At 37.1% G+C, this 57,671-nt stretch carries 42 protein-coding genes (2 of these 42 running past the window's edge); 24 read left to right on the plus strand and 18 right to left on the minus strand.

The genetic code is table 11. The features are described 5' to 3' along the window. The 7 genes from bglX to mnmE all read right to left on the minus strand — a co-directional run. A protein-coding gene (gene bglX, locus ACU8DI_RS07590) for a beta-glucosidase BglX (RefSeq protein ID WP_447112457.1) crosses the window boundary here: on the minus strand, positions 1-643 show its start. The gene continues 1,577 nt to the left of window position 1, outside the view; 643 of the gene's 2,220 nt are visible here — the first part of the coding sequence; the start codon lies at positions 641-643; the stop codon falls past the left edge of the window. A 109-nt stretch (positions 644-752) separates the two neighbouring features. Further along, the gene (locus tag ACU8DI_RS07595; RefSeq protein WP_447112166.1) at positions 753-2,408 is read right to left on the minus strand and encodes a glycoside hydrolase family 16 protein; all 1,656 of its coding nucleotides are present in this window, start codon (positions 2,406-2,408) and stop codon (positions 753-755) included. Positions 2,409-2,422: 14 nt separating this feature from the next. Beyond that, positions 2,423-4,996: a hypothetical protein gene (locus ACU8DI_RS07600; protein ID WP_447112167.1), complete on the minus strand. Its 2,574-nt coding sequence runs from the start codon at positions 4,994-4,996 to the stop codon at positions 2,423-2,425. 19 nt (positions 4,997-5,015) lie between these two features. Continuing rightward, positions 5,016-6,476, minus strand: coding sequence for a RagB/SusD family nutrient uptake outer membrane protein (locus ACU8DI_RS07605; protein WP_447112168.1), 1,461 nt, complete (start codon positions 6,474-6,476; stop codon positions 5,016-5,018). Positions 6,477-6,488: 12 nt separating this feature from the next. After that, complete coding sequence (locus tag ACU8DI_RS07610; protein ID WP_447112169.1) at positions 6,489-9,530, minus strand: SusC/RagA family TonB-linked outer membrane protein; 3,042 nt, start codon at positions 9,528-9,530, stop codon at positions 6,489-6,491. 235 nt (positions 9,531-9,765) lie between these two features. Further along, positions 9,766-12,597 carry a triple tyrosine motif-containing protein gene (locus ACU8DI_RS07615; protein WP_447112170.1) on the minus strand — a complete coding sequence of 944 codons (2,832 nt, stop codon included), beginning with the start codon at positions 12,595-12,597 and terminating at the stop codon, positions 9,766-9,768. A gap of 187 nt (positions 12,598-12,784) precedes the next feature. Further along, positions 12,785-14,176, minus strand: coding sequence for a tRNA uridine-5-carboxymethylaminomethyl(34) synthesis GTPase MnmE (mnmE, locus tag ACU8DI_RS07620; protein ID WP_447112171.1), 1,392 nt, complete (start codon positions 14,174-14,176; stop codon positions 12,785-12,787). 191 nt (positions 14,177-14,367) lie between these two features. Between mnmE and ACU8DI_RS07625 the strand changes: the two genes are divergently transcribed. Further along, the gene (locus tag ACU8DI_RS07625) at positions 14,368-15,513 is read left to right on the plus strand and encodes a redoxin domain-containing protein (protein WP_447112172.1); all 1,146 of its coding nucleotides are present in this window, start codon (positions 14,368-14,370) and stop codon (positions 15,511-15,513) included. A 59-nt stretch (positions 15,514-15,572) separates the two neighbouring features. On the opposite strand, the gene ACU8DI_RS07630 is transcribed toward ACU8DI_RS07625, so the two are convergent. Further along, complete coding sequence (locus tag ACU8DI_RS07630) at positions 15,573-16,223, minus strand: rhomboid family intramembrane serine protease (protein WP_447112173.1); 651 nt, start codon at positions 16,221-16,223, stop codon at positions 15,573-15,575. Between the two features lie 46 nt (positions 16,224-16,269). On the opposite strand from ACU8DI_RS07630, the gene ACU8DI_RS07635 reads away from it, so the two are divergent. Further along, positions 16,270-17,160: a lysophospholipid acyltransferase family protein gene (locus ACU8DI_RS07635; protein WP_447112174.1), complete on the plus strand. Its 891-nt coding sequence runs from the start codon at positions 16,270-16,272 to the stop codon at positions 17,158-17,160. A 2-nt stretch (positions 17,161-17,162) separates the two neighbouring features. Here the strand turns inward: ACU8DI_RS07635 and ACU8DI_RS07640 are convergent, their stop codons facing one another. From ACU8DI_RS07640 to ACU8DI_RS07650, 3 genes are read right to left on the minus strand one after another with little or no spacing between them, the layout of a single operon-like run. Then, on the minus strand, positions 17,163-18,674 hold the full coding sequence (locus tag ACU8DI_RS07640) for an aminotransferase class V-fold PLP-dependent enzyme (RefSeq protein ID WP_447112175.1): 1,512 nt from the start codon (positions 18,672-18,674) through the stop codon (positions 17,163-17,165). A gap of 22 nt (positions 18,675-18,696) precedes the next feature. Next, entirely contained in the window at positions 18,697-20,085 is a 1,389-nt protein-coding gene (gene glmM / locus ACU8DI_RS07645; RefSeq protein ID WP_447112176.1) for a phosphoglucosamine mutase, read from the minus strand. After that, positions 20,082-21,152 carry an acyltransferase family protein gene (locus ACU8DI_RS07650; protein WP_447112177.1) on the minus strand — a complete coding sequence of 357 codons (1,071 nt, stop codon included), beginning with the start codon at positions 21,150-21,152 and terminating at the stop codon, positions 20,082-20,084. Before ACU8DI_RS07650 ends, glmM begins: the two co-directional genes overlap by 4 nt. Before the next feature lie 40 nt (positions 21,153-21,192). Between ACU8DI_RS07650 and ACU8DI_RS07655 the strand changes: the two genes are divergently transcribed. From ACU8DI_RS07655 to ACU8DI_RS07680, 6 genes are all read left to right on the plus strand, one after another. Continuing rightward, entirely contained in the window at positions 21,193-21,801 is a 609-nt protein-coding gene (locus tag ACU8DI_RS07655) for an acyl carrier protein phosphodiesterase (RefSeq protein ID WP_447112178.1), read from the plus strand. After that, positions 21,791-23,506 (plus strand): gamma-glutamyltransferase, encoded by a 1,716-nt coding sequence (gene ggt, locus ACU8DI_RS07660; protein ID WP_447112179.1) that lies wholly within the window; start codon positions 21,791-21,793, stop codon positions 23,504-23,506. Before ACU8DI_RS07655 ends, ggt begins: the two co-directional genes overlap by 11 nt. Positions 23,507-23,595: 89 nt before the next feature. Beyond that, positions 23,596-26,883, plus strand: a complete 3,288-nt coding sequence (locus tag ACU8DI_RS07665) for a S41 family peptidase (protein ID WP_447112180.1) — start codon at positions 23,596-23,598, stop codon at positions 26,881-26,883. 1 nt (position 26,884) lies between these two features. Beyond that, entirely contained in the window at positions 26,885-27,796 is a 912-nt protein-coding gene (locus tag ACU8DI_RS07670; protein WP_447112181.1) for an ATP-grasp domain-containing protein, read from the plus strand. Between the two features lie 18 nt (positions 27,797-27,814). Beyond that, entirely contained in the window at positions 27,815-28,543 is a 729-nt protein-coding gene (locus tag ACU8DI_RS07675; protein WP_447112182.1) for a hypothetical protein, read from the plus strand. A 123-nt stretch (positions 28,544-28,666) separates the two neighbouring features. Then, positions 28,667-32,377, plus strand: a complete 3,711-nt coding sequence (locus ACU8DI_RS07680) for a fibronectin type III domain-containing protein (protein ID WP_447112183.1) — start codon at positions 28,667-28,669, stop codon at positions 32,375-32,377. An 85-nt stretch (positions 32,378-32,462) separates the two neighbouring features. Here ACU8DI_RS07680 and ACU8DI_RS07685 read toward each other — a convergent pair whose 3' ends face one another. Together ACU8DI_RS07685 and ACU8DI_RS07690 are read right to left on the minus strand one after the other, a co-directional pair. After that, the gene (locus ACU8DI_RS07685; RefSeq protein ID WP_447112184.1) at positions 32,463-32,990 is read right to left on the minus strand and encodes a hypothetical protein; all 528 of its coding nucleotides are present in this window, start codon (positions 32,988-32,990) and stop codon (positions 32,463-32,465) included. A gap of 153 nt (positions 32,991-33,143) precedes the next feature. Further along, the gene (locus tag ACU8DI_RS07690) at positions 33,144-34,613 is read right to left on the minus strand and encodes a peroxidase family protein (protein ID WP_447112185.1); all 1,470 of its coding nucleotides are present in this window, start codon (positions 34,611-34,613) and stop codon (positions 33,144-33,146) included. Positions 34,614-34,861: 248 nt separating this feature from the next. Between ACU8DI_RS07690 and uvrA the strand changes: the two genes are divergently transcribed. The 9 genes from uvrA to ACU8DI_RS07735 all read left to right on the plus strand — a co-directional run bounded on the left by uvrA (position 34,862) and on the right by ACU8DI_RS07735 (position 47,956). Continuing rightward, entirely contained in the window at positions 34,862-37,693 is a 2,832-nt protein-coding gene (gene uvrA, locus ACU8DI_RS07695) for an excinuclease ABC subunit UvrA (RefSeq protein ID WP_447112186.1), read from the plus strand. Positions 37,694-37,816: 123 nt separating this feature from the next. Next, on the plus strand, positions 37,817-37,984 hold the full coding sequence (locus tag ACU8DI_RS07700; RefSeq protein WP_447112187.1) for a lmo0937 family membrane protein: 168 nt from the start codon (positions 37,817-37,819) through the stop codon (positions 37,982-37,984). 147 nt (positions 37,985-38,131) lie between these two features. Further along, complete coding sequence (locus ACU8DI_RS07705; RefSeq protein ID WP_447112188.1) at positions 38,132-38,821, plus strand: LOG family protein; 690 nt, start codon at positions 38,132-38,134, stop codon at positions 38,819-38,821. 28 nt (positions 38,822-38,849) lie between these two features. Beyond that, positions 38,850-40,124 carry a hypothetical protein gene (locus tag ACU8DI_RS07710; RefSeq protein WP_447112189.1) on the plus strand — a complete coding sequence of 425 codons (1,275 nt, stop codon included), beginning with the start codon at positions 38,850-38,852 and terminating at the stop codon, positions 40,122-40,124. Next, positions 40,121-42,961, plus strand: a complete 2,841-nt coding sequence (locus tag ACU8DI_RS07715; RefSeq protein WP_447112190.1) for a metalloprotease — start codon at positions 40,121-40,123, stop codon at positions 42,959-42,961. Before ACU8DI_RS07710 ends, ACU8DI_RS07715 begins: the two co-directional genes overlap by 4 nt. Positions 42,962-43,112: 151 nt before the next feature. After that, entirely contained in the window at positions 43,113-45,524 is a 2,412-nt protein-coding gene (locus ACU8DI_RS07720) for an alpha-ketoacid dehydrogenase subunit alpha/beta (RefSeq protein WP_447112191.1), read from the plus strand. A 169-nt stretch (positions 45,525-45,693) separates the two neighbouring features. Then, entirely contained in the window at positions 45,694-47,298 is a 1,605-nt protein-coding gene (locus ACU8DI_RS07725; protein ID WP_447112192.1) for a class I SAM-dependent methyltransferase, read from the plus strand. A 14-nt stretch (positions 47,299-47,312) separates the two neighbouring features. Further along, positions 47,313-47,693 carry a DoxX family protein gene (locus tag ACU8DI_RS07730; RefSeq protein WP_447112193.1) on the plus strand — a complete coding sequence of 127 codons (381 nt, stop codon included), beginning with the start codon at positions 47,313-47,315 and terminating at the stop codon, positions 47,691-47,693. Beyond that, a complete protein-coding gene (locus ACU8DI_RS07735; protein WP_447112194.1) occupies positions 47,693-47,956 on the plus strand; it encodes a DUF202 domain-containing protein in 264 nt (87 codons plus the stop codon). Before ACU8DI_RS07730 ends, ACU8DI_RS07735 begins: the two co-directional genes overlap by 1 nt. Before the next feature lie 51 nt (positions 47,957-48,007). On the opposite strand, the gene ACU8DI_RS07740 is transcribed toward ACU8DI_RS07735, so the two are convergent. Further along, positions 48,008-48,835 carry an alpha/beta fold hydrolase gene (locus ACU8DI_RS07740; RefSeq protein WP_447112195.1) on the minus strand — a complete coding sequence of 276 codons (828 nt, stop codon included), beginning with the start codon at positions 48,833-48,835 and terminating at the stop codon, positions 48,008-48,010. A gap of 108 nt (positions 48,836-48,943) precedes the next feature. Here ACU8DI_RS07740 and ACU8DI_RS07745 point away from each other — a divergent pair, with 108 nt between their 5' ends. Next, a complete protein-coding gene (locus ACU8DI_RS07745; RefSeq protein WP_447112196.1) occupies positions 48,944-49,429 on the plus strand; it encodes a hypothetical protein in 486 nt (161 codons plus the stop codon). An 87-nt stretch (positions 49,430-49,516) separates the two neighbouring features. Here the strand turns inward: ACU8DI_RS07745 and ACU8DI_RS07750 are convergent, their stop codons facing one another. Together ACU8DI_RS07750 and holA are read right to left on the minus strand one after the other, a co-directional pair. After that, entirely contained in the window at positions 49,517-50,077 is a 561-nt protein-coding gene (locus ACU8DI_RS07750; RefSeq protein WP_447112197.1) for a type 1 glutamine amidotransferase domain-containing protein, read from the minus strand. A 126-nt stretch (positions 50,078-50,203) separates the two neighbouring features. Further along, a complete protein-coding gene (holA, locus tag ACU8DI_RS07755) occupies positions 50,204-51,211 on the minus strand; it encodes a DNA polymerase III subunit delta (RefSeq protein ID WP_447112198.1) in 1,008 nt (335 codons plus the stop codon). 103 nt (positions 51,212-51,314) lie between these two features. Here holA and ACU8DI_RS07760 point away from each other — a divergent pair, with 103 nt between their 5' ends. The 3 genes from ACU8DI_RS07760 to ACU8DI_RS07770 all read left to right on the plus strand — a co-directional run bounded on the left by ACU8DI_RS07760 (position 51,315) and on the right by ACU8DI_RS07770 (position 53,693). Further along, positions 51,315-51,758 (plus strand): type I restriction enzyme HsdR N-terminal domain-containing protein, encoded by a 444-nt coding sequence (locus ACU8DI_RS07760; protein WP_447112199.1) that lies wholly within the window; start codon positions 51,315-51,317, stop codon positions 51,756-51,758. Further along, on the plus strand, positions 51,755-52,741 hold the full coding sequence (locus ACU8DI_RS07765) for a glycosyltransferase family 2 protein (protein ID WP_447112200.1): 987 nt from the start codon (positions 51,755-51,757) through the stop codon (positions 52,739-52,741). The genes ACU8DI_RS07760 and ACU8DI_RS07765 overlap by 4 nt, the downstream gene beginning before the upstream one ends. A gap of 94 nt (positions 52,742-52,835) precedes the next feature. Continuing rightward, positions 52,836-53,693, plus strand: coding sequence for an OmpA/MotB family protein (locus ACU8DI_RS07770; protein WP_447112201.1), 858 nt, complete (start codon positions 52,836-52,838; stop codon positions 53,691-53,693). A gap of 59 nt (positions 53,694-53,752) precedes the next feature. Here the strand turns inward: ACU8DI_RS07770 and ACU8DI_RS07775 are convergent, their stop codons facing one another. Then, positions 53,753-54,373 (minus strand): L-threonylcarbamoyladenylate synthase, encoded by a 621-nt coding sequence (locus ACU8DI_RS07775; protein WP_447112202.1) that lies wholly within the window; start codon positions 54,371-54,373, stop codon positions 53,753-53,755. Between the two features lie 47 nt (positions 54,374-54,420). Between ACU8DI_RS07775 and ACU8DI_RS07780 the strand changes: the two genes are divergently transcribed. The 3 genes from ACU8DI_RS07780 to ACU8DI_RS07790 are packed head-to-tail and all read left to right on the plus strand — an operon-like array spanning position 54,421 to position 57,257. Further along, positions 54,421-55,287: an alpha/beta hydrolase fold domain-containing protein gene (locus ACU8DI_RS07780; RefSeq protein WP_447112203.1), complete on the plus strand. Its 867-nt coding sequence runs from the start codon at positions 54,421-54,423 to the stop codon at positions 55,285-55,287. A gap of 42 nt (positions 55,288-55,329) precedes the next feature. After that, on the plus strand, positions 55,330-56,289 hold the full coding sequence (locus ACU8DI_RS07785; protein ID WP_447112204.1) for a hypothetical protein: 960 nt from the start codon (positions 55,330-55,332) through the stop codon (positions 56,287-56,289). 8 nt (positions 56,290-56,297) lie between these two features. Beyond that, on the plus strand, positions 56,298-57,257 hold the full coding sequence (locus ACU8DI_RS07790) for a hypothetical protein (RefSeq protein WP_447112205.1): 960 nt from the start codon (positions 56,298-56,300) through the stop codon (positions 57,255-57,257). On the opposite strand, the gene ACU8DI_RS07795 is transcribed toward ACU8DI_RS07790, so the two are convergent. Continuing rightward, on the minus strand, positions 57,258-57,671 hold the end of the coding sequence (locus ACU8DI_RS07795; RefSeq protein WP_447112206.1) for an ATP-dependent helicase. Its footprint extends 1,902 nt past the window's final position; only the last 414 of its 2,316 coding nucleotides appear in the window; the start codon falls outside the window, past its right edge — the gene reads right to left on this strand; it ends in the stop codon at positions 57,258-57,260.

The following is a 57,671-nucleotide window of genomic DNA, read 5'->3' on the forward strand; positions in this document are numbered from 1 at the left end:
CATCTACTGTATTATAATCCCTTCCTGATTCGGCAAAACCATAACCTGCAAAATGTTTGGCACAGGCTGCAATGGTATTATGTGCTGCTAAATCGGTACCCTGAAAACCTTCTACACGGGCTTTAGCAATCTTACATCCCAAATAGGTGTCTTCACCTGCACCTTCCATTACGCGTCCCCATCTGGCATCTCTAGAAACATCGACCATTGGCGCAAACGTCCAATTGATACCAGCAGCGGCAGCTTCTTCAGCAGCAATTTCTGCTGAAAGTTTAATAGCGTCCAAATCCCAACTAGCAGATTCTGCGAGAGGAATTGGACTTATGGTTTTATAGCCATGAATCACGTCAAAACCAATTATTAGGGGAATGCCTAGTCTTGTTTCTTCGACCGCTATTTTTTGCACAGCTCTGACATTCTCTACACCTCGCACATTGAGCATCGAACCAACATACCCTTTTTTTAGGTGTTCATACTTTTTAGCAGCAGCACCTTCTTCAGGTTCGGGTCCAGTTAAATCCCAAAACCCGTTGTATTGATTCATCTGACCAATTTTTTCTTCTAAAGTCATTTTAGAAAGTAGTTCTGAGACCTTACTCTCGATATTCTCAATGTTAGAATGGATCTCAGAATCACTATTCATGGCCAAATCATTCGATGTGCTTTTGTTGCAAGCCAATAACGTGATTGACATTAGTGCTACAAAACCACAAATCTTAAAATATGAATGTTTGTTGAATCTCATTTGATATTTATTGATAAACTCTTACATAATCAATTTCCATAGTGTCTTCGGTAAACCCTGGATCAATGGTTCCTCCCAACGTTCCTCCCATGGCAATATTCAAGATCATAAAGAAATCACTTTCAAAAGGCAAATCTGGTGAATTCACAATCGTATGGAAAACATTGTCATCAACTAAAAATGTGATAGCATCTGGTGTCCATTCTACTGTGTAATTATGAAATTCTGTAGTTGAAGTTGTCAAAACTGTACTAGAAGAATCTCCGGCACCAGGAGATACCGCTGGATGATGAACTGTAGCAAGAACTGTGTTTTTATCTTGTCCCGTTTGTTCCATAATATCTATTTCACCACAAGCAGGCCAAGTATTGGTTTGATAATCTGCTCCAAGCATCCAAATGGCTGGCCATGTACCTGTAGAAGATGGAAGTTTCGCTCTAACTTCCACTCTTCCATAGGTAAACTCAAATAAATCTTCACTTTTTAATCTAGCCGACGTATATCCACTACCATTAGCTTTAGCCGTAATTTTAAGCATTCCGTCTTCCACTATCACATTTTCAGCATCATTTGTATAGGTTTGCACCTCTTGGTTACCCCAACCACCAGCACCTAAATCATAGGTCCAGTTCGCTGCATCGGGAGCTCCATTGGTATCAAACTCATCTGCCCATACAAGATTGTTGTAAATGCTATTAAATTCTTCGGAAGGTAAGGTTGTGGTAAATCTATGGTACCAGTATAAAACTGGGTTTAAAGCATCTAGTGTACGCACATAAAGTGTACTATTAGTGACCTCGATAATATCATATGAAGAAGATCCAACATAGTAACCCATAAACTTTCCGTCAGAAAAATTCATCGTAGTACCTCTTGCGTTAAAATCTGGATCTGGAACTGTTGACCAATCAAAAGATGATGGTGCCAAGGACACAATACTAGTTCCTGAAGTATCAAAATCAAAACAAGCATCTTCACCAGCATTTTCTCCGATCACTCCTTGATGTGCTGCATTAAAAAATGTTTGTCCGTTGTTATTCAACTCAAACGTCAATTGCTCATTAGCATCCAAGCTAAAAGTCAATTCATCATTACACAAACAATCTGAAATAGGAATCCCACATTTTTCAAAGGGTTGTGCTGCATAGAATGACGGAAACCAAAAGGCATCCGCAGCAATCTCAGGAGTACCACCAACGCCTAAATGTCCTGGAGTTGAAGCATCCAAATACCACGTTTTAGAAGATCCTACACCACCACTCAATAATTCTTTAGCTTCGAGATCATCAAACGAACTAAAGACTTCCACTTCAATAGTTCCTGTAGTAGAAGTTCCTCCAGAACCGACGGCGCTTACCACTACTGTATAGGTATTCACACCCACAAGACTATATCTGTGCGTATTCATTCCTGAAGGAACAACACCTTGAAGTCCATCTCCAAACTGAAAATTATAACTTAAAGCATTGTCTGCCGTAGCCGTTAATTTCACTAATCCGCTTCCGTCCCCAAAAGGATTATCCGCATCTACACCTAAGACTTCTGCTGTAATCTGCAAATTGGAAGGTGCCACAATATCTCCGATACTTGCATCATCATCTTGACAATTGGAAACCAAAGTCATTGTAAGAATGAGGCAAGCTATTTTTATTAAATTTTTCATATGATTTTTTTTCTCTATTGTTTAACCAATTTATATTGCCAGAATACACCAGCTCCAGATTCGATATAAACATCCATGGAGTTAGGTCCTGTAAGTGTCACATTATAAGTAATGGAGGTTGGTACCGCTACATTAGGTAACTCCCCTTGATTGTTAGCTTTTGGTAAACCTATATAAGCACCTGTACCATTGACTGTCACTGTTCCTGCAACATCATCATAGGCATAGGTATAGGAACCTGTACCATCATAAGGAGCAACAGGTGTACCACAGGCATCACCTCCTCCTTGCCATCCTTCAATCCAAGTTTCTGCTCCAAGATTAACTGTAAAAGTCCCATCAGATCCAAAGACATATGTATCATCAAAATAACAAGCTCTATCTACCACACAAGCAGCATCACAAGCGTACCAACTTGTATCTCCTAGTGCTGGACCAACTCCTAGTGAGCCAGCTTCAGAAGACATCACCCATGTTCCTTCTAACGGACTAGAGTCTACAGCATCTCTAACTAATTTATATTGCCAGAATACACCTGCTCCAGATTCGATATAAACATCCATGGAGTTAGGTCCTGTAAGTGTCACATTATAAGTAATGGAGGTTGGTACCGCTACATTCGGTAATTCCCCTTGATTGTTAGCCTTTGGCAAACCAATATAAGCACCTGTACCATTGACTGTCACTGTTCCTGCAACATCATCATAGGCATAGGTATAGGAACCTGTACCATCATAAGGAGCAACAGGTGTACCACAGGCATCACCTCCTCCTTGCCATCCTTCAATCCAAGTTTCTGCTCCAAGATTAACTGTAAAAGTCCCATCAGATCCAAAGACATATGTATCATCAAAATAACAAGCTCTATCTACCACACAAGCAGCATCACAAGCGTACCAACTTGTATCTCCTAGTGCTGGACCAACTCCTAGTGAGCCAGCTTCAGAAGACATCACCCATGTTCCTTCTAACGGACTAGAGTCTACAGCATCTCTAACTAATTTATATTGCCAGAATACACCTGCTCCAGATTCGATATAAACATCCATGGAGTTAGGTCCTGTAAGTGTCACATTATAAGTAATGGAGGTTGGTACCGCTACATTCGGTAATTCCCCTTGATTGTTAGCCTTTGGCAAACCAATATAAGCACCTGTACCATTGACTGTCACTGTTCCTGCAACATCATCATAGGCATAGGTATAGGAACCTGTACCATCATAAGGAGCAACAGGTGTACCACAGGCATCACCTCCTCCTTGCCATCCTTCAATCCAAGTTTCAGCTCCAAGATTAACTGTAAAAGAGCCATCAGATCCAAAGACATACGTATCGTCAAAATAACAAGCTCTATCTACGACACATGCAGCGTCACAGGCATACCAGCTTGTATCTCCTAGTGCTGGACCAACTCCTAAAGATCCTGCTTCTTCAGCCATTCTCCAAGTTCCTTCTAATCCCTCAGGAACATTACTAGGCGCTTTATAGAAATAGACATTATCAATAAAGAAATCAAAGGTTCCTACAGGTATTCCTGAGAAAATTAATTGCTGAATCGAATTAATAGACGTCATACCAGCATCTGTAAAATCGCTCATAGGAATATCGATAGACACCCATTCGTTCTGAGGAAGCCCTTCGAATACAATTTCAGCTTCCGTTGCTGTACCTCCTAAGTCTACTAGTTTAATTCTAAACGTCGTCGCATTAACACTCCAAAAATCTAGGTGAAATGCATCCATCTGACTTGCATCCACTGCGTCGTCACCATAAAATTCAACACCAACGAAATCGGCATCTGCATAAAATTTGGTATCATTCCCTTCAATTTGAAGATCTGTAAGTACACTAGTACTCCAATCTGATCTCCAAGAACTCACATTAACATCTAATGCATAAGCATTACTAAACATCGAGATCACGTCAGAATCAGCTCTGTTAGGAGGCGTTGGCGCCGCTGCTAAAGGTTGTAATATTTCTGTTACCAAAAACTCTTCGGTGTATGTTGCTGTCTCAACAGCTGCACTAAAAGCGGTCACGGTTATAGTATACGTCCCAGCCGTTTCATAGGTATACGAAACTGGCTCATCTATATTAGCCATAATCGGTGTTGATCCTGCTTCACCAAAATCAACCTCATAGGACAGCGCAAAATCTGCTGAAGCCATAACATTCACTTGTCTGGAAACAGCTGTATCATTTTCAATGCTTACCATTAAATTTTGAGGTGCCTGGAAAGACACAACGATTGGTTGAACCACAGTGGTTGATAATCCATTTAAACCGTTAGCGGTAATCGTTGCTTCGTAGGTACCTTCTTCGTAGGTATGACTGACACTATTACCAGGTTGAATACCTTCGGAAGCATCTGAGCCATCACCAAACGATACATTAAAACTAGTGACACCTTCCCCTAATGGTGTGATGGTCACTAAACCTGTGTTGTCTTGAGTTACAACTACATTAGCTGAAACATTCGTAGGAGCGGCAATGCCATTAACATAATCTGTGTTGTCGTCATCTTCAGCACAGGTATAAGCTACCAATGCAAGGAGACAAATTCCAAAAACATACTTAATAATTTTCATATTCATCAATTTTTATTTTTTAATATCCAGGGTTTTGTTGCCAATTGCCATTTGAGAATTGGATTTCTTCAAAAGGCACAGGAAACAATTCATTTTTGTTTGAGGTGAAACCATCAATTTGATTACCTCTACCGGTTCTAACCAAATCAAAGAAGTGATGTCCTTCCCCTACCAATTCTACACGTCGCTCTTGATAGATAGCATCTGTCAAAGCATTTCCTGAAGATGTTACATCTGGTAAGGTTGCTCTTGTTCTTACTCTATTTAAATACAATCTTGCTTTGTCATCATCAATACCACCACGATTGAAAGCTTCAGCTGCCATTAATAAAACATCGGCAAAGCGAATAGCTCGATAGTTATTAGGGTTTGTTAAGTTCAAATCACCTGCAGCTTCTGAACTACGTAATCTAGGTAAGTACTTTCTATTGAAATATCCTGTATGCTCATAACCAGTACCGTATGTTGCACCCGTTGCAGCTGCCCATGCTTCAATGTCCAAAATGGCAACATCTTGTCTCACATCGTTAGCTTCGAAGGCCTCGTAAGTTTCTTGTGTTGGGACATTAAAACTAAATCCTGAGGTAAATGTAGGGCCAGAGTAATTTCTAATACCGCTGAATCCCACAGCCACATTTCCTTCGCTACATTGCAAACATCCAAAACCAGCACCTTCCACATCCGTATATTGAACTTCAAAAACGGACTCAATATTATTTTCGCCTTGATCTTCAAAGATGGTATCATAATTTTGAACCAGATCGTATGGACCATTCATTATTAGGTTTTCCAATACAATGGCTGCATCAGAAAATTTATCTTGATAAAGGTAGGCTTTACCTAAAAGCGCTTCAGCAGACCCTTTAGTAGCTCTACCCGTTTGAGGAGCTGTATAATCTAGTGTATTCGCTGCGAATATCAAATCAGCTTCTATCAAAGCATACACGTCTTCAACAGGACTTCTTGGTATTGTCGTTTCATCACCTAATGAAAACCTTGTTTCCTTTAATGGTACTGGACCAAACCATTTTACTAATTCGAAGTAATAATAAGCTCTTAAAAAACGTGCTTCGGCAATAATAATTTCTTTACCTTCAAAATCCGTTTTATCTTGAAACTCCAAAATATAATTCGCTCTATTAACACCAGCAAACATCCAATTCCAGATATCCTTAAGGTTACTGTTCACAGGTGTATGAATCATATCATCAATTTGTTGCCAACCAATCACATCGGTAGCACTTTCACCACCACACAATGTGTTATTAGATGCAATTTCTCCTACAATGGCATTGGCATACGTAGCTTGTAACAAATCGTAAGCACCAATCAAGGCATTGTAATAATCGTCTTCAGAATTGAAGTAATTTTCAGAATCTATCGAATACGGAATAGGTCGGTCTATAAAATCGTCTGTACAACCAGACAAACCGAAAACTACCGTAAAAACCGTTACTATTTTTATAAAATTATTTTTCATCTTCATCATTGATTAAAAGTTAAGATTTACGCCTACTAAATAGGTTCTTGGCACTGGATAGAAACCGAAATCAATTCCTCCACCAATTGGAGCACCACTTGAAGCTCCTGGATCGTATCCTCTATATTTTGTAAATGTGTATAAGTTGTTGACACCTGCATAAATTCGCACTTTTGAAAGTTCAAATTTTTCAGTGAGCGTTAAAGGCAATGTATAGCCTAATTGTACATTTTGAATTCTGACATAAGAAGCATCTTCCACAAAATAATCAGAAAACACATTATTTGTTGTGGCTGCTGTTGTGACTCTTGGAACTGTATTACTAGTACCCTCTCCTGTCCAGCGTCCTAAGACATAGTTCAATCTGTTCACATCTGTAAGTGTTCGCTCATAATTTCTGACCATATCATTTCCTAGAGATGCAAATGTGTAGGCAACAAAATCAAACCCTTTGTATTTAAAATTTAAATTAAGTCCCATCGTCACATCTGGAATTGGATCACCAATATTCGTACGGTCATTAGCATCAATATTCCCGTCACCGTTAACATCCACAAATCGAATGTCTCCTGGTGCAGCAGATGCCCCTAAATCATTTTGCGCTGGATGTGCATCCACTTCTGCTTGATTTTGAAATATCCCATCTGTTTGTAATCCATAAAAATAACCGATTGGCTGACCTACTTCCATACGAGATGGTGCTAGCTGACCGACACCAAAACTTCCACCTTCAAGAAAGCCTGTACTGTTATTCACTTCTAGAACTTCATTTTTCAATGTTGTCAAATTGTAATTAATACCAAAGCTAAAGTCGTCTGACAAATCATCCTTATAACCAATGGCTAATTCAAAACCCCTGTTTTCAACCTTACCAGCATTAACCGTTGGTGAACCACTTCCTGGAGCACTTACTCCTGTAATTCCTGAGACAGGTATATTGGTTATTAAAAGATTGTCTCTAGTGTTAATAAAATAATCTGCGGTAATGTCTAATTTATTTCCAAAGATTCTCATATCTAAACCAACATCAAACTTCTTGGCTTCCTCCCATTGCAAATCTGAATTAGGCAATACACCAATAGCTTGGCCTTGCACTAAAGCATCATCAAACACATAGGTTGCTTCTCCATCTAACAAACTAACATAACCGTTATTTCCAATTTGATCATTTCCTAAAACACCATAACTAGCACGTAGTTTCACGAAATTAAGTATAGAGTCCTCTAAGTTGAAATCGTCGGAAATAATCCATCCTGCTGTCACAGAAGGAAAATATGCCACTCTATTCTCGGGACCAAATCTTGTTGACAAATCACGTCTTATCATGGCAGACAATAAATACTTACCATCAAAGTCATATTCGGCTCTTGCAAAAAATGATAATCGTCTTTCGTCATAAGCGTAAGAACCGACATCGCGTCCTTCACTTGTACCTAATGCTAATGCGATATCAGCAAAATCCCAAGAGTTATTGGGTACATCGTATCCTGTTGCGAATAGTCCATTTCCAAATTGCTTATAAACTGTAGTTCCTGCCGTTATTTTAACATTATGCAGCTCGTTAAATAAGTTGTCATATGTTGCAAAAACATCTAATGTATAATCATTATCATTAATAGAGTTTTGAGACACACTACTTCTTGGTACGTCAAAAACTTTACCTCCATAATCTACTTGCTTGGCAAAGGTTTTTCCTTCGCTATTAGAAGTATTAAAACCTATTCGGGTCGTTAACATAACATTCTTAAGTAAATCCAACTCTAAAGCGACTGTACCATTTAATTTTCTTAAGTCGTAATCGTTATAAGTATTTTGAATTTGTGCTATCGGATTAATAATTTCAATACCTAAGCCTGGTGAATTTGGAATCAATGTTGGTTGTCCAGCTTCATTATAAGCAGGAATGGTTGCTGGTAAATTTAAACCATTGAAAAGCACCGATCCTAGTCCGAAATCATTAATAGCATCTCGGTCAATATAGGTATATATTGCATTGGCCTTCACGCGAATTTTATCTGAAATGTCGGCTCCAATAGACAATCTTGCTGTATTTCTTCTAAAATCTGATTTTTTAGGAGCGATAATTCCTTCTTGGTACAAGTGAGACCCACTTAAACTATACACAATTTTTTCTGAACCACCTGAGACGTTAAAATCATGACTAATCAATGGCACGCTTTCATTAAATACTTCGTCTTGCCAATCGGTACCAACTCCTAATCCTGAAACATTCGGGAAAGGTATTGGTTGTCCTCCTGCGGCATAACTTTCATTTAAAAGTAACGCATATTCGGTGGCGTTTAACAAAGGTAATTTTCTTGAGGTTTCTTGAAAACCAGTATAGGCATTATATGACACCTTGGTTCTTGAGTTTTTCTTACCAGTTTTTGTAGTTATCAGAACAACACCATTGGCTCCAACCGTTCCATAAATAGCTGCTTGTGCATCTTTTAATACCGTAATAGTCTCAATATCATTTGGATTCAAGACACTTAAATCTCCTTGATATCCATCAATTATTACCAACGGACCATTTGCGCCATTTGTAGAGATACCTCGAATCCTAATATCTAAACCAGCACCAGGAGCTCCAGATTGCGTAGTCACATTAACACCGGAAACAGTTCCTTGTAATGCTTGCTCTACTTTTACCGGCTTAATTTCATCTAAGGTTTGAGAACTTACCAAAGACACGGCTCCCGTAACATCTCGCTTTTTCTGAGTACCATATCCAATAACGACGACTTCGTCTAAAGCTTCGGTATCTTCAGTAAGTTGAATCGTCAAAGCATCTCCATTTTTGACAATTACCTCTTGAGTTTTATAACCTAAGTAGGTAAAGACAAGAATTGAGTTGACCTCAACATTCTTCAATTCAAAAATACCGTCAAAATCGGTCGAAACACCTTTCGTTGTATTTTTTACTAATACGTTTACACCTGGTAATGGCAGTCCAGATGCCTGATCTGTAACTGTTCCTGTGACATCTACTTCTTGGGCTAAAGCCACCGAAGTAAAAATCATAAAGAACAAGGTAAAAATTTTTGTTGTCATATTATTTCATTGTTATAATGTAAACTTATGACATGTAATTAAGAATTCATCAAAATTCACCAATACAAAAAACATACATGATAAAAAAATAGGTAGATTTTTAACAAATCCTCATTTAATAAAGCATTTAACAGCGATTTAACAGCTCTGCTTTATCAAAATTACAACGTTGTAGAAGCCTTAAATGTACAAATGTAGTGGTAATGTAGTGGTGATATTAACCTTTGTATAGTTGCTATATTTCCAAAATGTAATTTGTTAAGCTAGCCTCATGTGGTAAATCCATCTTTTTACGTAATCGGTATCGCTTCACTTCGACACTTTTAGGTGAAATATTTAATAAAGGAGCTATTTCCTTTGAAGATAAATTAAGTCTTAAATAAGCGCACAATTTTAAGTCGTTTGGTGTCAAGGAAGGGTGTTTCGTTTTTACTTTCTTTAGAAAATCTTTGTCGGCATTGTTAAACGCTTCTTCAAAAAATTTCCAATCATCGGTATTATTCAAATTTTTATCAATAATCTTAATCACCGAATTCAACCCTTTAGAGTGATCAATATTCTTTTTGAGTTCATCCTTAATATTATTAAGAAACTCATTTTTCTTTATAAGACTCATCGTAGATATTGCTAACTCCCTATTTTTATTCTCAATATCTTGTTTTAACTGTTCATTTCTAACCGTCATGAGTTCTTGTTCATTTTCCAATTGCTTTAACTCCAATTCTCGCTCGGCCTCAATCAATAATTTTTCCTCTTGTTTCTTATATTTTCGCTTATAAATAGTATGCATCATGATGGAAAATAGAATAACAGACAGCATGTACACGGCAATCATCCAATTGTTTAAATACCATGGCTTGTCTATCTCAAAACTATACGTTGCAACATTCTTTGTGACTTGATTACCTACTCTACCACGCACATGTAACTTATAATCACCAAATGGAAGGTTTTTAAAAAGTTCACTGGAATTTTTGGACCACTCACTCCATTTACTGTAATTCCCTTCTAATTTATATTGATACTCTGCCTCTAAATATTTGTCAAATTCAGGGATGCTATAAGTGAACTCAAAGTTGTTTTTTCTATTATGGAAAGTCGTACTCATTGAAGGCTCTAACAACTGTTTCTCCGAATTAAGTGCATAATTATAAATAGCATTGATTCCTATTTCGTAAGTGGTTTCTCGCAATTTTTCTAAGTCGATCATTATGTATCCTGAAGACGTCCCTAGGAGATAGTTTTGTTTATCCACTAATATGATATTTTCATATCCGGTAATAGTTTGCCTCAAGCCACTTGATAGCGGTACTCTATTTATTTGTGGCATATTTGTGAGTAATCCGGGTGATACATAATTAATATTGCGTTTGGAAAAACTCCAAAGCTTGTTTCCTGTAACCACCATTTTTCCAGACACATATGTTTCTGGCATATACATAGCACTCAACACGCTATCTTTAACAAAAATTTTACCTTGTTTGTCATATTTAAAAACGCCTTCATCATAGGCATATAATACGTCGGAATCATAGGTGACCAGACTTGAGTGGGCACCTTTCGCTACCGTTGTCTCTCTTGATAATTTTAACTTACGTTCAAAATTATCATCTACCTCTAACTTAAAAACCCCTTTATACTCATGACTCACAAGAATTTGCTGCTTATCAACAATTTCGAAATATTTAGAGGACATATTATAACCGGTAATTTTATTGCGGATTTTCCAATCGGTGTCCGTTTTTTCTAAAATGTGCAAGCCATTATAATTTCCTTGTAGTAAAAGATCTCGTTTGTTCGGGATTGGTTTGATATCCCAAGTCCCTTGCACATCAGAAATAATTCTTGCGCCGGAACCATCAATAATAAAGGTGCCTAAATTGTGACCACAAAACAAAGTATTGTCATACGCACGTAAACACCAGACTTGGCCTTTCGTGCCTTCGATGAATTTAAAAGGTTCATTAGTAACTTCAGACCGAACAAATAAACCTTGATTCGTTCCCAAATATAAATTTCCATTATGCACAATAGAGGCATACACCGCTCCAAGATGCCCTTTTTTGTCATCATAAATTTTAAAAGGTGACGAGCGATTAACACAATTAATACCTTTGTCTAGTCCCAACCATATATTCTGATCTTCATCTTCAAAAACAGAAAGAATGGTATTATTACTCAAGCCTTTATCCTGATCTAAAATATAATCGATTTGCCCTTCTTCAGTTAAATGGACAATACCATTAGAAATCGTTCCTAACGCAAAACTACCATCCTTTAATCTCAAACTACTATAAATAGTGAATTTAGAAATGGCTTCATTTGCAGGAAAATCCCATTGGCTCATTTTTCCATTTTCGACTAGAAAAAACCCCTTTTGATTCGTAAGCACAATTAATTGGTCATCAACATCATAGACATCGACCATCGTATTGTATTGGATATTCTGATCGTTGGTTACCAATTTATCTTCGCCATTTTCAATTTTAAACAAGCCCTCACCTATTTTCTGAAAATAAATGGCATTTTTTACTTGAACCATTTTGGTCAAGGTGGTATTAGAATCAATTATAAAGAAGGATTTCTCTGTAGTATCATAACTGTAGATTCTATTTAAAGACTGAAACAATACAAATCCATCCATACTTATAATATTCCAAATTTGCTCATCCTCCAGCATCTGCTCCTTCAAATCTTTTGATAGCGACGTATAAACCAATTCATGCAGGCCATTATCCTCCCAAAATCCAAACTCCATATAGCAGCCCGTGTAAATTCTTTGTCCATCTGCTTTCACGGATCTGAGAATGGTTTGATTAGGCGTCTCATAAAGCTTCCAATTGGCACCATTAAACTCTAACAAACCTTTGTTGTTTGCAACATAAATATGTTTATCATCAGCCTGAGAAATTGCCCAATTTTGATTCTCAGCATGATACATTTCAGCAGTAAATACTTGAATAGGTGAGATCTCTTGTGCCTTTAAATTCATAAAGGACAACAGCAACAACATTAGAATTGCTGAATTCGTTTTCTTCGGCATATGAAAGCGTGTCTTAAAAGGCATCGTTAGGGTTTATCAACACAAAATAAGACTAATATTACAGATTACAAAGAAGCCTGTTAAGATAGGTCTCTTTTACCTAACTTTAAGTGAAGGAATTTGGTGTCTCCTTAGAAATAGATAGCCTTCCATACAATCCAGCAACTAGATAACATTCATGGAACATGACAGATTAGAACTGGAGAATGAACTACTTTCCGATACAAAAATTAGCAAAAATATTCCCCAAAAGATCATCATTGGTAATTTCACCGGTAATCTCTCCAAAGTGGTACAAGGCTTGTCTGATGTCTATCGCCAATAAATCACCAGAAAGATCAGTATCTAGACCAATTTTTACTTTTTGCACTTCCTCAAATGCCTTGAGTAATGCATCGTAGTGTCGTGAGTTCGTAATGATAGTCTCATTATTTCTTAGAGCCCCTGTATTAATTAAATCCAATAAACTATTGGTCAATTGTTCAACACCAAATCCCGTTTTTGCCGACAATAATTTGACGTTTTTTATTTGCGATTGTAATAACGCTAATTGCTCATCTGTCAATTGATCTATTTTATTCGCAATAATCAATAATGGTTTTTGAGGATATTTGTTTTTAATCTTTTCAATTTCAACTTGAACTATTTTCAATTCTGATAAGGCTTTCGCACTATCAAATAAATAAACCACAACTTGTGCTTGCTCAATCTTCTCGAATGTTTTTTTGATTCCAATACTTTCAACAACATCCTTGGTATCACGAATTCCAGCGGTATCAATAAACCTAAATCCAATACCTCCAATTGATATTTCATCTTCTATGGTGTCTCTGGTCGTACCCGCAATTTCCGATACAATAGCACGTTCTTCATTCAACAACGCATTAAGGAGTGTCGATTTTCCAACGTTAGGCTCACCAACAATAGCCACTGGTATACCATTTTTTATGACGTTTCCAACGGCAAAAGAATCCATCAAACGCTTTAAGACAAATATAATCCGCTCTATCAATTCCTTGAATTGTGTCCGATCTGCAAACTCAACATCCTCTTCCGCAAAATCAAGTTCTAGTTCAATCAGGGAAGCGAAATTTAGTAATTCCTCTCTTAGCTTAGCGATTTCAGAAGAGAATCCGCCGCGCATTTGCTGCATCGCTACTTGGTGAGAGGCTTCGTTATCACTTGCTATCAAATCAGCCACGGCTTCTGCTTGAGATAAGTCTAATTTACCATTTAAAAAAGCTCTTAGTGTAAACTCACCAGGATTTGCCATTCGACAACCTTGCCTTAAAAATAATTGGATAATTTCTTGCTGAATATATGGACTACCATGACAGGAAATTTCAATCACATCTTCACCTGTATAAGAATTAGGGTTTTTAAAAACTGAAACTAATACTTCATCATATACACGATCATCGGCTACAATATGTCCAAGATGAATGGTATGCGTCGCTTGATCTTTCAGGTTTTTTCCGCTTTTAACGGACCGAAAACACGCATCAGCCATTGAAATGGCTTCATCTCCTGATAATCTAACTATTGCAATTGCACCATTTCCCGATGCAGTAGCTAATGCGACAATGGTATCTTGATGTGTCATAGATTCGTTCTTTATGCAAAAATATTGGAAATTTGAGACAAAAAGATGTTTGAATCCACATCTTTGAGTTTTTATTCAGATTCTCCATGTTTCTTCTTCCAACATACTTATTATATTTGTAACATTGTTGTAAATATCACATGCAACAGGAGTCATATGATTTTAAAATGTTTCAAATTAAATTCTAGCACATGAGAAAGATTATTATAATAGTACTAATTGGCGCTTTATTTTTTGCCTGTAAAACAGAAGAACAACCTTTAGATGGCTATCGAATCACTGGCGATGCTCCAGGGGTTTATAATGGAATTCGAGCCTATCTTGAAGTTCCAGGCCAGCGCGGAAACACTATTTATTTGGACACAGCAATTGTGCAAAATGAACGTTTTGTATTCGAAGGAAAAGTAGACAGTCCGCAATTGGTTGGTTTAACTATTAATAGCGTTAAAGGTAAGCTACCTATGATTTTAGAAAACCAAGCGATGACGGTTGCGGTAGACATCAATGCTTTAAATAGTTCAAAGGTTGAAGGATCGAAAGCCAATGAAGAATTAATGGACTACAACAATCAGTTTACAGACTTACTGGCACAAAGTAAAGCCATCACCACAAAAATGAGATCAACCGCAGATCCTGCTGAAAAAACAAAACTTTCAGAGGAGTATTCAGCTTTAAATCAACAGTTGACAGATCTCCCTAAGACTTATATTCAAACTCATAAAAATAGCTTGTATTCATTAGTGTTATTAGAAAACCAACTAAAAGCTAGAAACGCAGATCTCGACAACTTATCGGCCATGTTTAACGCCTTAGATCCTTCTTTGAAATCTAGTAATCAAGGAAAAACGATCAGTGCAAATATTGAAAATCTCAAAAAAGAAAAAGCCCTTCTAAGTGCTACTGAAATTGGTAAGAAAGCTCCAGCTTTTGCGGCACCTACACCAGATGGTAAACAATTATCATTAAATGATGCGCTGGGCAAAGTGACGATCGTTGATTTTTGGGCGTCTTGGTGTGGTCCTTGTAGAAGAGAAAACCCGAACGTCGTGAAGGTCTACAATAAATACCATAACAAAGGGTTAGAAATTATTGGTGTGTCTTTGGATGGAACGCCTCGTCAGAAAGACCCAAAAGCTTTGTGGATGAAAGCTATAGAACAAGACAAACTAGCTTGGAATCATGTCTCTAATCTCCAGTATTTTAATGATCCCGTAGCAAAAGCCTATAATATAAAATCCATTCCTGCGACCTATATCTTGGATGAAAACGGTGTCATTATTGCTAAAAACCTAAGAGGTTCTGCTTTAGAGGCAAAAATTGCTGAGTTATTAGATTAATCAGATACTATCACAAAAAAACATGGAGCCCACATGCTAACAAATAGCTTGTGGGTTTTTTATATTTTACCCAACTTATGCATGATCAATAAAACAACGATAGGCACAGCCAACAAGCCCACCATCAATAAATTTGTTTCAAATAAAGAAGGTGTCAAAATCAAGGTGAGCATATAACCACCTACGGCACCTCCAAAATGGGCATCATGACCAATATTTCCTATACGGTTCTTCATGCCGTAAATGGAATACAGTAGATATATGATGCCGAAGATATAGCCAGGTATCTCAAAAGGAATAAATAGCAAATAAACACCTTGTTGTGGCTCCAATAAAATAGCTGAATAAAGAACTCCCATAACGGCACCACTTGCGCCAACGGCACTGTAATGATATTCATCTTTATGGAAATATAAAGAGAGTAAACTTCCTAAGACTAAACTCCCTATATATAATAAAAGAAAATTGAAATTCCCCAAATGATAAATTACACGATCAGCAAAAAAGTATAAGGTGATCATGTTAAATATTAAGTGAGCACTATCAGCATGAAGAAATCCAGAACTGAACATTCTATATTGTTCGCCTCGTCTAATGCTTCCAACATTGAATTTGTAACGCTCAAAAAAGCCGTAATCATTAAACCCTTTGTAAGAAATTAATGCATTTGCTGCAATAATGATAATTGTAAACAAACTAAAATTACCCATAGACTTTAATTATTTATATTTGCCATTGCAAATCTAATACTAATAAATGCAATTTCTAATCTACATTATAGTTTATCCATTTTTATGGCTCATCTCCATTCTTCCCTTTAGATTGTTATATGCATTTTCAGATGTTTTGTATTTTTTTATCTATCGTGTTTTTGGTTATAGAAAAAAAACCGTAGTTGGTAATTTGAATCTCGTCTTTCCTGATAAAGATGAAAAAGAGATCAAACGAATCACTAAAAAGTTTTATCATCATTTATGTGATATGATGGTAGAGGCTATAAAAGCGCTGACCATTTCAGAAGCTGAAATGAAAAAACGATTCACATTTACGAATGTGGAATTAATGCAAAACATAGAAAATCGAGACCGTAGCATCGTATTGATGTGTGCTCACTACGGTAGTTGGGAATGGATTTTTATTCTACAAACCTATATCAAATCCCGCGGAAATGCTGTTTATAAACGCATTGAAAATAAATATTTTGACCGCTTAGTAAAGCGTATACGAGCAAAATACAATAGCCATCTTATCACTACTAAAGAAACCATACCTGTTCTAACAGAACTGCAAAAACAAGGTGTTACAACTGTTAATGGATTTGTATCTGATCAAAATCCGAGACCATGGAAAGCTTTTCTGTGGACTGAATTCATGGGCATAAAAGTGCCGGTACACACAGGTGCCGAGATGCTAGCAAAACGCTTGGATATGTCGGTGGTGTTTTTTAAAGTGAAACGCTTAAAACGAGGTTATTACGAAACGTCCTTTGTAACCTTAGCCGAGAACCCAAAAGAATATGCCGATTACGAAATCACTGAAATGTTCTTAAGGCTAGTGGAAGCACAAATTTATGAAGCACCAGAATACTACCTGTGGACTCATAAGCGCTGGAAATATAAAGATCGTTCTCCTGAAGATTACAAATAAATTTAATCTAAATCAAACCATTTTTTGATAAGGTTTTCATCAGAAGCTGGTGAACCATTTAAGGACACATGAATAAACTCATTGGTTTTTCCTTGGTATACATAATCTTCGGCCCATTCCTTGTGATGCTTGGCTAATGTCTTAATACTATCGCATACATAAGCCATTTCCTGATTGGTCGTTGTTGGATGAATTGACATTCGTATCCAACCTGGCTTTCGCACTAGGTCTCCAATTGAAATTTGATTGGTTAATTCATGGCTCATTTGTTGATCAACATGCAACAAATAATGTCCGTAAGTACCAGCACAACTGCAACCACCACGCGTTTGTATTCCAAAGCGATCATTTAACAACTTCACGCCTAGATTATAATGCAAATCATCTATGTAAAATGAAATGACACCCAAACGGTTTTGGTGCTGGCCTGCCAGAATATTAATATTATCTACGGAGCCTAGTTCATTAAAAACTGTTTGAACTAATTCATGTTCTCTTTCGAGAATATTTGGCACACCCATTTTTTCTTTGAGTTTAATTGCCAAGGCCGTTTTGATGGTTTGAAGAAAACCTGGTGTACCACCATCTTCTCGATCTTCAATATTATCAATGTACTTGTGTTCACCCCAAGGATTTGTCCAGCTCACGGTTCCGCCTCCAGGGCAATCAGGAATCATATTCTTGTACAATTTCTTATTGAACACTAATACACCCGAAGTACCAGGACCTCCCAAAAATTTATGCGGAGAAAAGAATATGGCATCTAAACTACGAAGCTCATTTTCAGGATGCATATCAATTTCTACATAAGGCGCTGAACAAGCAAAGTCCACAAAACAGACACCACCATGTTGATGCATTAATTCAGCAATATCGTGATAAGGTGTTTGAAGTCCGGTCACATTAGAACCTCCGATAACAGAGGCAATTTTTAAAGGTCGATCTTTATACGTTTCTAGCAGTTCCTCGAGATGTTTCATGCAAAATAATCCACTCTCATCAGGAGGAATCACTTCAACCTTAGCAATCGTTTCTAACCAAGAGGTCTGATTAGAATGATGTTCCATATGGGTAACAAACACCACAGGTTTAATCTCATCGGGAACATCGGTATATTTTCTTAAGTTTTCTGGCACTTTAAGTCCCAAGATTCTTTGAAATTTATTTACAACGCCAGTCATCCCATTGCCTGAAACGATCAAAACATCATCATCGTTACAATTCACATGACTTTTAATAATGTGTTTCGCTTCGTGATAAGCCTTGGTCATGGCTGTCCCAGACACTGTCGTTTCGGTGTGCGTATTTGCAACAAAAGGTCCGAATATATTACACAGCCGTTCTTCTATAGGCCTGTATAATCGTCCTGAAGCCGTCCAATCGGTATAAATGATTTTTTGTTTACCGAAAGGCGACACAAATTCTTGATCAACACCAATGATGTGGTTCCTAAATTGATTGAAATACAATTCGAGCTCGGAGGGTTTAGACACGGTTGTTTCTGCAGAAATCATAGAAAAACTTTGTTCAAAGATACTAAATTTTTGCGATAGCTTGAATTTCAGAAATGATCGTATCCGCTAGAGAATCGGCTTCATTCTGACTAGGAGCTTCGGTATAAATTCTAATAATTGGTTCCGTATTACTCTTTCTTAGGTGTACCCAAGAATTTTCAAAATCAATTTTGACGCCATCAATAGTTGTTAGTGTCTCATGAGCATATTTATCTTCCATAGCTTTCAACAATCCATCGACATCTAAATCTGGTGTGAGTTGAATCTTCTTTTTACTCATATAATAATTAGGATAAGAGGCTCTTAATTCACTTACCGTCATAGAACCTTCAGCCAATAAGCTTAAAAATAATGCCACACCTACCAAGGCATCTCTACCATAATGAAGTTCTGGATAAATGATACCTCCATTACCTTCTCCTCCAATAACAGCTTTGTTTTGTTTCATGAGATTAACAACATTCACTTCACCAACAGCGCTGGCCTCATAAGACCCACCATGTTTTTCAGTGATATCACGAAGGGCTCGAGTGGAACTCATATTACTCACCGTATTACCCGGTGTTTTGCTCAATACATAATCAGCACAAGCGACTAAGGTATACTCTTCTCCAAACATCTCACCATTTTCATCCATAAATGCCAAACGATCTACATCTGGATCAACGACAATTCCAAAATCAGCACCTTCGTCAATCACGGCTTGGGACAAATCAGTTAAATGTTCCTTAAGCGGTTCTGGATTATGAGGAAAATGTCCATTTGGCTCGCAATATAATTTTACGGCATGCACGCCTAGACGCTCTAGCAACAGAGGAATAGCAATGCCACCCGTGGAGTTAACACCATCAACTACCACTTTGAAGTTTGCTTTTTCAATAGCAGCTTTATTGACTAAATCTAGGTCTAACACCTCATCAATATGCATATCGATATAAGCATCGTTCGTTGTAATTTCTCCTAAACTATCCACATCCGAAAAAGTCAAATCATCTGCATCAGCAAACGATAGAATCTTAGCACCTTCCGCAGCATTTAAAAATTCTCCTTTGGCATCTAGAAGCTTTAAAGCATTCCATTGTTTTGGATTATGACTTGCTGTAAGGATAATACCACCATCAGCGTGTTCCATAGGTACAGCAACTTCAACTGTTGGTGTGGTAGATAAGCCTAAATCTATCACATGGATGCCCATACCAACTAAGGTATTCATCACTAAATTCTGTATCATTTCACCAGAAATACGTGCATCTCTCCCTACCACAACCCGATAATGTTCCTTCTGACGTTGTTGCTTCACCCAAGCACCATAGGCAGCCGCAAATTTTACAGCATCAATTGGTGTTAGATTATCACCCACAGCGCCTCCAATAGTTCCACGAATTCCAGATATTGATTTTATTAATGTCATGCTCTAAATTTTGATTTCAATTTTAAAAAGTAAGTTTCAAAATAGTTATAGCTCAAATGAGCTAAACCAATTGTTAATGCAAATGTCAAAATATAAATTAAAAGTATTGTTATAGTATCATTAAAAATTTCAAGTTGATCGATTTTTAACATGATATAAACCACAGCATTCAAGGCAATCACATGTAATAAATAAATACCGTAGGAGATCTGTCCTAAATAAATTAAAAGTCGGTTCCTTATCGTTTTACCTAGATTATTATATGCCAAAACATGAATGAACAAAGCAAACAAGACCATGGTGATGCCGTTACGGAGTATTGCACTATCACATACAAAAATATCCGTCGTAAAATAGGCTATTGTAGCGATAACAATGATGATTGGAACGCTTCGGAATTTTTTTAATAATTGAAGCTTGCCTTGCTCTTCAAGAATGGCGACTATGCCACCAGAAAATAATAAGAAATAAACAAAATTATAGTGTCTCAACATATGGGCACTGTCGAGGTGAAAAATCACATAATAAACAGCGGTCAAAAGCATTAGTACTTTAAGTATTTTATGTTTACTTGTAATAAACAAGATAGGTGCAATAAGTAAATAAAACTGCTCTTCGATACCGATAGACCAAAGGACTTCTAAAATGCCACCAGGATGGTATAATTTTTCAAATACATTCGGCAAAAAGAAGATGGTAAGAGCCAAACCCTCAGTTAGCTCATAGTTATTTTCAAAAGGGATGTTGAGTAACGGCAACATCAGCCAATAGAATGTAAACCCGAATATCACCACAAAAAAATACAATGGAAAAATTCTTAAAATCCGTCTCATATAGAATTTACGAATAGAAAACACTTCCTTTTGTTTGGCTTTATAAATTAATCGTATAATTAAAAAGCCACTGAGAACAAAAAACATATACACCGCTTCAGTACCACGATTAAAAATCGGAACATCAGGAACATATGGAAGTCCTTGGTTTTTACACAATTGTGGAATATGGAAACATATTACCAATGAAGCCAGCAGAAAACGTAAAGGGTCTAAATTCGGTAATCTATTCAAGATTGAATATTTTGAATTCAAAAATACATATATTTATTGAATGAATTTCTTAGCCCATATTTATCTTTCCAATAACGACCAACAAATCACCATTGGTAATTTTATCGCAGATGGCATACGTGGAAAACGCTATAAGAAATTCCCAATAGGCATTCAAAAGGGAATTCTATTACACCGACAAATTGATACGTATACAGATGCTCATCCTATCGTGAGAAAAAGTACCAAACGATTGCACAAAAACTATGGTCATTATAGTGGTGTGATCGTCGACATTTTATACGATCATTTTTTAGCCAAAAATTGGAGGCATTATTCTGAGGTTCCATTGGCAGCATACGTGGAAAATTTTTACGCATTACTTCAAGATAATTTCGATATTCTTCCAAATAGAATTCAACGGATGCTACCGCATATGATTGCTGATAATTGGTTGTTGAGTTACGCTAAGATTGAAGGTATTCAGAAAGTGTTAGATGGTATGAATCGTCGAACCCAAAATAAGTCTGGTATGCATACAGCCACTGATGAATTAAAAGCATTCTATTCAGAATTTGAATCTGAATTTACACGCTTCTTTTCAGAACTTATCACCTTTTCCGAAAACAAATTACAAGCTATTGATATACAATTCCAAAATGAAATTTAAAAGTCTCATACTACTAGGGCTACTCATTTTTTCATGTCGAGAATCGCCTACCTCAAAACTTGGCGTGATTTCAGATCATGCTATGGTCGTCTCTGCAAGATCAGAAGCTTCCAAAATAGGTAGCGCAATTTTGGAAAAAGGTGGCAATGCCTTTGATGCGATGTTTGCCACAGAAATGGCCTTAGCAGTAACGTATCCATATGCGGGAAACCTTGGTGGTGGTGGATTTATGGTCTATCGACTCCATACTGGTGAAGTAGGTGCGCTTGATTATCGTGAAAAAGCACCTCTTGCAGCGCATAAAAATATGTACTTGGATTCCCTCGGAAATGTCATTCCTGATAAAAGTATCGTTGGCGCCATGGCTGTTGGTGTTCCTGGCACTGTTGCAGGTGTTTTTGCTGCGCATGAAAAATTTGGAAGCTTGCCTGTAGAAGAGTTATTAGCACCTGTGATACAATTAGCGGAAACAGGTTTTGTCGTAACCAAAAAACAACAGGAACGCTTCGTTAAATACGACAGTATTATTACCGCAGTGAATGGTAAAAAAGTTTTGGTAAATAAGGATGTTGGCACTAAAGCCATCTGCAAGAACTTGGCGCTCGCTAAAACATTAAAACGCATTTCTAAATTTGGAAGAGATGAATTCTATACAGGGCAAACTGCCACGGAATTAGTCGAATTCCTTCAGAATAAAGGTGGCATCATAAGCATGGAAGATTTAGCACTCTACCGAGCGCAGTGGCGCGAGCCCATACAGTTTAACTATAAAGATTTAAAAATCACGTCTATGTCACCACCTTCCTCTGGTGGTTTATGTTTAGCACAGATTATGAAAATGGTAGAACCGTTTGATTTGAGTCAATATGAACACAATAGCTTAGAAGCGATTCAAATCATGGTAGAAGCTGAAAAACAAGCGTATGCCGACCGCAGTTATTATTTGGGTGATCCCGATTTTGTCAATATCCCGATTCAAGACTTATTGGACAATACCTATTTGAAAAATCGAATGCAAGATTTTAGCTTTGATTATAAAACACCTTCCGAAGCTATTACCTATGGAACAATTCCAAATTACACCATGGAAATTACCGAAGATAGACATTATCAAGAACCCGAAGAGACCACCCACTACTCTATTGTTGACCAATTCGGTAATGCGGTATCTGTGACAACAACCCTGAATGGTGCCTATGGTTCAAAATTATTCGTTGATGATTTAGGATTTTTTCTCAACAATGAAATGGACGACTTTAGCAGTAAACCTGGCGTACCAAATGTCTATGGTCTCATTGGTGGTAAAGCCAATGCCATTGCTCCTCAAAAACGAATGTTGAGTGCTATGACACCAACAATTGTTGAGAAAGACAACCAATTGTATATGGTTCTGGGAACTCCTGGTGGCTCTACCATAATCACTTCTGTCTTTCAAACAATTATCAATGTGTACGACTTTAATATGAGCATGCAAGAAGCCGTCGATGCACCCAGATTCCATCATCAATGGCTGCCAGAAGAAATTAGAATTGAACCACAAAGATTCCATACAGAATTATTAAATGCGCTTATTTCAAAGGGCTATAATCTTAATACGAAACGAACACCTATTATTGGAAAGGTTGATGCTATTCTTATTCGAGAAGATGGCACATTAGAAGGTGGTGCCGATTATCGAGGTGATGATACAGCCATTGGATTCTAACTTCTTAAGTTGTAATTCTTTTTTGTGTTTTTTCAAAATACTGCTATTTCTATTTTGTATCTTTAGGTACTAAATAATCCAACCATTTTATGAAACGTTACTTTTTAATCCTCATGAGCCTAGTCACATTAGGCGTAAGCTCCCAAACAAAATTATTACGTGAACCTACTTTACATAACAATGACGTGGTCTTTGTGTACGCTAATGACCTTTGGAAAGCGTCAGTTAACGGTGGAACAGCCATAAGACTTACAAGTGATGAAGGCTACGAATCCAGTCCTCATTTTTCACAAGACGGCAATTGGATTGCTTTTACAGCCCAATATGATGGCAATATTGATGTGTTCGTTATACCATCTACTGGAGGCGAACCGAAACGGCTCACGTACAATCCTTCCGCAGATATTGTTCAGGGATGGACACCTGACGGACGTGTCCTATTTCGTTCAAATCGAGAAGGTCGACCTACCCAAACCAATAAATTTTTCACGGTTTCCGTTGAAGGCGGACTGCCAGTTTCGATGGACATCCCTAGAGCGGCTTATGGCGAAATTTCTGCTGATGGCAAACAGGTTGCCTACACTCCAATCACCTCATGGGACCCTGAATGGCGAAATTATCGAGGTGGACAAGCGATGCCTATTTGGATTGTGGATTTAGAAACCAAAGACTTAATCAGAACGCCTCAATTAGATAAAGAACGACATCTCTATCCAGTTTGGTTGAATGGTATTGTTTATTATTTATCTGAACGTGATTACACCAGTAACATCTGGTCTTTCGATCCTAAAACAAAGACTGAAAAACAACATACCTTTCACAAAAAGTTTGACGTAAAATCTTTAGATGCAAGTGATAAGCATATAGTTTATGAGCAAGGTGGTTCTTTGCATATATTAGATCCAAACGATGATTCCACCAGAAAATTGAACATCACAGTGAAAGCTGATTTAAATTTTGCACGTACACGATGGGAAGATGTCACTGGAAGACAACTGTCAAATCCTAACATTTCGCCGAATGGTAAACGTGCGATTTTTGAACATCGTGGAGAAATTTTCACCGTACCAAAAGAAAACGGAACTTGGAGAAATTTGACAAACTCTTCCGGTGTTGCAGATCGTACACCAATATGGTCTCCTAAAGGTGATAAAATTGCTTGGTTCTCTGATAAAAACGGCGAGTATGAGTTGGTTGTTGCCAATCAAGATGGTAAAAATGAAACCTTTATTAAACTTCCTAATCACACGTTTTATTTTCAACCAGATTGGTCTCCAGATGGGACGCATCTTGCTTATACAGATACCGATTTCAACATATGGATTATCAATTTGGAAAGTAAAAAAGCCTATGTTGCCGATACGGAAGGCTATGCTCATCCAAATCGTAGTATGAATCCGGTCTGGTCACCAGATAGCAAATGGATAGCCTACGCAAAACAAAACAACAGCAGCTTTAAATCCATTTATGCCTACAATATCGATTCTAAAAAAATCATTCCGATTACAGATCCTATTGCAGATGCAATCAGTCCTGTTTGGGATGCGTCTGGCAAATATTTATATACCTTAGCAAGTACCAATTATGGTTTAGCGACAGGCTGGCTTGACATGAGTTCTTATGATCCAGAAACAACACGCAGTCTTTATACCATTGTTCTTAACTCAAAAGATAAAGCGCCAAATCACTTAAAGTCAGACGAAGAAAGTTCCGAAGAAAAGGATAAGAAAGAGGAAGACAAAGACAAAGACAAAGACAAGGACAAGGACAAGGACAAGGACAAAGATAAAGAGAATGGAGACAAAAAAGACAGTTTGGTTACCATTGACACGGATGGCCTTTTTGATCGCGCCGTTGCAATGAGCTTACCTGATGGCAATTATGTTGGTCTCGCAAAAGCTCCAAAAGGTCATGTCTTTATTGCTGAAGCCATTGAAAATGGCAATGGGATGAAAATTCATGATTATGATTTGGAAAAAGATAAAGCTGACGATTTCGCTGATGGCATCCAAAATATGATTGTTTCTGACGATAGAAAATCTGTGCTCTTAAATAAAGGCGGACAATGGGCCATTTCCAATACTAAGGGGAAACCAGATTTTTCTAAAGATAAAATAAATACCAATCTCAAGGTAAAAATTAACCCCAAAGAGGAATACCATCAAATTTTTAAGGAAGGCTGGCGCTATATGCGTGACTTCCTTTATGTTAGTAATGTTCATGGTGCACCGTGGGATGACGTCTATGAATGGTATGCACCTTGGATTGATCACGTACGTCATAGAACCGATTTAAATTATGTAGTCGACATCATGAGTGGTGAAGTTGCAGTTGGTCATTCCTATGTATCGGGAGGAGATTTACCCGATGTTGATTTTGTGCCTGTTGGACTATTGGGTGCCGATTTAAAAGCGACCAAAAATTATTATCAAATTGAAAAAATCTACACGGGCGAACGATGGAACCCAGGAACTGATGCGCCTCTAGCACAACCTGGTGCGAACATTAATGAAGGTGATTATATTCTGGCCATAAATGGTATGACTTTGTCCACGAATCAAAACCCTTATCAATTGTTAGAACAGACTGCAGATAGAGAAATACATATCACGGTAAATAACCAGCCTACGATGGAAGGCGCTAAAACGGTATTAATTAGGCCGATTCGCAGTGAGCGAGGACTCCGTTATGTGGACTGGGTTGAAGGAAACCGACGTAAAGTAGATGCATTGTCTAACGGCAAATTAGCTTATGTGTATGTGCCTAACACAGGAGGTGGCGGTTTTACATCGTTCAATCGCTATTATTTCTCCCAACAGGATAAAAAAGGAGCTATCATTGATGAACGTAATAATGGTGGTGGTTCTGCTGCTGATTATATGATTGATATCATGTCACGTAAACTATTTGGTTACTTTAATAGTAAAACGAAAGGCAATAGACCATGGACCACTCCAATGGCAGGAATTTGGGGGCCAAAAGTCATGATCATAAATGAACGTGCAGGCTCTGGAGGCGACCTACTACCTTACATGTTCAAAGAAGCTAATCTCGGTACGCTAGTAGGCACGAGAACTTGGGGAGGACTTGTAGGGACATGGGATACACCACTTTTTATTGATGGTGGTCGCATGGTAGCGCCTCGTGGTGGTTTTTATGATGTTGATGGCAATTGGGCGGTTGAAGGTGAAGGTATTGCTCCAGATATTGAAGTCATTCAACATCCAAAATTAGTACTTGAAGGCAAAGATCCACAGTTGGAACGAGCTGTTGAAGAAGCGCTGAAACAACTTGAAAACAATGAATTTGAATTAATGCCAGAACCTGCGGCTCCTATAAGATCAAGGCGTCCAGATGGCTACAAAAACGACAATTGAATTGAAAACAAATTATGATGTCGTGATCTTAACAGATCATCGTTATCTCAATGATTCTAAAACAGATATCTACAAACACAATGTATACCATGAAGACCGATTGGTCTATCACGCTCTAGAACAATTGGGTTTGAGAACCATTCGGTTAGCTTGGGATGATATGTTTTTTGATTGGTCTACTACAAAAGCTGTACTGTTCCGAACAACATGGGACTATTTTGATCGTTTTCAGGAATTTTCAAACTGGTTAGAAAAAGTAGCTACTCAAACCATCCTTTTTAATTCTGAAGCGCTGATTCGTTGGAACTTAGACAAACACTATCTATTATATCTTCAAAAGAAAAAGATACATATTGCTGAAAGTCATTTCATAGAAAAGGGTGCTAAAGTGACCCTTGTTCAATTACATGATATTTTAGGTTGGAATGACACTGTCTTAAAACCTTGTGTTTCAGGTGCTGCAAGACATACTTACAAATTACATCTTGAAACACTCGAAAGCCATGAACACATTTTTCAGGAATTAATTCGAAATGAAGCCATGATGCTTCAACCGTTTCAACATAATATTGTAAAAAAAGGAGAAGTATCCATGATGGTTTTCAACGGTGTCTTCTCCTATGCTATTCTGAAAAAGGCTAAAAAAGGTGATTTTAGAGTGCAAGACGATTTTGGAGGTTCGGTACATCATTACCTGCCTACAAATGATGAAATTGAATTTTCAGAACTCACGGTTCAAGCTTGTCCTGAACTTCCTATATATGCGAGGGTAGATATCTTCGAGGATAATAATGGACACATTGCACTTTCTGAACTAGAACTCATTGAGCCTGAATTGTGGTTTCGATTTCATAACGATGCAGCGCTCACACTAGCGAATGGTATTAAACAGAAGTTAAATAATATTCAATAATTATAAATTATAACAATAGTGCCAAAACCAAAAAAAATTCTAAAAATAATAGGCGGTATCATCATTTTCTTTACGCTACCTACCCTACTTCTCTTTGCTTTTATGTATGTAAAATACAACGAAGAACTCCCGAAAGGCATACAAGGTGAAGCCGCAGACCAGTTGGCGCAAAAGATGCTAAAATCCTTAAATTACGAGGCTTATCAAGCCACAGACTATATAGAGTTCACATTTAAAAAACGACATCATTTTAAATGGAACAAATCCCAAAATACTTGCGAGGTCTATTGGAAAAATTATAAAGTGAATTTAAATCTGACGACACCTTTAACTAGTGAGGCTTTTGAAAATGAACTTCTCGTAGACCACGAGGATGCTGTTGAACTTATTGAAAAAGCTCAAAATTTATTCAACAATGATACCTTTTGGCTTGTGGGCCCTTTTAAGGTTTTTGATCAAGGTGTTGAACGCCGACTTGTAACAACTGAAAACAATAAAGAGGCCTTACTAGTTACTTACACAACTGGTGGTTCTACGCCAGGAGACTCCTATCTATGGCACTTAGACACTAACGGAAAACCAAAAAGTTTTCAAATGTGGGTAGATATTCTTCCTATTGATGGCCTCGAAGCAACTTGGGAAGACTGGACGACTACCAACACAGGTGTCCAACTACCAACATTTCATAAATTTTTTATGTTCGGACTGGAGCTAGAGCAAATCGAAACGAAATTTATGGAAGATTAACATTTACAAAAATTTAATTCGTTACAAAACATAAGAAATTATCGTCTTAAGATTAAGTTAATCGATTAAATTTTAATATTTTTAAACACCAATTAATTTAATTAATTCTAACACGAAAAAATTATGAAAAAAATTACTTTTTTGCTGTTTTGCTTGATGATCATGACTCAAGTCAGGGCGCAAACCTTAAACGACAACGCCAATTGGCCCAACGCGGCATGGACACTCACTGGGTCTGATGCTGGTGAAACAAACCCAGATATCTTAGAAGGGAATCCAACAACTACCGACGCTAACTTTGCCTTTGATGATGATGATGCAGGAAGCGGTGTCGACAATGACATTGCGGCAGAATCTCCAATTATCGATTTAACTGCTGCTTTTAATGCTGGTGAAACTTGGCTTACTGTATCTGGTGATTATGTGTATAGATATTTAGCCAATGATGCCCTACTATTTGAATATTGGGACGCTGATGGCGCCACATGGTTAGCATGGGGACCAGAGTTTGATGCTGGTACAGCAGGAGCCCCTACCAATGATTATTGTGCAGCGACTCCAGAAAGCTATACGACCGTAATCCTTGATATTTCAGGATTTAGTGCGACACAATTATCAGGGTTCCGCTATAGAATTAGCTATAACGATGACCCAGCTGGTGCTGATTATAATTACGGCTTCTGCTTTCAGTCTCCAACAATTACATCAGAAGCACCTCCAGCTTGTATTGATCCTACGGATTTAACCGCAGTAAATATTACTGATACGACTGCCGAATTGACTTGGACTCCTGGAAATACAGAAACTTTATGGAATATCGAAATTGTTAATATTACCGCAGGTGGCACATTTACTGGAACCCCTACGAATATAGGAGTTTCCAATCCTTATGTGGCTACTGGTTTAATTCCGGATAATGACTATGAGTATTATGTTCAGGCAGACTGTGGCGTTGATGGTACTTCCAATTGGGTGGGACCTTTTGCATTGCGAACAGCTTGTGCTGCAGTTATCGCGCCATATACTGAAACCTTTGAGACATTTACCGTTGCTGGATCGAGTTTTCTTTCTGAAAACTGCTGGACTGCCAATGAAAGTGCTGATAGTTACAACTGGGAAGTTGCAGCAACTACTGATACTTCTTCAGGTGGAACAGGTCCTGGATCTGGTGTAAGTGATGGTAATTATCTATTTACCGAAGCAACTGGACCAGCTGCTGGTGCGGTTACAGAATTATTTTCACCATTAGTAGATTTAACTGCTTTAACCGATCCTTCTGTATCATTTGATTATCACATGTTTGGTGTCAATATGGGAACACTGGAGGTCTTGGTCAATGGTAATCTTGAATTTTCAGTCTCCGGAGAACAACAACTCGAAGACGATCCATTTATAACTCAAATTATTGATTTATCAGCTTATGCTGGATCCACAGTACAAGTGACATTTAGAGCGACTAGAGGACCTGATTTCGAAAGTGATATTGCTATCGACACGGTTGTTTTTGATGAAGCACCTTCTTGCTTTACGCCTACTAATTTAGATGCCGCCAATATTACCGATACAACGGCTGATTTAAGCTGGACTGCTGGAGGTTCTGAAACACTTTGGAATATTGAAATTGTGGATATCACTGCTGGTGGAACACCTACAGGAACACCTACAGATATAGGAGTTACCAATCCTTATACGGTAACGGGATTAACGGAAGTGAACGATTATGAATATTATGTGCAAGCTGATTGTGGCGCTGATGGCGTGTCTGAATGGTTTGGACCTTTTGCATTTACCACTATTGAAAGTTGTCCGACACCAAGCGATTTGACGGCAGCAAATATTACCAATACGGATGCAGACTTGTCATGGACTGAAAATGGCGCAGCAACGTCTTGGAATATTGAAATTGTCGATATTACGGCTGGTGGTTCTGCTACAGGAACTGCTACAGATACAGGTGTTACAAATCCTTACACAGTAAGTGGTTTAGCGGCTAATAACGACTACGAATACTACGTGCAAGCAGATTGTGGTGTTGATGGAGTATCCCAATGGGCTGGTCCATTTGCATTTAGAACAGCTTGTGATGTGTTTGCAGCCCCATATACTGAAACCTTTGAAACATTTACGGTTGCTGGATCGAGTTTCCTTTCTGAAAACTGCTGGTCTGCCAATGAAAGTGCTGATAGTTACAACTGGGAGGTTGCAGCTACTACTGATACTTCTTCAGGTGGAACAGGTCCTGGACCTGGCGTGAGTGATGGTAATTATCTATTCACAGAAGCAACTGGACCAGGTGCTGGTGCCATAACAGAGTTATTTTCGCCATTAGTAGATTTAACTGCTTTAACCGATCCTTCTGTATCATTTGATTATCACATGTTTGGTGGTGATATGGGTACCTTAGACGTCTTAGTCAATGGTAATCTTGAGTTTTCAGTTTCAGGACAACAACAACTTGAAAACGACCCTTTTATTACAGGAATTATTGATTTATCAGCCTACGCTGGATCAGTAGTACAAGTGACATTTAGAGCAACTAGAGGACCAGATTTTGAGAGTGATATCGCTATTGATACGGTTGTATTTGGTGAAGCACCTTCTTGTTTTAATCCTTCGGGTTTAACAGCTGCAAATATCACAGATACCACTGCTGATTTAAGTTGGACAGCTGAAGGCTCAGAAACTTCATGGAATATTGAATTAGTGGACGTAACTGCTGGCGGAACTGCTACAGGAACTGCTACAGATAGTGGCGTCACTAATCCGTATACTTTAAGTGGATTAACCGAGAGCAACGATTATGAATACTATGTTCAAGCTGATTGTGGTGTTGATGGTGTTTCCGAATGGGTTGGACCATTTGCTTTCTCAACAATTGAGACTTGTCCTACTCCTTCTGCATTAACAGCATCAAACATCGCTGAAACTTCGGCAGATCTTAGTTGGACCGAAAACGGTGCATCTACATCTTGGAACTTAGAAATTGTTGATATTACTGCTGGAGGAACCGTCACTGGAACTGCTACAGTAACTGGCGTAAGTAATCCTTACACGGCTTCTGGCTTAGCAGGTGATAATATCTATGAGTATTATGTGCAAGCAGATTGTGGCGTGGATGGTGTTTCTGCATGGGCTGGTCCGTTCTCTTTTAGCACCACCTATGTCCCTGTTCCTGCAGATTGTACCACTGGGATCTTTTTAGATACTGGAGGTAACTCTGGTACTTATTCTGACGATGAATCTTATACAACGACTATATTTCCAGATGCTGCTGGCAACACAGTAACAATCACTTTTACATATGTAGATATTGAAACTGCAACGGGTGCTGGTAGTCAAGATGGTTGTTGGGATTTCCTAACTATTTATGATGGTCCAGACAATACCTTCCCAGTATTGGCTCAGACACTTTGTGGTGAAGAAAGTGGTGATGGTGGTGTACCAAGTGTAGGTACCAGTGAATTAAATATTGGTGATTCTTTTACCTCTACAGATCCATCAGGAGCTTTAACCGTTGAATTTAATTCTGATGGTTCAGTGTCAGAAACAGGTTGGGCGGCATCAGTTACCTGTGCATCATTAAGTGTGGATGATCTTGACAACCCTAATATGTTTACATATTATCCGAACCCTGTAAAAGATGATTTGGTATTACATTCTGAAAATGAAATTTCTAATGTAACTGTTATGAACTTGCTTGGACAAAACGTACTAACTAGTACTCCTAATTCAACAGATTCAACTATCGATATGTCGGGATTACAAGCAGGTGCTTATTTTGTTAGAGTTACTGTAGGTAATGCTAATAAAACGATTAGAGTTATAAAAGACTAATCTAAATAAATGAGCTTTCACAGCTTATTAAAAAAGCCTTTCTAAATATTAGAAAGGCTTTTTTTTATCATGTCGAATAGATAAACTAGGAACTCTTTTGACCTACGAATTGATGCGATTTTAGCTTAAATAACACATTGAAAGTCGTTAAGCTTCCATAGCACCTTGTGATGTACTGTTGCAAATCTATTTTTTCCTGTTCATCTAAATTCTTACTCGAATTGATTTTTTGCTCCATAACTCGTAAACGATCTCTAACCATCGTAATCTTGTGAAAAAATTGATCTATAGGTATGGTTTTTCCTTTTAAATCGGTATCTCCAGGCTCCAAGATCATTTGTCCACCTTTCCATTTCTCGCCAATCGGAACCACCTCACTAACATCGCTCCAGCGTTTTAAAATATGGACCAAACTACTTTCTACTTCAGCAAAACTTACGGTATCTACGTCATCTTCGCAGGCCTCAATGATTTCGAATTCGCTATCAATATCAATGGTTTCTAATCCGCTTTCCATAAAAGTGACCCAATAATGTTTGGAGGTAACATTAGTCACCACGCCTTTTCCATAGTCCTTATGGTTTATTCTAGATCCTATTCCTAATAATTGCATATGCTTCGTCTTTAAATTTCTTACACAAGTATAATTATTTACATTTTGTTATTGAAATTTTATCGATAACTATTCTCGATATCATAACAACAAACCCCTTATACCTTAAGAAAATTGGATTCTAAAAAATTAAGAGTAAACACATAAAAATGGCTATAACTCGATAGCCGTATTTGCCATTTCCAATAAGTCCTTCATAGTAAATTCATTGCCATTTCCGAAGGAAGGTGTCCAATCTCTATTATTACCTAAGAATGAATGCGGATCTAATTCTAAAAGTCCGATAATTACTTCGGCCACAATAATCGCTCCTACTGGTCCCAGACCTTCTCCTGGAGTTGAACCACCTGAATCGTTCAGCTTTCCAATCTCTTCAGCCTCTGCCAAAATATAGAACCATAATGGTGTGCCTGCAGACAAATCAATGTCATGTGTTTGAGCTATGTTATTTATGAGGTTTTTTACATCGTCGATTTCACTCTGTGGACGTTCTAAATATTCAGCGACGCTTTCACCAGAAGGTAACAAAAAGCTCTGCCCTCGTCTTAAATTCCTTGTGGCTAGTGAGCGATCAGCTGGATTAGTAGAATTAATAAATTTTAAATCTAACAAAGCTTTGGCCAATTTCGTGTCTAGTTGTTCTGCTTTTTGATGTGTCCCATCAAAATCAAAAAATGATTTCCATTCAATAATTTGATTGTTGTTTTTTATCGGAGAAAATCCCATACCAATAGCTGGAGAAAATATACTTCCTTCATTACCTGTAGGTTGCAATTTAATATTCTCTGCGATCATCGAGTGACCAAATCTATAAGCCGCCACTGAAAACTCGACTGGAATATAGCCTGTGTCACACGGTTTGTAAAACTGCCTTCCCTTTCCTAAAATATCTGAAACAATTTTTTGACCACACATCGCTGGTAAGAATTCATTAATGACGACCCATTGATAATGCCATGTCACGAGTTCTCTAGATTCTTCATAGATGTCTTTTGAAGATTTACTGATACTATTCGCGGCATAAGCTGACTTCAAATTATCATAGGCAGCATTATAAAATCGAATCATTGCCAATTGTAATTGTGACAACACTCTGTTTTCGTCATTACGAGGATCACCAATAATCGCAGTCCCTGTTCCTGTTCTGGGTAAATCATGTTTCTCAAGTGCTACTCCTTGACCTTGATTGTTGTTGGTCTTTCCTGTAAGAAGGTATAGCCCTCTAGTATTTGGATTGTCATATAAAAAAGGTTCGTCTTCTGGTCCTCCACCAAATACACAGTCTAAATCCAAATTAGCACTCCTCGTGTTTTCTATCTCAGTTGGACTGTTGATACTGAAAAAATTACTCGTAGTATCAAAAGTAATGTCATGGTCAATAAACTGTCCAAAAAAGATCATTCCCAATGGAATATCGTTGGTAAAATTAGCTGGATCACTAGATAACATAGGACCATCTGCGCTACCTAAGGCTTCGAGACTTTTCGGTTTTAAATATAAAGGTGATAACGACCGAAACATACGACCAAAACGTCCAATTTGTTCTTTGTCATAAGAACTCATTGAACACAATTCATTTTTTCCGACAAAACTATGTCTGCCGTGATGTCTTTGATTATTCATAATAAATGTGATTTTGTTAATTCTTTAAAAGTATACTAATTGGAAGCATGATACCATACGTAGTTCTACGTATATTTAATTGATAATTAGATATTTACACATAAAAAAATGAGTGTTTTGTGAGAATATTCTACAAATCACCTAGGTGTTACTTTTAACAAAACCACAAGAACAGTTAACTTATTTTTTAAACTCAAAATCAGTACCTTTGCAACTTTGCAAACCAAAAGAGTTATTCCAAAATATTTATGAGTCATTTTAACGACGCCATCGAGGTTAAAGGAGCCAGAGTCCATAACCTGAAAAACATTGATGTTTCCATTCCAAGAGAACAATTAGTAGTGATTACTGGACTTTCAGGTAGCGGAAAATCATCATTGGCGTTTGATACCATCTATGCGGAAGGCCAGCGTCGTTATATTGAGACCTTTTCAGCGTATGCAAGACAATTTTTAGGCGGTTTAGAACGTCCTGATGTAGATAAAATCGATGGACTCTCACCTGTGATTGCGATAGAACAAAAAACAACTAGCAAATCGCCTCGTTCTACGGTTGGGACTATCACCGAGATTTACGATTTCTTAAGACTATTATTCGCGCGCGCTAGTGATGCTTACAGTTATAATACGGGTGAGAAAATGGTAAGCTACAGTGATGAGCAAATCAAGGAATTGATCAAGGAATCGTACAAAGGAAAAAAAATAAATATTCTTTCGCCTGTAATTCGCTCTCGAAAAGGACATTACAGAGAATTATTTGAACAGATTGGGAAACAGGGCTTTGTCAAAGTTAGAACGGATGGCGAAGTTCGTGATCTTGTAAAAGGCATGAAGTTAGATCGTTACAAAACCCACGATATAGAGATTGTCATTGACCGATTAAAAATTGACGATACGGACGATAACGATAAACGTCTTTCTGAAACTATCAACACGGCCATGTATCATGGTGAGGATGTCTTGATGGTTTTAGATCACGACACGAACGACACTCGTTATTTTAGTCGTAACCTCATGTGTCCGTCTTCAGGGATTTCATATCCCAATCCCGAACCCAATAATTTTTCGTTTAACTCACCTAAAGGCGCATGTCCAACGTGTAATGGTATTGGAACTTTATATCAGGTCAATGAACAAAAGATTGTACCTGATGATTCGATATCTATTAAGGCAGGTGCCTTAGCGCCACATGGACCTCAAAAAAACAGCTGGATTTTCAAACAGTTTGAAACCATCGCTCAGCGTTTTGAATTTAGTCTGAGTGATCCCTTCAAAAGTATTCCTGAGGAAGCCAGAAAGATGATCATGTATGGTGGTAATGAGAAGTTTTCCGTAGAAAGTAAAACTTTAGGCGTGACTCGCGACTATAAAATTGATTTTGAAGGTGTTGCTAGCTTTATTGAAAGTCAGTATAAAAATGCTGAAACAACCTCTCTAAAGCGTTGGGCGAAAGATTATATGGACAAGGTGCAGTGTCCAACTTGTGAAGGATCTCGCCTAAGAAAAGAGTCACTGTACTTTAAAGTCAATGAGCTCAACATCGCCGATTTGGCCAATAAAGATATTGTAGACTTATCGCAATGGTTTCTCGATTTAAGCAAGCATTTGAGTGATAAGCAACTTAAGATAGCTGAGGAGATTATTAAAGAAATAAAATCGCGTCTTCAATTCTTATTAGATGTTGGGTTAGATTATCTCTCCTTGAATAGAAGCTCAAAATCGCTTTCAGGTGGTGAAGCACAACGTATCCGACTGGCAACCCAAATTGGATCGCAATTGGTTGGTGTGCTTTACATATTAGACGAACCAAGCATTGGCTTACATCAAAGAGATAACGAAAAACTCATAAATTCTTTAGTATCTCTGAGAGATATCGGTAATTCAGTGATTGTTGTAGAGCATGATAAAGATATGATTGAACGTGCCGATTATGTGATTGACATAGGTCCGAAAGCCGGAAAGTATGGTGGTGAAATTATAAGTATTGGAAGTCCAAAAGAATTATTGACACACGATACCTTAACGGCAGACTACCTCAACGGTAAACGGGAAATACCTGTTCCAAAAGAACGTAGAACAGGCAATGGCAAAACGATTGAGTTAAAGGGCTGCACTGGTAATAATCTTAAAAATGTATCGGTAACACTGCCGTTAGGTCAAATGATTGGTATCACAGGAGTTTCAGGGAGTGGTAAATCTACCTTGATAAATGAGACGCTATATCCTATTATGAATGCCCATTATTTCAATGGTGTAAAAAAACCAATGCCCTATAAAAGCATCAAAGGACTTGAGCATTGCGATAAAGTTATTGATATCAATCAGTCACCCATAGGGAGAACTCCTCGAAGTAATCCAGCGACTTATACAGGTGTCTTCAGTGAAATCCGAAGCTTATTTGCTAAAATCCCAGAAGCGATGATTCGCGGATACAAACCAGGGCGTTTCAGCTTTAATGTAAAAGGCGGACGTTGTGAAACCTGTCAAGGCGGTGGTTTACGAGTCATAGAAATGAACTTTCTCCCTGATGTTTATGTTGAATGTGAAACTTGCCAAGGGAAGCGATTTAATCGAGAAACCTTAGAAATTAGATACAAAGGGAAGTCGATAAGCGATGTTTTAAACATGACCATAAATGAAGGCGTCGATTTCTTTGAGCACATTCCAAAAATCCATAAAAAACTAAAAACCATCAAAGATGTTGGACTTGGATACATCACTTTAGGACAACAAAGTACAACCTTATCTGGTGGTGAAGCACAGCGTATAAAATTAGCTACTGAGTTAAGCAAACGCGATACTGGAAACACCTTCTACATCTTGGATGAACCTACCACAGGTTTGCATTTTGAAGACATCAGAGTTTTGATGCTCGTACTGAACAAACTGGTAGACAAAGGGAATACAGTATTGATTATAGAACATAACTTGGATGTGATAAAAATGTGTGACTACATAATTGATATTGGTTATGAAGGCGGTCAAGGTGGCGGTAAAATAGTAGCCAAAGGTACGCCTGAAGAGATTGTGAAGGATAAGAAAAGTTACACCGCAAAATTCTTAAAAAAAGAGCTGTATTAAGCATTTTCTGGAAATAGCAGGAATATGTCCTCTATTGATTATATTGTTTGCCGTATCGCTTCAAAATGTAATTTCAATCATTATTTTCATTAAATTAGTACTATAACATAAAAACTAACTATTATGAAAAGTATTCTTTGGCTGGTAGCCGTGGTTTGTATAATCGCGTGGCTGTTAGGATTTCTAGGGGTGATTCCTGGATTAGGAACAAGTAATTTAATTCATATTTTACTGGTAATTGCAGTAATTGTGATATTGTACAATATTATAACGGGAAGAAAACCATTGTAATAACAAGTAATACATATAGATAAGGCAGCTGATTCAGCTGCCTTTTTTGTTTATAACTCGTACAACTAATTCACTAATTAGTAACGGTTTTTATATTGAATTCCTTTAAATTTGTGACTTTGACAAGTTGTAAATAATTATCGATATATGAGAAAAGAACAAAACCATAAGGGTTGGAATGAGATTAAAACCAATGATTCTTGGGCCATTTTTAAAATCATGGGTGAATTTGTTAATGGCTATGAAAAACTAAGTAAAATAGGTCCGTGCGTCTCTATTTTTGGATCGGCAAGAACAAAACCAGACCATAAATATTATAAATTGGCAGAGGAAGTAGCCACTAAAATTGTCGATCATGGTTACGGCGTCATTACAGGTGGAGGTCCTGGGATTATGGAAGCAGGAAATAAGGGTGCACATATTGCTGGTGGAACATCGGTAGGCCTCAATATTGATTTGCCTTTTGAACAACATGACAATCCTTACATCGATAACGACAAGAGCTTAGACTTCGATTATTTCTTCGTTCGAAAAGTCATGTTTGTTAAATATTCTCAAGGATTTGTGGTCATGCCAGGCGGATTTGGAACACTCGATGAGCTCTTTGAAGCGATAACCCTTATTCAAACAAATAAAATTGAAAAATTCCCTATCATTCTTGTAGGCTCTGATTTTTGGGAAGGTCTCATCGATTGGGTGAAAACCACCCTTTTAACAGCCAACAATAACATTAGCGAAAAAGATCTCGATTTGATACATGTGGTCGACACAGCTGACGAAGTGATTTCAATTTTAGATAAGTTCTATAAAGAATATGGCTTAAGTCCGAATTTCTAAACTAATTTCAAGTACCTAAATATTATAAATGATTAAGCGACTACATCTGCTGGTTATCACTTGTGCCCTATTTACAGGTCAATTCAGTTTTGCTCAAGACCATGTAAAGCTTATGTTTTATAATCTGTTAAACTTTCCTTTGGAAAACGCTGTACCCAATCGCTTACAGGATTTGGAACTGATTTTAAATGATTATAGGCCAGACCTTTTTATGGTGTGCGAGCTCAATAATAGTGAAGGTGCTAATACGCTATTGAGCTCTCTTCAATTTATAAATGCTGACTATCAAAGTGCCGTATTTGAATTAAATACGTCTGATGACAACATTAGCGATCAAAATGACCTGCAACAACTTATTTATTATGACAGTTCAAAGTTGATCCTCGAAAGTCAAACTATTGTTACGACCATATTTAGAGATTTTAACCACTATCAATTAAAACTTAATACGACAGACCAAATAAATAATCCTGTGTATGTCGATGTGATCGTTTGTCATTTAAAAGCGTCTAGTGGCATTGACAACCAAGCTTATAGACTCCAAATGGCTGAAGATTTAACAAATTATCTAAACGGCTTCCCTCCAAATAGTCATGTGGTTTTAGCCGGAGATTTCAACGTTTATACACAGTCAGAACCTGCATTTCAAGAATTTTTGGATGCAGATAACAATAACAATATCAAATTTATAGATCCCGCGAACCGTATTGGAAGCTGGCATAACAATCCGAATTATGTGGATGTAATGACGCAATCAACAAGAACACAAACGGGATTAGGTGGTACGACTGGAGGATTTGACGATCGATTTGATTTCATCATGACTTCAGAAAATATGAACGCTGATCCTGAGTTATATTTTGTACAAGATAGTTACCAAGTTTATGGTAATAATGCCAACCCAAATTGTTATAATCAGGCCATTAATTCTTCAGATTGTGATGGATCAGACTATCCCTTCTTTTTAAGAGATGCCCTTCATAATTTTAGTGATCATTTACCCGTGACTTTAGAACTGGCAACCAACCAAACTCTACTTGGAATTCCAGAGACGTTTTCAGAAACTAGTATGACCATCGTGGGTTCAAATATGATAGATCAACAACTCGTCCTAAAAGCAGATGCCAGCTTACTGCATAACTCGCATCTTTTTATTTATAATAGCATGGGACAACAAGTAAAAACCCTCGACGTTAATTATACGTTAATACCTGTAAATACCGCTTCATTTGCTAACGGCATCTATTATATTACAGATTCAAAATTGCAAGTGAAACCTTTAAAATTCATAATAGCACATTGAAATTAAAATCCGTTTTATTTTTTCTACTCTGTTTTTGGAGCTATCACACGATTTTAGGACAAAATAAAATTGACCTTAAAGCCCAATTCGATATAGCTAACAAAAGCATTAAAATCAATGAACAGATTGTCTATAAAAACACGAGTAATGACACCTTATCGGTTATCTATTTAAATGATTGGAATAACGCCTACTCCACCAAGCAAACACCTTTAGCCAAACGTTTTACGGAAGAATTCAGCGACAAATTTCATTTTGCAAAAAGCGATCAACGCGGATTTACAGTGGTGACTAAAATGCTTGACGAAGATGAAAACGAACTAACATTTTCCAATGTGGAGGCACATCCTGACGTTATAAAAGTGCAACTACAAAAACCTTTGTTACCACAAGAATCATACGATATTCAACTATTTTATGATGTTATTATGCCTTCTGATAGCTTTACGGGATATGGCATTAGTACAAATTATGACGTCAATTTGAAGTATTGGTACATTACTCCTGCGGTTTATAACGGTGAGTGGCAGTATTACAGTAATAAAAATTTAGATGATCTTTTCATTCCGAAAGCGGATTTGACAATTCAAATAGAATTTCCACTGAATTACCAACTTATTTCAGAACTAAATACTTTGGATGTAAAGCAAACTCAAAATAAACAAACCTTTTTCCTGCATGGCAAAAACCGAGTAAATACGCTCTTGATTCTGAAAAAATACTCAGATTTCAAATTTGTTCAAACGGACGATTTCACGATTTATTCCAATCTATCTAGCGACGGCATAGCTTCCGAAGAAAAAGCCATAATAACGGATAAGATTACCAGATTTATTACGGATAATCTTGGAGCATATCCTCATGAACGCTTACTTATTACGCAAAACGATTATAAAAAAGATCCACTTTATGGGCTCAATCAGTTACCAGATTTCATTCTACCCTTTACTGATAATTTTCAATATGAATTAAAGTTACTGAAAACAGCCTTAAATAATTATTTGGAGAACACCTTACTCATCAATCCAAGAAAAGATTATTGGTTAAGAGACGGAATTCAAATTTATTATTTGATGAAATATGTGGACACGTATTACCAGGACACCAAACTTTTGGGAAAATTAGCTGATGTTTGGGGTATCCGTTCATTTCACGCTGCGGACTTGGATTATAATGATCAATTCAATCTGTTTTTTATGCAAATGGCCAGAACGAATAGAGATCAACCATTAACCACCTCCAAGGATTCCTTGATCAAATTCAACGCCAATATTGCTGGTAAGTATAAAGCTGGACTCGGCCTGAGATACTTAGATGATTTCATTAATAGTGATATTATGGAAACGACTATTTCAGAATTTTTGAATAATCAACAATTAAACATCACAAGTTCAAAAGTGTTTGAGCAGTTAATTAAATCTAAAACCCCTAAAGATATCGACTGGTTTTTCACCGATTATATTGATTCCAGAAAGAAAATTGATTTTAAAATAAAGCGTGTTGACAAAACTGAGGATTCAGTGACCGTTATCATAAAGAACAAACGTGACAATAGCATGCCTGTGTCATTGTTTACACTTCAAAATGATTCCATACTCAGTAAAAGGTGGATCGAAAACATTCACGGTGTCGAATCACTTACAATTGCTAAAGACAGTTTGGATAAATTGGTGCTGAATTATGATAGCACCATCCCTGAATACAATTTAAGAGATAATTACAAGTCTTTGAAAGGCTTCTTTTTCAATAATAAACCTTTTCAGTTCAGACTTATAAAAGACGTTGAAGACCCTAATTACAATCAAGTTTTCTTAATGCCACAAGTGGAGTTCCGAAACATTTATGACGGCCTCACTTTAGGTGCTAAATTTTACAACAAAACGGTCCTAAGAAAACGACTCAATTATAGTTTTTCACCAGTATATGCGACGAAATCAAAATCACTTACTGGAGGAAGTGGTGTGTTTTATACCCATTTTTTAGAAGGCACAGACTTGTATAATATTACTTATGGTATTATTGCTAAATATAATTCCTTTGCCGAAGACTCCTTTGTGACCATCCTGACTCCGAGTTTGTCCTTTCTGTTTCGCGATAATGATGATTTTAGATCAGATAAGTCGCGATTTTTGAATTTGCGATATATCAGTATCCAAAGAGAAGTTGGTGAAAATGCGATTATCGAAGACTTATTAGAACCTGATTATGGTGTTCTTAACTTACGTTACATCAACTCTAAACCTGGGCTCGTGAACTTTAACCGTTGGTATTACGATGCACAAGTAGCCAACAAATTTGGAAAAATATCAGTGAATTATGAATATCGTAAACTTTCTGAAAGCAACAGACAGTTTAACCTGAGATTATTTGCTGGTGCCTTTTTATATAACAATACCAATCCAGCATCCGATTACTTTAGTTTTGCATTGGACAGACCAACCGATTACTTGTTCGATTATAATTATTTAGGTCGCTCCGAAGACTCAGGTATTTTTAGTCAGCAAATTATTATTGCAGAAGGTGGTTTTAAATCAAAATTGGAAACGCCGTTTGCCAATCAATGGATGACTACTGCAAATATGAGTACTACCATTTGGAAATATATTGAAGCCTATGGTGATATCGGTTTATTAAAAAACAAAAATCAAAATCCAGCATTTGTTTATGACTCTGGAATAAAAGTGGATTTGGTCACCGATTATTTTGAATTGTACTTTCCGGTGTATTCCAATCTAGGTTGGGAAATCGGACAACCGAATTATGATCAAAAAATAAGAATCAAATTTACCGTTGATCCTCAAGCTCTTTTCGGACTTTTCCGCAGAAAATGGTATTAAAATATTCTTAATGAAATTGCTTATTTTTAGAATTATTTGTTATATTATCTAAATTCACTGCTATTTTTTGACATATTCCTAATATTATAACAATATCCAACGTTGTAACATTAGCAAAAAATAGCTAAATTTGTACCTTAAATATTTAGCTATGTCCACACAAACCCAAGTATCTCCTGATATCACTTTTGAAGATTTTAAAAGTGAAATTCTAAATGATTACAAAATTGCTGTTACCAGCAGAGAGTGTAGTTTATTAGGACGACGTGAGGTACTTACCGGAAAAGCTAAATTCGGTATTTTTGGTGATGGTAAAGAAGTGCCACAACTGGCATGGGCCAAAGTCTTTAAAAATGGCGATTTCCGTTCTGGATATTATAGAGACCAAACTTTTATGATGGCTATTGGTGAACTCACCATTCAACAATTTTTCGCAGGATTATATGCGCATACATCTATCGATGCCGACCCAATGAGCGCAGGGCGACAAATGGGTGGCCACTTTGGTACGCATAGCTTGGATGAAAAAGGAGAATGGAAAAATTTGACCACTCAAAAAAACTCTAGTGCCGATATCTCTCCTACAGCAGGACAAATGCCACGATTGTTAGGTTTAGCACAAGCCTCAAAAATTTATAGAAATGTCAAAGGTATCGATACGACCAAGTTTTCAGTAAATGGTGATGAAATTGCTTGGGGAACCATTGGCAATGCCAGTACGAGTGAAGGATTGTTTTTTGAAACTATCAACGCAGCAGGTGTTTTGCAAGTCCCTATGGTGATTAGCATTTGGGATGATGAATATGGAATTTCTGTACACGCTAAACACCAAACAACCAAAGAAAACATTTCAGAAATTTTAAAAGGATTTCAACGAACCAATGAAGATAAAGGCTATGAAATCTTAAAAGTAAACGGTTGGGATTATTCTGCACTTATTGAAACATATCAAAGAGCCGAAGAAATTGCTAGAGAAGAGCATGTTCCTGTGATGATACATGTTGTAGAACTTACACAACCTCAAGGACATTCCACTTCTGGATCTCATGAACGCTATAAAAGTAAAGAGCGATTAGATTGGGAAACCGAATACGACTGTATTGCGCAAATGCGCTCTTGGATGATCAACAATGATATCGCTACTGAAGAAGCGCTTGTGACGCTAGAAAAATCCATAAAAAAGAATGTTAGAGACGGCAAAAAGGCTGCTTGGAATGCATATCTTGAACCTATATTGAATGAGCAACAAGAAGCAATAAAATTATTGTCAGCTGCAGCAAATACGAGCGCTAACAAAGTATTTATCTCTAAAATCATTAATGATTTAAAGGATATCAAAGAGCCTATTAGAAAAGATGTGATTGCATCTTCGAGAAAAGCTTTACGCTATTTGGTTGGAGAAACTTCGAATGAAAAAGCAGAATTGCAACAATGGATCAACAATTATATAGCGAACATTCAACCAAATTATAGTTCACATTTACATAGTGCGTCAAAAAAATCGGTTTTAAATGCGTCTGAAAAAGAGCCGTCTTATGATAACAACGCAGAAACCGTAGATGCTCGACTCATTTTAAGGGATAACTTCGATGCTATTTTCAGTAAGTATCCTGAAGCCTTGATTTTTGGTGAAGATTCAGGTAACATTGGTGATGTTAATCAAGGACTCGAGGGGCTTCAAGACAAATTTGGTGCATTGCGAATTGCGGATGCTGGCATTAGAGAAGCGACCATCTTAGGACAAGGCATTGGCATGGCTATGAGAGGATTGCGACCAATAGCTGAAATCCAATACTTGGATTATATCTTGTACGCATTGCAAATCATGAGTGATGACCTTGCCACCTTACAATATAGAACGAAAGGCAAACAAAAAGCACCACTTATTATTAGAACTCGAGGTCATAGACTTGAGGGTATCTGGCATTCGGGATCACAGTTAGGCGGTATTATTAATTTGGTAAGAGGTATTCATGTGCTAGTTCCTCGGAATATGACAAAAGCGGCAGGATTCTATAACACACTTCTAGAATGTGATGAACCTGCGTTAATTATTGAATGTCTGAATGGCTACCGTTTAAAAGAAAAAATGCCAAACAATCTTGGCGAGTTCAAAACGCCCATTGGTGTTGTTGAAACCATCAAAGAAGGGACGGATATTACCTTGGTATCATACGGCTCTACACTCAGAATTGTCGAACAAACAGCGAAAGAGCTTTTAGAGGTCGGTATTGATGCGGAAGTGATAGATGTGCAATCCTTATTACCATTTGATATCAATCACGATATTGTAAAAAGTGTGGCGAAAACAAATCGTTTGATGGTCATCGATGAAGATGTTCCTGGAGGTGCTTCCGCTTACATTTTAGATCAAGTTTTGAATACTCAAAATGCCTTTAAATATTTAGACAGCCAACCTAAAACCTTATCGGCTAGAGCGCATCGTCCTGCCTATGGTACAGATGGAGACTACTTTTCAAAGCCATCTGCTGAAGACATTTTCGAAGCCGTTTATCATGTTATGAATGAAGTAAGTCCTACCGACTTTCCAAAACTTCGATAATCGCATTTCAATGGCACCACATTGGATGAACCTTTTAACAGCATAAATGGTTAATGTGCATTGTAATGCCTTGTCACCACCTGATAAAACAATAACTTGGTAATTCCTTTCCTAAAATCCATCGCACTATTGATGGATTTTTTATATTTATAGGAAACATTACACGAGTATGCTTTCCAAAACCGACAAAGAACATTTTAGAGGCACGATCTTTAGACACCTCGATGGTATTGCCACAGCAACAACGGCATTCAGCTTGTATCAAAATGGTGTTTTGGAGGATCTGCTCAAGCAACAAAAAGTAGATATTGACAGTTTAGCAACCAAATTCAAAGCGAACAATGGGTATCTTAATGTCGCTTTGCGAGTTTTAGCATCACAAGGTTGGCTTGATCAAGTAGTAGATAATAAAAATAATAGCGTTACCTATAAAACGAATGAAAAAAGTGCGGAAGCCTTTCAACTCATCCCTCTTTATGAACAGGCCGTTCAGCTTTTACAGTATTCTGTGCGTTTTCCAGAGGAAAAAATTGGACCTGACGCATTTGGTGCCTTGGAGAAAAACTTTAAGGCTTTTGAAGCCAACTATGGCTTAGATGTTTCAGATGACTCATCGATAGCGTTTCAAGTTTTAAAGCATATTGAAGGTGTGATTGTCGCACCTATTATTGTGCTTTTAGGGGTCAATGGTTTATTTCATAAATATTTTATGGAAGCCTCTTTTACGGCAGAAGAATACCATAAAAACCCGGAGAGTTTTAAAAAAATACTCGACTTTTTTGCGCACTTAGGATGGTTTAATAAAAAGAAAAACACGTATCAGTTTACAGACAAAGGCTTATTTTTTGCTAAACGTGCGAGTGCTTATGGTGTCACTGTTTCTTATTTACCTACTTTTGTACATCTTGATGAATTAATCTTTGGAAATGCTACCATCCTCAAAACTACTTCTGAGGATGATACAGAAAAACATGTCGATAGGGAAATGAACGTTTGGGGAAGTGGAGGTGCACACTCTACCTATTTTAAGGTGATCGACCAAGTGATTATTGAACTGTTTAATAAGCCTATTGATGACCAACCAAAAGGCATACTGGACATGGGTTGTGGAAACGGTGCTTTTATTCAACACATATTTGATGTCATTGAACACCAAACACTCCGAGGTAAAATGCTCGATGAACATCCTTTATTATTAGTAGGGGCCGATTTTAATCAAGCAGCTCTGAAGGTGACAAGAGCTAATTTGATCAAAGCCGATATTTGGGCTAAAGTCATTTGGGGCGATATTGGAAGACCAGACTTACTCGCCAAAGACTTAAAAGAAGACTACAATATCGAATTGAAAGATTTATTGAATGTGCGCACCTTTCTAGATCATAATCGCATTTGGGATCAACCAGATTTGAATAAGACACAAAACAGTGCATCTACTGGTGCCTATGCTTCAGAAGGAAAACGACTAAACAACAATGTTGTTGAAGACTCTCTTTTGGAACACTTTTTTAAATGGAAACCATATGTGGAACGATTTGGATTGTTAATTATAGAATTACACACCGTCAAACCACAATTAGTAGCTAAAAATATTGGTAGAACTGCTGCAACAGCATACGATGCAACGCATGGCTATAGTGATCAATACATATTGGAAGTGGAGGTGTTTTTGAACGTCGCTAAAAAAGCCGGACTTCATCCAGATCCGAATTATTTTTCTAAATTCCCAGACAGTGATCTGGCAACCGTCAGTATTAATCTTTTAAAAGGTAACTAATTAAATTTTATCATATGTTGAAAAAAAACTTTACAGACTTGGCATTACTCATTATGAGACTTGGATTTGGCGGATTTATGCTCACCCATGGTATTCCAAAAATAAGCATGCTTTCAAATCCTTCAGACTTTGGAGATCCCTTAGGATTAGGCCCGACAGTCTCATTAATCCTTTGCCTCATTGGTGAAGTGGTGGCTCCCATATTAATTATTATCGGTTACAAGACGAAATGGGCTGCTATTCCTGCTGCCATAACTATGATGGTTGCTGCTTTTGTTGTGCATGCAAAAGACGATCTAGCGACGAAGGAACATGCCTTATTATTTTTGTTTGCTTTTGTAGCACTCTTTTTAGCAGGTGCTGGTAAATACGCCCTAGACAGCTTGAGAAAATAATGGAAACTAAAGATCCTCTTATAACCCGCGATTGGCTTGCTATTGAACGTACCAAACTTGCAAACGAACGGACGTTTCTGGCGTATTTCAGAACATTTCTAGTGATTTTAGGAACAGGTGTTACCATTTTAAAATTAGAGTTTTTTTCCGATTTAAAATCTTATGGCATCGTTCTAATCATAGTGTCAGCAGTCTTGCTTTTTATAGGCATTTATAGATTAATTCGGGTAAGAAAAGTCATTAGAACGCATTATAATATCTAAAAAAAAGACTACCAATTGGTAGTCTTTATCATCTTGCTTTTTTTGTGCTTTTTAGTTCATAAAATCTATTAAAAGCTTATTGAGTTCATCTTTATGCGTAATATTTAAACCGTGAGGTGCTCCTTTAATGATTTCAAATTGGTTGTTTGTGATACCTTGAGCTGCTTGTTTTGCTGAAGTCGCCATTGGCACTGTACTGTCTGCATCACCATGCACGATAAGTGTGGGTACATCAACATTTTTTAACTCAGACCTAAAATCGGTATGCATCCAAGCCTTTGCTGCTTCAATGGTTCCTCTAGGAGACGCATGAGAAGCTATAATAAAGTCATATTCTAATTGTGCCTCACTCACACGGTCCTTATTATCATCATAATTATAAAAGCCTTTATGAAACTCTTTTAAGAAGCCGACGCGATCACTTTCTAAGGCCTCTTTTATGCCCTCTAGGTCTTTTTCTGGAACACCATCAGGATTATCATCCTTTTGTTTTACCAATGGAATGATACTACTAATTAAAGCCGCTTTTGCGATCTTATCACTTCCGTAATCAGTAAAATAACGAACAACTTCTCCTCCACCCATAGAAAATCCTACAATAATGGCATCGTTTAGATCTAGCTGCTCAATGATTTCATTTAAATCACTCGCTAATGACGAATAATCATAGTTATTCCAAGGAAATGAAGAGATTCCAAAACCTCTTCGGTCATATGAAATACATCGGTATCCAGATTCTACTATTTTCCAAACTTGATGTTCCCATGATTTTCGGCTTAATGGCCAACCGTGAATTAAAATGACAGGCTGTCCTTCTCCATAGTCTTCATAAAAAATATCAACGGGTTCTTCTTGTGTTTTGTTTGTTATAAAAGGCATAATAGTTTATTTTTAAATTCAATATGAAATCTACGTGTTTTAAATCGTGATTATTGACGTTTTTGCACAAAACATGTGTTCAAACAAATAACCCTAAGCCATGACTTTATGAAAGCCGTATCTGTTGTTACGATAAGAAAAGAACTGAAATATAAATCGAAAGAAGAATTAGCTGAACTTTGTTTGCGTTTGTCCCGTTTTAAAAAGGAAAATAAAGAACTACTCACCTATTTGTTATTTGAAGCCCACGATGAGTCAGGATATATAGCTACCGTTAAAGCTGAGATTGATGAGCAATTTGAAGACATCAACACCGATAGCTATTTCTACATCAAAAAAAGTGTGCGTAAAATTCTAAGGCACACTAGAAAATACATCAGGTACTCCCTAAAAAAAGATACTGAAGTAGAGCTCCTACTCTATTTTTGCAGAAAGTTAAAAATGCTGAAACCCTCTATAACGCGGAACACCACATTAACGAACCTGTACGAGCGCACTATGGAAGCTATCCGTAAAAAAATCTCAAAACTACACGAAGATTTACAATACGATTATACGATCATCCTTGAGGAGATGGAACAACTGCATGAATGACTTACACTTTCGGTTTTTAGAAATGCAATTTTAAAGACATAAAAAAAGCAGAACTTTAAAGTTCTGCTTTTATAAAAATGTATGAAATTATGCGGTCTGCATTTCATGCTTACCTTCATAGACTTCCTCAACTAATTTGGAACAAAAAGCTGGTAAATCGTTAGGGTTTCTACTAGTAACTAAGCCTTCATCTACAACGACTTCACTGTCTTCCCACTTCGCACCTGCATTCACCATATCTCTTTTAATAGAGTCATATGAGGTTATTTTTCGTCCGCGAAGCACATCAGCCTCGGCTAATAACCATGGTGCATGACAAATAGCTGCAACGGGTTTCTTATTGGTAAAAAAGGATTTGACAAACCTAACGGCATCTTCGTTTCGACGTAATGTATCAGGATTCATAACACCACCTGGAAGTACCAGCGCATTATAACCACTTTCATTCGCTTCACTGATGGTTTTATCTACGGTATATTCATTACTCCAATCGCCATTGGCCCAACCTTTAATTTTCCCTGACTTTTCAGAAATAATATGAACATCTGCTCCAGCATTTTTCAACGCTTTTAAAGGTTCACTTAATTCACTCTCTTCAAATCCATTGGTTGCTAGTATCGCAACGGTCTTTCTATCTAAATTTTCCATGTTTGTTATTTTGGTTTTAATAGTTAATAATTATATACCATTAGTATACCATAAAAACTATGAAAATCCTAGAAATATTAAGGGTTTAACGCAGATTTAGCAAACAATGTTAACAGGTCTTAATGTTTAGGTAAGTATACGAACCATCAGTTCTTTGAGTAAATCACCTTGAGGTACCGCATTAGAATTAACACCTTTACTTTTAACATCAAATTCTCTTAGTGTCGCGACTACTTGGCTTACCTTTCTCATGGGAAAATTTCTAGCTGCAGTCACATATTCATTCACGAAATAAGGATTGATTTTTAAAGCAGATACGACACTTCTAGGGTTTTTATCATTTAGACCGTGATAATGCAAGAGCTGAGAAAAAAAATTGAACAAAAGGGATACCGTCATGATCATGGGGTTGTCTTTCGGGTTATCTGCAAAATAATTGATAATCTTAAACGCTTTCAAGGAGTCACGTTCACCAATCGCTTTTCGTAGCTCAAAATTATTATAATCCTTACTAATGCCAATATTCTGCTCAATATGCTCTGGCGTGATTTGCGTGCCCTCAGGAAGGACGATCTTGAGCTTTTCCAGCTCATTGTTAATCTTACTTAAATCTGTTCCTAAAAACTCCACAAGCATTTGTGCCGCCTTAGGTGAAATACTGTAATTTTTACCAGACAACACACGACGAATCCAATCGGAAACTTGATTTTCATAAAGTTTTTTACTTTCGAAAACCACGCTTCCATGTTTTTTTAAAGCCTTATACAAAGCTTTACGCTTGTCAATTTTTTTATACTTATAATTTATCACCAAAACGGTTGTCGGCTGAGGGTTTTCAGCATAACTAACAAGTTTTTCTATTTGGCGTGATAAATCTTGTGCTTCCTTAACTATGACGACTTGACGTTCAGCCATCATCGGAAATCGTTTGGCATTGCTGGCTATATCATCTATAGAGACATCTCTTCCGTACAACACCATTTGATTAAATCCTTTTTCTTCTTCCGCTAACACATGCGTCTCAATATAGTCTGAAATTGCATCGATATAATAAGGTTCTTCTCCCATCAAAAAATAAATAGGCTTCAACTGACCTTTTTTAATATCTGCTACTATTTGTTTGACCTCATCCACGTGTGAAATATCCTATATAGGTTAATAAAACCCAAAAATACTGAAGCGCTTTTGGATTTAAGTAATAGTCGAGTAACTTTGGAAAAAATCTCTAAAAGCTTTGATGCCAGAACTCAATTTTCCGAAGTTTTCATTCCGTTTCAAAAGTAACGAAAATAAAGTTTCTATTTTCGATGAGATTCGTAAAAAATTTATTGTTTTACAACCCGAAGAATGGGTACGACAACACTGTGTTCACTTCTTAATAACCTATAAAAATTATCCCAAATCATTAATTAACGTAGAAAAGGAACTAAAAGTAAATGGGCTTACAAAACGTTATGACATTGTTGTCTATAATAAGGATGGAAGCATTCACCTTATCGTTGAATGTAAGTCACATAAAATAACGATCGATCAATCCACTTTCGATCAAATTGCACGTTACAATCTCACTTTAAATGCTACGTATTTAATGGTTACTAATGGTTTAAATCATTATTATTGTGTTATGGATTTTAAAAATGAACGTTACGACTTCCTCAAAGATATTCCTCATTACCAATGAAGATAGCCATTGTCATATTGAATTGGAATGGGCAACAGTTATTGGAGCAATTTCTGCCGTCTGTCGTTACACATTCCGGAGAGGCAGATATCTATGTAGCAGATAATGCCTCAACTGATGATTCCATAGGCTTTATACAAAAGAACTTTCCAGAAGTGCGTTGTATCCGAAATAATGAGAATGGCGGCTATGCTAAAGGTTACAATGATGCTTTAAAACAGGTAGATGCCGATGTGTTCTGCTTACTCAATAGCGATGTTGAAGTGACTTCCGACTGGCTAAGCGCGATCAAAAATGAGTATACCACCTGTCCTAATACCGCTATTATTCAACCGAAAATCTTAGATTTCAAAAACAAGAAGCATTTTGAATATGCGGGAGCTGCAGGAGGATTTGTCGATAAGTATGGTTACGCCTATTGTAGAGGTCGGATTTTTGACACCATTGAAGCTGATCATGGGCAGTATAATGAAACCGCTCCTATTTTTTGGGCTTCTGGCGCTTGCTTCTTCATCAAGAAATCTGTGTTTGAAAAGCTCGGAGGATTTGATGAGCATTATTTTGCGCATTATGAAGAGATCGATCTTTGTTGGCGTGCCTTTAATGAAGGATTCTTCACCAAATCTGTCGGACAGTCGTTCGTATATCATTTAGGAGGTGCTACACTAAACAACATGCATCCTAAAAAGACATTTTTAAATTTCAGAAATAGTTTGTTCACCCTTACTAAAAATGCCAAAGGACCACTATTTCAACTGATAGTCACACGCTTAATTTTGGATGGTATTGCGGGATTACAGTTTTTATGGCAATTTAAATTCTCTCACTTTATAGCGATCTTAAGAGCTCATTTCAGTTTTTACAGTCACCTAACCTACTTGTTAAAACAACGGAAAGGTTTACTTCAACGAGATAACTACTATAAAACAACATCCATTGTTTGGGCGTATTTTATAAAAAAACGCAAAACCTTCAATTGTTAGTAAATGTGTTAAAATTTTAGTTAAATAAGATAGTATCCACTATTCTTTTATCTAATTTTGGAATGTTAAATAACAACTAATTATTAAACTTATTATGAGAAAATTAATGCTATTAAGTGTTGCTGGGATGTTCATTTTGACTTCATGTGTGTCTAAGAAGGATTATATGGCACTCGAAGAAAAACAAAAAGAAACTCAAGATTTATTGAACTCTGCGACTGTGAAACTCAACAGTTGCTTGTCTGATAAAGCAGCAGCAATGGCTCGTGTAGAGACCATGAAAGACCAACTTGCCGATTTAAGAAAATCTAATCAAGACTTGATTGATACTAAAGGAAATTTAACAACCTTAACTCAAAAAGGCGCTGAAAACCTTGAGAAATCATTAGAAAGCTTAAAAGAAAAAGATTTAAAAATATCACGTTTACAAGATGCATTAACAAAGAAAGATAGTGTTACGCTAGCCATTGTTACGAGTCTTAAGAAGGCTGTAGGCATCAATGATCCAGATATTGAAATCAATGTGGAAAAAGGCGTAGTATTTATCTCTATCGCTGATAAATTATTATTCCAAAGTGGTAGTTATACTGTAACGAACAGAGCGAAGGAAGTATTAGCGAAAGTGGCAAAGGTCATCAATAGCAAACCAGATTTTGAAGCGATGGTAGAAGCACATACTGATAATGTCCCTTACAAAAAAGGGGTGTTATTAGACAACTGGGATTTAAGTGTAAAACGTGCTACTTCAGTAGTTAGAGTTTTAGAAGAACTAGAAGTCAACCCAAAGCAATTGGTTGCTGCAGGACGTAGTTATTATGTCCCTCTAGTTGAAAATGACACGGCAGAAAACAGAGCAAAAAACAGGCGTACACGTATTGTTGTGATGCCTAAGATTGATCAATTCTACGAAATGGTAGAAGAAGAAATGAAAAATCTTTCTGCTGGTCAATAAGATACCATAAACATCATAATGAAAGCTCAATCTTTAGGTTGAGCTTTTTTTTGTGGTTATTAGAAAATCTCTAAACTACCCTTACCCTCTCTCACAATAAGTGGCTCTTCCTCTGACAAATCAATGACGGTGGAAGCCTCATTGTCTCCATAACCACCATCAATAACCAAGTCGACCAAATTATCCCACTTTTCCAGAATCAACTCAGGATCTGTGGTATACTCAATAATCTCATCCTCATCGCGAATGGAAGTAGATACAATGGGGTTTCCTAATTGTCTTACAATTTCTAAAGCAATGGAATTATTTGGTATACGGATACCTACTGTTTTTCGTTTCTTAAAGGGATGTGGTAGATTATTGGAACCAGGTAAAATGAAAGTGTAAGGTCCTGGCAACGCTCTTTTTAGAATTTTAAATGTTGTGGTATTAATTTGCTTGACATAATCACTTAGATTACTCAAATCCTCACAAATAAACGAAAAATTCGACTTTTCAAGTTTTACGCCTTTGATTCTAGCTATCTTTTCTAAAGCTTTAATATTGGTAATATCACAGCCCAAACCATATACCGTATCGGTTGGATAGATAATTAAGCCTCCTTTTTTTAACACGTCAATGACCTTCTTAATCTCCTTTGGATTTGGATTTTCTTCATATATTCTGATTAACTCAGCCATAATAAGTATCTTAAAGTTTCGTTTACAAAGTAATTAAATATTTCATTATGAAAGCTGCCAAAAATCACTTAGTCACATTTTTCCTCATTTTATGTGTCTTTTCCTGCTCTGACGATAACAATAGTGTTACCGAAGATCCACAAAACCAAACACCTTTAACCTATCGAGAGGAATTAAATGTTTCCTATGGCAATGACAGTGATCAAGTATTCGATTTGTACTTGCCCGCAAATCGTTCGTTGTCTACAAAAGTTATGGTGCTTGTGCATGGTGGTGGATGGACCTCTGGCGACAAAGCTGATATGAACTTACTGAAAGATTTAATAAGACAGGATTTACCTGATATAGCCATCGTAAATATTAATTACAGATTAGCAGATGAAAACAATCCACCTTTTCCTATGCAAATTGATGACATTACAACCATCATCAATATGTTAAAAACCAATCAAGAGGATTATGTCATTTCTGATGACTTCGGATTTATTGGAACTAGTGCAGGTGCACATTTATCAATGCTTTGGAGCTACGCTCATGATGCGAATGCAGACTCTAAGATGGTTGCAAGTATTGTTGGACCAACAAATTTCACGGATCCTGCGTATTTAGAGAATGACAATCCGATACTACAAGAATTGATTAGCACCTTTGGAATCGACACCTCTACAGCCTTTTTAGAATCTGTGAGTCCTTATCATCAGGTAACTTCAGAAGCACCACCAACCATTTTATTTTACGGAGGCGAAGATCCATTGGTGCCAACAAGTCAAGGTTTAGATATGGAAACAAAACTTTCGAACTTAGGCATTACCCATCAATTTACCTTGTATCCAAACGCTGGACACGGATGGGTTGGCGCAGAGTTATTAGATACTTGGACCAAACTAAAAGCATTTACAGAAACCCATCTATAGTAAAATAGTGTAACAATCATCTCAAAAAAGCGTCTATATGATATGCGCAGTGTTTTGTTTATCATATGGGTTTTAGGTTCTTATATTTCTGTTTCCGCCAATGAAGGGATGAGTCTCATCACCTTTCCTAAAGCGGAAATATTAAATGAACACACCACGCGAATTCCCTTTAAACTTATTGACAACCTGATTGTCATTGAAGCTGAATTAATGGACCAAAAAGGCAACTTTATCATTGATACAGGCTCAGAAACGCTCATTTTAAATGAAGTCCATTTCAAATCAAAATATGCCAATTACACAAAAAAGGGACGTACTTCAGGTGTTATCGACATTGTTGACAATCCCTTAGAAAAACGATTATCAGAATTTATCATCAACGATTTAATCCTAGAAGACACCAATTCCGACATCATTAATTTAGCGCATATCGAACAAAGTAAAAAGATTCACCTCTTAGGGATTATAGGTTATAATATTTTAAAAGATTACGAGGTATTTATAGATATGTACCTGAATCAAATTACCCTATCTAGAACAGACAATAATGGCGATCGCTTAGATACCAGACCATATCTTGAAAAACAAATAGACACGGTTGATTTCAAATTAAAAAAGCACACCATTGTATTGGAGACCTATGTGAATGAGCAAAAACTCAAGTTTGGTTTGGACACAGGTGCTGAGTACAATCAACTTAATAAAAGATCTAGCAAAAAAATCCTAAAGTACTTTTATCCTTCTAAGCGATTGATGCTTGTTGGTGCAAGTGGCACAAAAATTGAAGTTTTGGCAGGGAAATTGTATCGTGTTAAACTCACGGATAAAATTTACTTTGCGCCAATGGAAACCTTATTAACGAATTTAAACCAGATGAATGAAGCCTTTGGTACGTCATTGGATGGCATTTTAGGTTATGAGTTTTTTAGGCAACAGCGAACCATCATCAATTATAAAAAAGAAAAGCTTTACTTTGTAGCATATCCTCTGAATAAACAGTGAAACCCATTTTGAAACATATAGTCACCATCATCTTAGTATTTGCTTCACTATTGACTTTTGCTCAAAAGGAAGACAAAGGTTATCGTTTTGAAGGCAATGATGTTGTTTTTACTTTTCACAAAAAGGATTACGAACAGTATTCTAACGATGATACTTCGGCACACGTGAAATTTGAAGCACTCACCATAGATAATGTTGTTGTCGCTGGCGAATTCAATAATTGGTCCAAATATGATTGGGTGATGACCAAAATTAATGACGACACCTATGAGCTTCGAAAAAACATCAACGATTTTAAAGATGAGTATACTTGGGAATTCAAGTTTATTATCAACAATCAATATTGGGCTGAGCCTTCAGCAAATGATGCAAATATAAAACTAGCCATGACGAAAGGTACTAGCCTCGATGTCTATAACTTAAAATTAAATACATCGGCTGCTTATCCTGACGACAAAGGCAATGTTCGTTTTAGACTGCGAGGTCATGAAGATGCCGAGAGCGTCATCGTAGCAGGTTCGTTCAATAGATGGGATGAAGAAGCCTTAAAAATGTATCGCATTGATAAGGGTTGGGAAATTAAATTGCACATCAAACCAGGAGAATATGAATACCGCTTCATAATTGATGGCAATTGGATGGAAGATCCTTCGAATCCATCGAAAGTACCTAATGAATACGGTTCTTACAATTCCTATTTAAACGTGGGAAAATATGTGACCTTCCTATTAAACGGCTATAAAAATGCTCATAAAGTTATCTTAGCTGGTTCTTTCAATGATTGGAATGAAACTGAGATTAAGATGACCAAAAATGATCGTGGTTATTGGAGTTACCGAATGCCATTACCTGCAGGAAAACACTACTATAAGTTTATTGTAGATGGTCGTTGGATTTTAGACCCAGAAAATCCGGTAAAAGAATATGACGGACATGGCAATGTCAATTCCGTATTTATGGTAAAATGATTAGCCTAGAACGTCTAATTTTGCAAACCTTAGCAGTAATTTCTTTACGCCACCAATCTCAAAATTAATTTCAGCTTTTATATCGGCTCCCTTCCCTTCTATCTTTATCACTTCTCCTTTACCAAATCGTGCGTGTTCAACAATATTACCTACCACCAATTTGCCATCAAATAAATTGGTATTATCTGAAGGGTCACTTTTTGAAACAGGTTTTAAATTCTTGGGCGCTACAAACTTGGGCGGCTTACTTTCCGACTTTCGCTTGATCGGTTTTTTAAATCGAATCCGGTTGGGTTCTACATCTCCAAATATATCAGAACTCAACATCGGATTTTGTCTTGGATCATGGACTGGTGTCATCACATCCAAATATTGATCATCAATTTCTTCAATAAACCGACTTGGTTCAGCATC

The sequence above is a fragment of the Psychroserpens sp. BH13MA-6 genome (assembly GCF_052983595.1).

Bases quoted from the DNA above. Each gene is read 5' to 3' on its own strand.
- ACU8DI_RS07635 (WP_447112174.1), top strand. From the start codon at position 16,270: ATGCAATTTCTAATCTACATTATAGTTTATCCATTTTTATGGCTCATC.
- ACU8DI_RS07690 (WP_447112185.1), bottom strand. From the start codon at position 34,613: ATGAATAATCAAAGACATCACGGCAGACATAGTTTTGTCGGAAAAAAT.
- ACU8DI_RS07700 (WP_447112187.1), top strand. From the start codon at position 37,817: ATGAAAAGTATTCTTTGGCTGGTAGCCGTGGTTTGTATAATCGCGTGG.
- ACU8DI_RS07600 (WP_447112167.1), bottom strand. From the start codon at position 4,996: ATGAAAATTATTAAGTATGTTTTTGGAATTTGTCTCCTTGCATTGGTA.
- mnmE (WP_447112171.1), bottom strand. From the start codon at position 14,176: ATGACACATCAAGATACCATTGTCGCATTAGCTACTGCATCGGGAAAT.
- ACU8DI_RS07750 (WP_447112197.1), bottom strand. From the start codon at position 50,077: ATGGAAAATTTAGATAGAAAGACCGTTGCGATACTAGCAACCAATGGA.
- ACU8DI_RS07685 (WP_447112184.1), bottom strand. From the start codon at position 32,990: ATGCAATTATTAGGAATAGGATCTAGAATAAACCATAAGGACTATGGA.
- ACU8DI_RS07610 (WP_447112169.1), bottom strand. From the start codon at position 9,530: ATGACAACAAAAATTTTTACCTTGTTCTTTATGATTTTTACTTCGGTG.
- ACU8DI_RS07630 (WP_447112173.1), bottom strand. From the start codon at position 16,223: ATGGGTAATTTTAGTTTGTTTACAATTATCATTATTGCAGCAAATGCA.
- ACU8DI_RS07775 (WP_447112202.1), bottom strand. From the start codon at position 54,373: ATGGCTGAGTTAATCAGAATATATGAAGAAAATCCAAATCCAAAGGAG.
- ACU8DI_RS07745 (WP_447112196.1), top strand. From the start codon at position 48,944: ATGAAAGCCGTATCTGTTGTTACGATAAGAAAAGAACTGAAATATAAA.
- ACU8DI_RS07655 (WP_447112178.1), top strand. From the start codon at position 21,193: ATGAATTTCTTAGCCCATATTTATCTTTCCAATAACGACCAACAAATC.
- ACU8DI_RS07705 (WP_447112188.1), top strand. From the start codon at position 38,132: ATGAGAAAAGAACAAAACCATAAGGGTTGGAATGAGATTAAAACCAAT.
- ACU8DI_RS07760 (WP_447112199.1), top strand. From the start codon at position 51,315: ATGCCAGAACTCAATTTTCCGAAGTTTTCATTCCGTTTCAAAAGTAAC.
- ACU8DI_RS07785 (WP_447112204.1), top strand. From the start codon at position 55,330: ATGCGCAGTGTTTTGTTTATCATATGGGTTTTAGGTTCTTATATTTCT.
- ACU8DI_RS07640 (WP_447112175.1), bottom strand. From the start codon at position 18,674: ATGATTTCTGCAGAAACAACCGTGTCTAAACCCTCCGAGCTCGAATTG.
- ACU8DI_RS07680 (WP_447112183.1), top strand. From the start codon at position 28,667: ATGAAAAAAATTACTTTTTTGCTGTTTTGCTTGATGATCATGACTCAA.
- ACU8DI_RS07740 (WP_447112195.1), bottom strand. From the start codon at position 48,835: ATGCCTTTTATAACAAACAAAACACAAGAAGAACCCGTTGATATTTTT.
- ACU8DI_RS07730 (WP_447112193.1), top strand. From the start codon at position 47,313: ATGTTGAAAAAAAACTTTACAGACTTGGCATTACTCATTATGAGACTT.
- ACU8DI_RS07780 (WP_447112203.1), top strand. From the start codon at position 54,421: ATGAAAGCTGCCAAAAATCACTTAGTCACATTTTTCCTCATTTTATGT.
- ACU8DI_RS07770 (WP_447112201.1), top strand. From the start codon at position 52,836: ATGAGAAAATTAATGCTATTAAGTGTTGCTGGGATGTTCATTTTGACT.
- ggt (WP_447112179.1), top strand. From the start codon at position 21,791: ATGAAATTTAAAAGTCTCATACTACTAGGGCTACTCATTTTTTCATGT.
- ACU8DI_RS07735 (WP_447112194.1), top strand. From the start codon at position 47,693: ATGGAAACTAAAGATCCTCTTATAACCCGCGATTGGCTTGCTATTGAA.
- glmM (WP_447112176.1), bottom strand. From the start codon at position 20,085: ATGACATTAATAAAATCAATATCTGGAATTCGTGGAACTATTGGAGGC.
- ACU8DI_RS07605 (WP_447112168.1), bottom strand. From the start codon at position 6,476: ATGAAAAATAATTTTATAAAAATAGTAACGGTTTTTACGGTAGTTTTC.
- ACU8DI_RS07720 (WP_447112191.1), top strand. From the start codon at position 43,113: ATGTCCACACAAACCCAAGTATCTCCTGATATCACTTTTGAAGATTTT.
- ACU8DI_RS07595 (WP_447112166.1), bottom strand. From the start codon at position 2,408: ATGAAAAATTTAATAAAAATAGCTTGCCTCATTCTTACAATGACTTTG.
- ACU8DI_RS07765 (WP_447112200.1), top strand. From the start codon at position 51,755: ATGAAGATAGCCATTGTCATATTGAATTGGAATGGGCAACAGTTATTG.
- ACU8DI_RS07665 (WP_447112180.1), top strand. From the start codon at position 23,596: ATGAAACGTTACTTTTTAATCCTCATGAGCCTAGTCACATTAGGCGTA.
- uvrA (WP_447112186.1), top strand. From the start codon at position 34,862: ATGAGTCATTTTAACGACGCCATCGAGGTTAAAGGAGCCAGAGTCCAT.
- ACU8DI_RS07710 (WP_447112189.1), top strand. From the start codon at position 38,850: ATGATTAAGCGACTACATCTGCTGGTTATCACTTGTGCCCTATTTACA.
- ACU8DI_RS07625 (WP_447112172.1), top strand. From the start codon at position 14,368: ATGAGAAAGATTATTATAATAGTACTAATTGGCGCTTTATTTTTTGCC.
- ACU8DI_RS07615 (WP_447112170.1), bottom strand. From the start codon at position 12,597: ATGCCTTTTAAGACACGCTTTCATATGCCGAAGAAAACGAATTCAGCA.
- ACU8DI_RS07725 (WP_447112192.1), top strand. From the start codon at position 45,694: ATGCTTTCCAAAACCGACAAAGAACATTTTAGAGGCACGATCTTTAGA.